The sequence below is a fragment of the Pseudodesulfovibrio profundus genome (genome assembly GCF_900217235.1).
GTDB lineage: Bacteria > Desulfobacterota > Desulfovibrionia > Desulfovibrionales > Desulfovibrionaceae > Pseudodesulfovibrio > Pseudodesulfovibrio profundus.
The window spans coordinates 2504121-2561386 of record NZ_LT907975.1 but is presented as its reverse complement, the minus strand read 5'-3'; the positions used below and the strand labels follow the sequence as shown (position 1 = coordinate 2561386).

Genomic DNA, 57266 nt, shown 5'->3' with positions numbered 1-57266 from the left:
CAAGGCGCACGTGCACAACGCCATCTCCAAGCCGGCTCCTCTCATCTTCTTTGACTACCCGGACATCATAGAAAAGCTTCCTCTGCGGCGCACGCCTCGCTCACAATGCAGCATTGACGGCACCATTCACACCACGGAAGAAGAGATTGAATGCATGGTTGTCAATGTCAGTGAAACCGGGTGCAGAGTGTCAGCGCGAGTCGACACACGGGGCGTATTGCGCAATACCAAAGTTGACGACGCCCTGATCGCGACAATGAATCTCGGCAGCCTGGGCGAATTGAAGGTGGCCGTGGCGGTAAAGAATATTCAACAGGAAAAAGGCATCATATCCCTCGGCTGCATGTTTCTGGACATTACCGACAAGGAAACGAACGCCATTCAGAAGTATTTAGACAAGCTGTCCCGACACACAAACTAACATCTGCTGCCCATGATCAAGAAAGTTACCATAGACCAGCTCAAGCCAGGCATGACAATTGTCAAGATGGCGAGCGACTTATGGGAACACCTGCCGGGGCTGTATACCAAGCCCGGCCTCATTCGATCAAAGGAGCAGGTCGAACGTATTCGAGAAGCTGGTTATGAGCAGGCATTCATCGAAGTGAAAATTCCTGGCGAAGAGCCTCTGGAAAAGCGCCTCGACACCATGCTCAAGCGGTCCACGGTTGATCCGAAGCAAAAAAAGCGGGTCCCATTCGAGTCTGCCATCGAAGAAGCCCAGAAAGCCTATGACAAGGCCATGACCCACGCCCACCGCATCATTCACGATGCCAAGCTCGGACGGAAAGTGGACTACGAATCATCAGTGGAGACAGTCGATCAGATCGTCGACTCCGCAATTCAAAATCCAGATACCCTGCTATGCCTCTCCAAGCTGTCGCACTTTGATGAGTACACCTACACGCACTCCATCAATGTGTCTGCCATCGCTGTTGTATTCGGTGAATATCTGGGGCTGGGACGGAACGAACTGCTTGATCTCGGAATGGCCGGAATGTTCCACGACCTCGGCAAGACCGTGGTGTCTGAGCGGATCATCAACAAACGGGGCCGATTGAGTCACGCCGAATTCGAGGAGATAAAACGGCACCCGGGATATGGATACGAAATACTCCACAAACAGGGTGACATCCCGATTCCCATCATGGAAGCCGTGCACGATCACCATGAAAAATTCAATGGCAGTGGCTACCCGGGACACCTGACACGCAACAACACATCCGCCCTGGCGCGAATCATCAGCCTGGCCGACGTGTATGACGCCCTGACAAGTGACAGATCGTACAAAGACGCCATGTTGCCCAACAAGGCACTTGCCATAATGTACGGAATGCGCGATCAAGATTTCGACACAGTCGAAGTGCAAAGCTTTATCAAATGCCTGGGTATTTTCCCCTCGGGCAGTCTGGTCAAGCTCAACTCCGGTTACTACGCCATTGTTTATGAGGCCAACCCGGCCCAACCGCTTCAGCCGAAGGTCAAGATCATCCTTGATCCGGACATGCATCCGATCCCATCGAAGCTGGTTGATCTTGCTGTCCGTCACAGCGACAGTACGAATCGTCTTGAAATTGTGGAATGCGCCGATCCGGCAGTCTATCGGATCAACCTTAAACCATACCTGACACGCAAGAGATAACGTTCATGTCCGACGTATTAGACTTTGAAATATGGGCCGGCATCCTCACCCTGACCGCCATCCTCTATCTGATCAAGTATCTTCAGTCCCGCAAAAAGCAGGTCGTTTATCGCATCAGTCCCGACTCGCTGGACCGCTCCAAAAAAGTCATTCTTGCGGTCCTGCCGCTGGTGGAAGACGAAGACAACACATCCTTGCTGGATGAACGGCGGCTTCCCTACTCCAAGGAACACGTCAAAAACGCCGCAAAGATTCTAGCGTATTACTACTGGAAAAAGCACAAACCTGCGGAACTCGCCAGAATCAAGAACGTCTTCATTTCCCTGTGTCGGTTTCAGAACACGGACCTGGATATGGAGGCGCAGGCACGGGTCATGTCCAAAGAACAAACACGGCTGACGCGGGAATTCGAGCACTATATGACGCACTCCCCGTTGAAGACCGGGAACAGCCCGAGCTGATCCTACCCGTCGCTTCCCTCACGAATGGCATCAAAACGCTTCCTGAGTTTCTTCAGGATGTGATCATACCCTTTCGGGTGATGTGGAAGAAGGCAATTGGTGCAATCCTTGACCCCGGATTCGAGCACCGTAAAACGCCCTCCGCAATCATCAAAAAAGTACAGCGGACAAAAGCAGAACAGGCAGTTGAACTCATCAGGCTTTTCCGTCTTGTGACAGGGAAAGTACTGGCAATCCTGATTACAAAAAAATCGATAGCTACTTTGCATCTTACTTGAACAGGACCTGTTTTTCGGGCGGCTCGCACTCACTCTCTTCCGGGAACCGGTTGAACGGGAACGGACGCTTGTTTTCATTGAGCGTGTTGTAACGCATCAAACGGTAGCCGAACTGCGCCAGTGTATTGGAAAACTGACGTAACGGTTCACTCCGTTTCTTGGCGATCAGCAGATAGCCGTATTGAAAGATCACGGTCAACTGCACCAAAAGGGCCGTCACCTCAAAAAATATCATGCAGACCAAGGTGATCAACAGGCGCTTGAGGATGGCTCCGCGATCAGCTGTGGTAGGTCGACTGGCACTCATGAACGAACTCCTTTTTCTGTATGGTTGAGGGACAACCATAGCGCGAAACCGGTCTTTGTTGAACCGGTTTCGACTACATCCCTCGGAAGGATTGGAAAAACGACCTAAAACCCTTCTTCAAGGGGAGGCCAGACCAGGGCGTGAACCGGCGGATCGATCGCTGCCATGGGCTGGTTCGCTGCCGGACGACCGGAAACAGCCAACTCCACGTGACGGCCCACGATCTTCAGACGCCGCTCGGCAAACCACTGAATGGCCTGCGGGAAAATTCTGTGTTCCATCTTGAGGATACGAGGTTCGAGAGCGTCGCCATCCTCACCGGCCTGACATGGCACGGCGGCCTGGATGATAACAGGACCGTGGTCCATCTGCTCATCGACAAAATGGACGGTGCATCCGGCGATCTTGACGCCGTAGTCCGCTGCGTCGGCCTGCCCGTTCACGCCGGGAAAACTCGGCAGCAACGCGGGGTGGATGTTGATGACTCGCCCCTCGAATGGCGACAGGAATGTCGTGGTGACGATGCGCATGAAACCGGCCATGACGACCAACCCGTCCTCACCGATACCGGCCGCGTGGATAGCATCCACCATGGCCTGGTCAAAATCTTCACGAGAGCGAAAATCATTGTGAAGCAACACCTTGTAAGGCAGTCCGTACTTCTTTGCCCGCTGAATGCCGTAGGCATTGGCCTTATTGGAGATGACAAGCTTGATTTCAGCATCAAGCGCTCCCACCTCGATGCGGTCGATGATGGATTGCAGGTTGGACCCGCTGCCGGAAACGAGAACGGCGATAGGCAAAGACATGTACACTCCTTGAACCCTGTTTCAAACCAGACAGTGATTGGACATCGATGGAACGCAACAATACGTCGCTCCGGTGGTAGTTGTCGTAAACCGGTATTTTTTTCAAGGAGAGAATACGGATTCCATTCAAATTATTACTCCTACCACCCCGCACTTGCACTTCCCTGAAAATGTGATAGGAAATTGAATGGTGAAAAATCTATTTAAAACCACTATGTATATAAATAAACACTGCTTACTACTACTGTTCATATTCCTCTTTGGGTGGGCTTCACCTGTGCAGGCACAGACACTCCTGGCCATGGCAGAAGAAAATCCCCCATACTGCTACACAAGTAAGGGACGCCCCATGGGAGTGGCTGTCGAGCTGTTTGAAAAGATGACGCAACAGGCGCAGATAGACTGCCCGGTTGAAAGTATTCGCTTTTGGCCCTGGGCCAGGGGATATGAAGAAGTCCAGGTCAATCGAAACGCCATATTGTTTCCCATGGCACGAACAGTGGAGCGCGAAGCGCTGGTCCAATGGATTGGCCCCATTCAGACGTTGAAGGCCAGCTTCATCGCAAGGAAAGCATCAAAGATAACTTTCCAAAGTATTGATCAAGTGACCGAAAAATATATTGTTGGAACCATCCGGGACAGTGCCGCAGAACAAATGCTTGTTTCCATGGGCGTTGCACAAAACAAGATCCACAGTGTCCACTCCATCGATCTGAATATCAGAAAACTCCTGAAGGGACGTATTGACCTGCTCCTTGTCAATGAGGCCGCATTCTTTCACAGCCTGGAAAGCATGGGGCATAACGCGGATGAATATGAAGTGGTCCACCCCTTTCTCGACACCACACTCTATTTTGCTGCAAACAAAGATATGGACAGGGATGTCGTAAGACGCCTCCAGAAGGCACTGGATTCGATCAAAAACAGCGGCCAGCAAACCACCATTCTTTCCAAGTACAGTATGTAGCTAGGACTTAAGCCAGACAATCGCCAGGGTCGGTCGTTCAAACGCCTTGATGCGTGCCCCATGGCTGACGCCGATGGTTTCATACACACGCGCATACTCCATTCTTTCAGGCCGGACCAGCAGAGCCACCCTGAGAGGACGTTCCCTGTTCATGCGCTTGATGCATTGCACCGCAAGATCATATGTCCCGCCATATTCTCGGCCGTAGAACAATTCCCGCAAATCAAACATCATCATTTGGGCATCGTTAAGCCGACACTCTTCCATGGCAGCATCAATGAAATGCAACATTTCACTTGCTTCTTCGGAAGTTCCTGACGCAGTCACCAGGACATACCCATCAACGATTGTACAATTATACTCAATAGACACGGCTACTACCTGTATTACCTTTCCTCAACTCTGGATCAACGGACAATGGCTATAAAAAATATACACGTTTTATCGCACAAATCCAGTAATATATAGAAAAAGGCCACCCTGATAAACAGGATGGCCTTTCAATGTAATAGCAAGATGTTTCGACTAGTCGGCGTCGCTCAAGAGCACATCAACAAGGCCGGGAATGGTATAATCTTCCGGCTCAAGGTTGGGCGTAAATCCGAAGCGTTCAACCGTCTTGGTGGTGATGGGACCGATGGATGCGATCTTCACGTCCGGGTACTGCTTGAAGACTTCCGGCTTCACCAGCTCAAAGAAGTTCTCGACCGTAGAGGAAGAGGTGAACGTCACATACTGGATGTCGCCGTTATCAAGGGCAGCCACAATGTCGTCGCCGGAGCTTTCGGCCAGTTTGGTCTCGTACACGGGAAGAACCGTGACATTGCAACCGGCTTTTTTCAGCTCTTCGGGCAACACTTCACGTGCAACCTTTGCGCGGGGGATGAGAACATCCTGTCCCTGAATGCCCAGCTTCAACAAGCCTTCGACAACGTGTTCGGCAACGTACTTCTCGGGTACGAAATCCGGGTTGATCCCCCTGTCCTTCAAAGCATCCGCAGTGGCGGGGCCGATGGCGGCAACTTGAATGCCACCCAGGATACGGGAATCCAGACCGATGGCATTCAGCTGTTCCCAGAAGAATTTCACACCGTTGACCGAGGTGAAAACGACCCACTGGTAACGAGCCAGTTGCAGAATGGCGGTTTCCACTTCGTTGTAGTCATCGAGGTGTTCCACGGAAATGGTGGGAAACTCATGTACGCAGGCGCCGTGACCGCTCAGGATATTGACCAGCCCGCTGGCCTGTTCCCGGGCGCGGGTTACAACAACGCCCTGGCCGAGCATGGGCTTCTTCTCGAACCATGCCAGCTTGTCGTGCAGGGAGCAGACACCGCCAACGATGATGATGGACGGAGCCTTCCACTTACGCTCTTCGGCTTCGCGGGCCACGTTCTCCAGTGTGGAGACAAACGAGGTCTGGTTGCAGCGCGTACCCCAGCGGACCAGTGCCACCGGCGTATCAGCCGCACGGCCATTTTTCATGAGGTTCTCGGCGATCATCGGAAGATTGCCGACACCCATGTAGAAAACGAGGGTGGAGGTGGACTTGCCGTATACTTCCCAGTTGTGACCGGATTCACCCTTGGTCGGGTCTTCGTGTCCGGTGATGAAGCAGACGGAGGTGGTGTGGTCGCGGTGGGTGACCGGAATACCGGCATAGGCAGGCGCTGCCACACCGGCGGTGATGCCCGGCACCACTTCAAAATCGATACCGGCTTCCACCAGCTCTTCGCCTTCTTCGCCGCCACGCCCGAAGACGTACGGGTCGCCACCTTTGAGTCGGCAGACAACCTTGCCCGAGCGGGATTTCTCGACGATCAGGTCATTGATCTTGTCCTGGGGCAGGGTGTGATCGCCACCTTTCTTGCCGACATACAGGATTTCACACTCCGGCTTGCACCATTTCAGGAATTCGGCGTTGGCCAGATAGTCGTAAATCATGATGTCACAGGTCTCGATGATCTCCTTCGCACGAAGGGTCAACATGCCCGGATCGCCCGGTCCAGCTCCAACTAAGAATACGTTTGCCATAAGAATTGCCTCCGGCGGCCCTTCGGGGACCGGAGAACCTTTTGAAAAAAGTTCTCCGGACTCTCCAAAACTTTTTGTTGCGGCGCTTGGTGGTCATACGGTCTTAACAGGACCGGGTGCGCCGATATTATAGTCACCATATGGATGCACGTTTTTGCCGTGCACAGTCGCCGCCTTTGATGCGTCTATTCTTCCCTTTCGTAACCGGCGGCGCGCCGAAGCGTTTTGAAAGAGCATCCGAGGAAATCACGAATGCGTGATTTCCCCAGGTTGTTTCAATTAGCCCATGACCGACTCAAGGCGTTCCTTGAGCTGGGTCAGTTTATTCTTTTCTTCTTCCATTTCAGCGAGCTTGCCCTTTTCCTTTTCGACAACGGCCTCGGGCGCATTGTTGACGAAGCCGGGGTTGGACAGCTTACCTGAAACACCTTTCATGGTCTTTTCAAGCTTTTTCAGATTTTTGTCCAGACGGGCCAGTTCGGACTCGAAGTCCACAACGCCTTCCAGCGGAACCGCCAGCTCATGCCCCTGAATAACTGCGGCACCAGAGGCCTTGGGAGCCTCGACATCGGCACCGATGGTTACATTGTCGACACGTGCCAGAGACTGAATCAGGTTGACGTTCGCCTCAAGCACTGCCTTGTCTTCATCATTGACGGTCTTGATAAGCAGGTCGAGCTTCTTGGCGGGTTCGATGAGCAGCTCGGTTCGGATGTTACGAGTGCCGGAAACAACGCCCATGAAGAGCTCCATTTCCTTGACCACATCCTTGTTCAGGCACTGCTCGCGCATTTCCGGGAACAGCAGGGTGGCGATATCGTCGCTGCGATCATCACCGGCAGGTCGGGGCAGTGACGTCCAGATTTCCTGCGTGATGAACGGAGTGACCGGGTGCAGCATGATCATGGTTTCGGAGAGCACGGTCCACAGCACCTTCTGGGTGGCTGCTTTCTGTGCTTCGTCCTCGCCGTAAAGGGCGGGCTTGACCATTTCCAGATACCAGTCACAGAACTCGGACCAGATGAACTTGTAGAGTGTCTGGGCGATCTCGTTGAACTTGTACTCGCCAGTGGCCTCGGCAATGGTCTTCTTGACCTCTTCGAGCCGGTGGAGAATCCACTTGTTGGCCAACCCTTCGGCCTCGGTGACGTCCACTGCGGGAATCTCGTCCGGCAGGTTCATCATGGCGAAACGGGTGGCGTTCCAGATTTTATTCATGAAGTGCTTGTAGCCTTCGATGCGCTGCTCGGAGAGCTTGATGTCGCGGCCCATGGCAGCGAAGCTCGTCAGGGTGAAACGCAGGGCGTCGGCACCGTATTTCTGAATCATGTCCAGCGGATCAATGACGTTACCGGTGGACTTGGACATCTTCTTGCCCATTTCGTCGCGAACCAGTGCGTGGATGTACACGTGGTTGAACGGCACCTGCTCCTTGAACTGCAGGCCCATCATCATCATGCGGGCGACCCAGAAGAACAGGATGTCGAAGCCGGTGACGAGACAGGAAGTCGGATAGTACTTTTCCAGCTCCTTGGTATCATCGGGCCAGCCAAGGGTGGAGAACGGCCACAGAGCGGACGAGAACCACGTGTCGAGCACGTCTTCGTCGCGAATTAGCTTGGCGGAGCCGCACTTGGTGCACTGGGTGGGATCATCCATGGCAACGATCAGCTCGCCGCAATCCTCACAGGTCCAGGCCGGGATGCGATGCCCCCACCAGATCTGTCGGGAGATACACCAGTCGCGAATCTCATCCAGCCAGTTGTAGTAGGTCTTGGTCCAGTGCTCGGGATAAATCTGGGTTTCGGACGGAACAGCGGCACGTGCCTTTTCGGCCAGCGGCTTCATGGAGACGAACCACTGAGTGGAAACGTGCGGCTCGATGGTGGATTTGCAACGATAGCAGACGCCCACGGAGTGATCGTGGTCGGCGATTTCGAGCATCCGGCCCTCGGCCTCCAGATCGGCAATAACAGCCTTGCGGGCTTCCTTGACGGTCAGGCCCTGGTACTTTTCCGGTGCGTTCTCATTGACGATACCGGCTTCATCCAGAATGGAAATGACTTCGAGGTCATGCTTGCGACCCAGCTCCCAGTCGTTCATATCGTGAGCCGGGGTCACCTTGAGGCAACCGGTTCCGAACTCGATATCAACGTAGGTGTCACCGATGATCGGCAGTTCCTTACCCACCAGCGGCAGGATGGCGGTCTTGCCAATGAGGTGGTTGAAACGATCGTCCTCGGGATTCACGGCAATGGCGGTATCGGCCAGCATGGTCTCGGGCCGGGTGGTGGCAACAATGAGATCGCCGGAACCATCGGACAGGGAATATTTGATGTGATGCAGAGCACCGGGCTTGGCTTCGTGTTCGACCTCATCATCGGCCAGTGCAGTGTGACAACGGTTGCACCAGTTGATGATGTAGTCGCCCTTGTAGATCAGCCCCTGCTCGAACAGCTCGACAAAGACCTTGCGAACAGCCTTGGCGCGCTGGTCGTCAAAGGTGAAGCATTCACGAGTCCAGTCAACGGAAGCACCCATGCGGCGGATCTGGCTGAGGATGTGGTCGCCCTTTTCCTTTTTCCAGTCCCACACACGTTCGATAAATTTTTCGCGACCGAGATCGTCACGGGTCAGCCCTTCTTCCTTGAGCTGGCGCTCCACCACGTTCTGGGTGGCGATGCCTGCGTGGTCGGTGCCGGGGACCCACAGGACGTTCTTGCCCTGCTGGCGGTTGAATCGGCACAGGATATCCTGCAGCGTCAGGTTCAAGGCGTGGCCCATGTGCAGCACGCCGGTGACGTTGGGCGGCGGGATGACGATGGAATAGGCGTCGCCCTCGTCCTCCGGATCAGGGGTGAACGTCTTGTTTTCTTCCCAGTGGGTTTCCCACTTTTCCTCGACATCCCAAGGTTCGTATGCCTTGGCGAGTTCTTTACGAGCCATATTGTTCCTTCCTTTATCACGGCAAAAAATCGCCAGTACGGTCGCACCGACGGCCTGAAATATCGTATGGTTGCGCTTGCCACTGCGCGCATGCCTTGTTAGCGTGCGGACTACCCTTGTCGAGGGGGCCACATATGTCAAGCATACATATATATTGGGACGAGTCGCATTTCTGGGGATTGCTGATGACACGCGCATTGTCTGCGTGGGGCATCCCCTTTCGTCTCGTGCGCGGTCAGGAAATAGCTGATGGCGTGCTTTCTGGCAAGTCGGGAGTCCCTCCAAAGCTGCTAATCGTCCCCGGAGGACGGGCCAAAGGCAAGGCAGACCGTCTTGGCGTCACCGGCATGGACAAAATTTGCGAATTTATCCACGGCGGTGGCCAGTATCTCGGCTTCTGCGGCGGTACCGGACTCGCCCTGACCGGCCCCTACGGGCTGGGTTTGTCTCCCTGGACCCGTGATGGATACAAAAATCGCCTGCACCATTTTCTTTCCGGCCATGTGGAAACCTCGATCAACACCGATCATCCACTTGTTCCCGACTCCATCGGCCCCACGGCCCAGCTCCCCGTATGGTGGCCCGGCCGGTTTGCCCCCAAGGACAACAACGTCACCGTACTTGCGCGGTACAACACGCCCGGCCCAGACTTCTGGGTGGCCGACATCCACCTCGCGACCCTGCCCAAGGGCACCATGACCGACTGGGAGAACCTGTACGGCATCCATCTTCGTCCCGATTTCATCGAAGGGCTCCCATGCATAACCACCAACCGGTTCGGAGCAGGCCGAGTGACGTTGAGCTATACCCACCTCGAAACACCCGGCTCCACACAGGCCAACCAGTGGCTTGCGCACATCATCGCCAATGCGACCGGCGAAACACCCACCAATGCGCTGCCCCCGGCATGGGATGTCTCGGCACGGCCCATTGTCTGGGACGATCCCATTCTGCTCGAAGCCAAGGCAAGCATGGAAAAGATCATCGATACCGGGGTCAGCCACTTCCTGCTCTTCTGGCGCAATCCCTGGCTGCTGGGCTGGCGACGTGGCATCCCGGGTGCAGGGATCAACGCCATGTACTCCCTGATCTGCGAATCCGTGGCGAGCACACCCAACGATGAAGCCAGGAAATACTGGAAATCCAAACGGGACCAGTTCTCGGTGCTGATGAATCTGCTGTCCAACGGTCTCACCGGCTACCTGCTGGCCGAACGACTCTCCATGACCGTCTTCCATTCCGACCCGGACGCTGTTTCCAAGGAAGGACTCAAGGAACAACGCCGGGCGCTATTCGGCATTCCTCCCGAACCCGGCGGATTATTTGCTGACTTGGCTGCCATCCTCGAAGAATTATACTGGCGCCTGAACACCACAAGCGATAAATAGTAATCAGAATCGAAACTATAACGCGTTTGCAATAAAACGCTCGTCTGTGGTATTTTACCGAATTGACTACATTGAAAAAATGGGAAGAAAGGTGGCATTCCGACCTTTTTACTTGAGATTTCCCATTGTGCACAATGAGTAAACGGCAGTTCAACTCGGCACCAAAGAGGGACGATGGGCAACGACAAAAAACAAAAGCAATGCCCGGATGCACAATTCCGGTTTGCCATGTCCGAAGACGGCATGAAACTGGGAGTAAGTCGGTACTTTCCCCCCAACGGCGGCGAAGAACCGTCTGTGGAGCTCCTGCGACGTCAGGTCGCCGAAGCCGGAGTTTCTCTGCCTATTGATGAAGATGCCGCCCATCAGATCATCGAAGCGGTCAAGAGCAAAGGGGAGATCAAACGCATCGTCCTCGTTCGCGGGATTCCGGCCCAGGAACCGCAGGATGCCAGCCTGGTAGCCCTTGGCAATTTGGACTACCCCGTTTTCCCCGGTGATCGATTTGCCCGAAAACACGAGGCGAAACCGGCCCAGGCCGGACAAACCATCGACGGTAAGCCTCTCGAACCCAAAAAAGATTTCACACCCAAAGATATCGCCATCACCATGGGCGACAATGTGGAGTTCGACCCGCTGACGGAAACCTATGTTTCCCAAGCCTGGGGCATGGCCATCTTTCAGGAAGGCGTCCTGTCCGTGGAGCCTATCCCCCATATTTCCGAAGATGCCATTCAGGTGTCCGGCACCCTGCACCACCAGGATTTCAAAAAGCGACAGATCACTCCGGCACAGGTCGAAAAGGAACTGCGCGACATGGGTGTGGTCATCGATATCGACACGGATCTGCTGGACAATCTTCTTGAAGAAGCACGCTCGACCGAGACCCCGCTCTATGACCAGACATTGGTTGAAGGCAAACATCCGGTTCCCGGGCATGACGGCTGGTTTGAATTTCTCGTTTCGTCCCGCGAGGAGACCGGCACTGAAGACGAATCCGGCAGGCTGGATTTTCGTGACCGGGGTTCCTACCCCATGGTCAACCCCCAGCAGATAATAGGGCGCCTGCACGGCCCCACTCCCGGCGAAGGCGGCATCGATATCTACGGCAAGACCATCCCGGCCCACGCAGGTCGTCCGCTGAAGATTCACTTGGGCGAAAATGTCATGGCCCATGAGGACAAGATCACCTTTGCTTCCAAGGCAAAAGGCGTAGTCTCCATGGAACGCGGCACCCTTTCCGTAACCGACTGCCTTCTCATTTCCGGCGACGTGGACCTCGGCACCGGCAACGTCAAGCTGGAACACGGCTCGGTCAAGATACTCGGCTCCATCCAGGCGGGTGCAGTCGTTTCCGCCCCCAAGCACATCATTGTCGGCGGCTCAGTGGAATCGGCAACGGTGTATGCGGGCGGCAATATAGAAATCGCCGGTGGCGTGCTCATGCCCGAAGGGGGAACCATCAAGGCGGAAGGCGACATTTCCGTTGGTCACACGGCCAATGCCCGCCTTATCGCAGGTGGCGACGTACACATCACCAATGACATCACCAATACCATCATCGAAGCCGAAGGCACCCTTTTTGCCACCAAGGGCAAAGGACATATCCAGGGCGGTCGCATCATGACCGGCAAGGGGATGCTCGTGAATGAAGTGGGTTCCGAACTGGGCGTGGCAACGACCATCATGATCAATATCCAGCTGGAAGGCGACGAAGAGTTGCGTCAGGAGCGGGCCAAGCTGAAACAGTCCATAGCCCGGGTGGACGATGCCCTGGGCACCGATCCGCCGGAAGCCATTCTTGCCAGAACTCCCAAGGAAAAGCGCCCGGCTGTCGTTGAGGTCCTCAAGCACCGCATCACATTGATCAAGCGCCGCAAGCAGGTCAGCGAGCAGATCAATCAGATCAACCTGCGCCGACAGGAAAAGCTGGCCGGAACCAAGATCAAGGTTCGTCGGGTGGTCCACCCCGGTGTCACCATAAAATTCGGCAGCACCAGCATGGCGGTGAAGCAGCGCCTTGAGGCACCCACCATCTATTGGAGCGAGAACAAGCGCGAAATCGCGATCGGGTAAAGACGCCTTTGAGCAGTCTCGGGCTACAGGTATTCCCCGCAAGCCGCGCCCGAAGAAAAGGCCCACTGCAGGTTGTATCCGCCCAGATGACCGGTTACATCAAGGGTTTCCCCGATGATGTGCAGTCCCGCGACATCATTCACTTCAAATGTCTTTGACGATACCGCATGGGTATCCACGCCGCCCACGGTGACTTCGGCCTTGCCGTATCCTCCGGTGGAAACAGGCGTCACCCGGAAACGGTGTATCCTGTTCCCTGCCGCGTCCGTGTGTTTGCGGGAAAGTTGGCTCACGGATGTATCTGCGACCTCATCGGAAACCAGGAACGGTATCAATCGCTTGGGCAAGTGTGAACCGAGCAGGGTCTTGAGCCGCCTGTTGGACTGGCGATTCTCTTCTATCAATTCCGCCACATCCTGACCGGGAAGGAAATCGATCAGAACAGGCTGCCCCTTTTCCCAGTAGGAAGAAATCTGCAGAACGGCAGGACCGGAGATACCCTTGTGGGTGAACAGCAGCGGATCGGTGAACGACTGATCCCCAAAGGTGATGGTGGCGGGCAAAGCGTTTCCGGCCAGATTTTCACACATGGCACGCAGTCCCTTGGGAAACACGAGCGGCACCAGTCCCGGTCTGGGGGCAACAAGCGGTAGACCGAACTGTTTTGCCAGACGGAAGCCAAGATCGGTGGCCCCCACCTGCGGCCAGGAAGGACCGCCAAGGGCGATGACCAGCTTGTCGGCCTCATATATTTCCGATTCAGTGCGAACAACAAACGGCCCGGGACCTGAAACCGACTCGATGGTCTGATTCATCAGGATGTCTACACCGCTTTTCTTGCACTGATCCACCAGAATACCCGCCAGCTTGCCAGCCCCTTCACGGGTGAAGAGTTGGCCGTGCTCGCGCTCATCATAGGTGATGCCCTGGTCTGCGAAAAAGGAGATCACATCCCATTGGGAATGACGCGCAAGGGCAGACTTCACAAAATGCGGATTGGCGCAGAGATAGTGCTCTGCCTCGACCTCAAGGTTGGTGAAGTTGCATTTGCCTCCACCTGCCACCCGCACCTTCCGGCCCGGTTTGCCGCCGTGATCGAGGACAGCCACAGACACGCCGCGGCGGGCGGCATGCATCGCACAATACAGACCGGAAGCTCCGGCACCGAGAATCAGAACGTCGTATGTTGCCATGGCCCGGTCTTACGGGAGAGCCGCTCCAAGGGCAAGGAGCTTTGTGACGCTACAGGGAAAATATCGAGAGAGTGTTGACAAATTCCCGCACTGAGAACACATTGTGAGATCAACCCTGTAAATGCCAATGGAGGAATCAATGGCTGCCAAAAAAATACTGATGCTGGTTGGTGATTTCGTTGAAGACTACGAGGCCATGGTGCCGTTTCAGATGCTGCTGATGGTCGGACACGACGTCCACACGGTCTGCCCCGGCAAGAAAGCCGGTGAAACCGTTGCCACCGCAGTTCATGATTTCGAAGGACATCAGACCTATACGGAAAAACCGGGCCACAACTTCACGGTCACCACGACCTTTGAAGAGATCAAGGCCGAAGACTACGACGGGCTGGTCATTCCCGGCGGACGTTCTCCGGAATATCTGCGCCTGAACCCTGAGGTCATCGCCTGCGTGCAGCACTTTGCCAAGGCCAACAAGCCCATTGCCGCTGTCTGCCACGGCCAGCAGTTGCTGACCGCTGCGGATGTGGTCAAAGGCAAGACCTGCACCGCTTACCCGGCCGTAAAACCCGAAGTCGAAGCCGCTGGCGGCACATGGTGCGAAGTCAATGAAACCGCGTCCAACGCCTGCGTTGACGGCAACATCGTGACCGGCCCTGCATGGCCCGCACACCCTGAGTGGATGCGCGAGTTCCTCAAGGTCCTCGGCTCTACCATCGAACCCTAACCTGCATTATGATTTCAGCGGGCGGCACCACGACGGTGCCGCCCGTCCTGCCTGTTTTCCTTGATATATGGCCGCAAACCGCCTTCCATTCTGCAAAAGTTTCTGCTATGAGCGGTAGACCAATCGTGACTACAAGTGGAGGATGCAAGTATGATGGGTTATTTCTGGTTTTTCCTGGGCTTGGCAATGACCATCGCCGGTTTGGTGATGATCAAGGTCAGCTCCCCTAACGAGGACTAGTCGTATTTTGATCGGTGCATGTGGCGCCGAACACATTTCAAGACCGGATGCGGCACGTGCCGTACGCCGGTCTTGGCTGTTTGACACCTGGACACTCGATACCACCTGCCGCCAGATATTCCCATCGAATGACCTGGCGCTCACTTTCGGTCAGGAGCACTTAATATGATCATATATTCCTGGAACGTAAACGGCTACCGGGCCGTACTGAAGAAAGACTTTCGCGACTGGCTCGACTCGTGCGGTGGCGATGTGGTCATGCTGCAGGAGACCAAGGCGCACCCGGACCAGATAGATGACGACAATCGACAGCCCGATTCCTTTTCCAATGCCTACTGGAACTGGTCCAAGAAGAAAAAAGGCTATTCCGGTGTGGCCTGCTTCACTAATCCCGAACCGCTGGAAGTGAACATCGGTCTGCCCGACCCCGCCTATCAGGACGAAGGCCGCGTGCTGCACCTCGAATACCCCGACTTCCACCTCTTCAATATTTATTTCCCCAACGGACAGATGTCGGACGAACGCCTGGAGTTCAAGCTCGGCTTCTACGACTGCTTTCTGGAACACGCCGAGGAACTGCGCAAGACCAAGCCCATCGTCGTGGGCGGCGATTTCAATACGGCCCACAAGGAAATCGACCTCAAGAACCCCAAGTCCAATGCGGATCGTTCCGGGTTCCTGCCCATTGAGCGGGAGTGGCTCGACAAGTTCATCGACCATGGCTACGTGGACACCTTCCGCATGTTCGAGGATGGCCCGCACCACTATTCATGGTGGTCGTACCGCTTCAACGCCCGCAAGAACAACGCGGGGTGGCGTATCGACTACTTTTTCGTATCCGAAGAACTCAAGGACAAGGTTGTCAGGGCATGGATCGAGCCGGAGGTCATGGGGTCGGACCACTGCCCCATCGGAGTGGAGATCGACGTTTAGCCGCAACAAGTCCGTTGCAACAGGTCATGTTAGCTCATCGCCCCGAAGCCATACGGTTTCGGGGCGTTTTCATTACAGAGGGATCGCCTGCAACACCCACAGGCTGACCATGCCACAGGCAATGGTCGCCAGCATGTTCCGGGTTTTCCATGCCACGCCAACGGCAATGATAGCGGCAACCACCCGTTCCCAATTGTCAAAGACCGTCACCCCGTCCCCACTCAGTAAAACCGAAGGAACAACCAGCGCCGGAAGTACTGACGCGGGGATGAATCGCAGCATGCGCAGAAACGGCTCGGGCAACGTGATCTTATCGATAATCAGGATAAAGGAGTAGCGGATCAAAAACGTGCCGAGACCGATGCCAAGGACCACGGGCCAATATTGCACCATATCAACCATTGCTCTTTCTCCCTTCGGCCACATAGCCGACAACAATGCCGCAGACCGCAGCCGTTATCAGTCCAAGATTGTACGGCAGGGGATCGGCAAAATAGGCGACCACACCCGAGACCACGGCAGCGAGCAGCGCGGGGCGATCCTTGACCGCAGGAATGACCAGCGCCGTGAATGTCAGCGGCACGGCAAAATCGAGATTCCACTCGGGAGGGATTATCGCCCCCAGATAGGCGCCAAGGACTGTGGTCGCATTGAAGGCCACCCACATGATGCAGGCGTTACCCATGTAGTAGGCGACCTTGAGCCGCTGGCTGTACTCGGCCACGGCAAAACGATTCATGGAAATGGCATACGACTGATCCGTGAGAAAATAGGACAGGATGCACTTTCTACCTGCGCCGATGCCATTGAAATGGGAGGCAATGGATACCGAATACATCAGGAACCGGGCGTTGATAATGAGTCCGGTAAGAATGACCACCGGCAACGAAGCGTTTTCGGTCATCAACTGGATGGCTGCCAGTTGGGATGCACCGGCAAAGATGATGACCGACATTCCGGCCGCCGACCACTCGGGCATGCCGACCCCGGAGCAGACCGCGCCGCAGATCACGCCGAAGGGGAGCACCCCCAGAAGCATCGGGCTGACCTCGCGCATACCGAGAATAAAAGCTGATCGAGTCGTATCCATACGTTTCTCCTTTTCAGGTCAAGGAGCTACTTTGACACAATTTTACGGTCAATGTATTAATTGTCACCATGACAATATGGCTCCCCGAACTGTCCGGCTTGTCCGGTCCCCGCTACAAAGCGATTGCTGATGCCCTCGAAGCCGATATCAAGTCAGGCAAACTTCCCCCCGGCACGAAACTGCCCACCCATCGAGAACTGGCCGACCAACTGGATGTCACCGTGGGGACAATAACCCGCGGGTACGCCGAAGCCGCCCGACGCGGTTTGCTTCGCGGCGAAACCGGTCGCGGGACCTTTGTCGGTCCGGCAGCAGACAAGCGGCTCCTGTGCCATCAGGAGAACATCAGCCCCAGCCTGGTAAACATGCGGGTTTCCCTGCCATTCGAGCACCTTGCGCCCGACATCGGCGCCACACTTCAGGCTATCGGAAGCGATCTGTCTGCACAGACACTGCTGGAGTATTTCCCGTCAGAGGGGCGGCTTGTGGACAGAGAGGCGGGCGTTGAATGGCTACGCCGATACAATCTGGAGTCCTGCGCCGATGACGTTGCGCTGACCGTCGGCGGGCAGAACGCCTTGGCCGTGGTGCTCAGTGCCATTTTCCGCCCCGGTGACGCCTTGGCTGTGGAGGGGATCACCTACCCCTTGATCAAGGCGCTCGCAAACCGCTTCAACATCCACCTGCTGCCGGTAAAACAGGATGAGTTCGGCATGATACCGGACTCACTGGATGAAGTGTGCCGGAACAACACGGTACGCGGCGTCTACCTCATGCCGACCTATCAAAATCCGACCACAGCCCGTCTGCCAGAGTACCGTCGTCACGAAATAGTCAACATTGCCCGCCGATACGATCTCTCCATTCTTGAAGACGATGCCTACGCATTACCAGCAGGCGATCTGGGCACTCCGCTTGCTACATTGGCACCGGAACGAACATTTTTTGTGGCTTCTCTTTCGAAATCGCTGGCCGGGGGGCTTCGGGTAGCATACCTTCATTTCCCAAACCGTTTTGCCAATGTGATCAAAAGTGCCATTGCCGATCTGGTCTGGATGACTCCGCCCCTGACCGCGGAAATAGCCAGACGTTGGATTATGGACGGCACGGCAGACCGCACGCTCGCCATCAAACGAAAGGCGGCATCAGAATGTGCGGAAATGGCGCGAACTCTACTTGCAGGACTGGACGTAACCATGCCAAAAAGCGGGTATTACGCTTGGCTCAAGCTGCCGGAGCCATGGACGGCCCGCGATTTTGCGCGGGAGGCACGCAAACACGACGTTCTCGTCAACACCGACGATGTGTTCGTGGTCGGGCGCCAACCGCTGCCCCATGCCATTCGTCTCGGTTTGAGCGGGGCGACAACCATGGATAATCTGGAACGCGGACTGCGGACTGTTCGCACGATCCTGACCCCGCGTTAGAAGAACTACAAGGATACGATGATGCAACGTTTTTTGATGGCCGTCATTGCTGTGGGCTGCATCGCTCTCGGATACATTCTCTGGGTCGCATTCACGGCCACGCCCGATGCGCCGTTCGTTCTGGAAGGAACCTACAACGTTCAGCGATGGGTCGGAGACAAGACGGATTCGACACCCGATATCACCGGAACCGTCCAGATATCGCCACGAGGCCCGGGATGGTCGCTTTCAGGGATCATCGACGGCAAGGAAATCCAAGGAACCGGCATGTATGCCGACTGGGAAGACGCCATCAACTTCAGCATCAGTAACGAAGATAAAACAAGCTTCACGGCGGTGGATCTGAAATACGCCGGAGACACCCTGACAGGGGTATGGCAACGCCACCATATTGAACTCAATACCGACCTGGAACAGCCTCTGCCCGAAGACGTCGGAACAGAGATTTGGATAAAGCAGGAGTAATCAGATGAAAACCAAGGAAGCCTACCGCTGTGCAGAATGCGGCGCGCAATCGCCCCGCTGGCAGGGCCAATGCACCGCGTGCAAGCAGTGGAATACACTGGAACCGGTCACCGTGACCAAAAAGGCATCGACTCCGGTGGGTGCTGCTGCCTCACAGGACAAACCGCGCCCTCTGGAAGAACTTGCCACCGAAGAACTCCACGCCCGCACCTCCGGCATCCCCTCATTGGATGAGCTGCTTGGCTCCGGACTTGTGCCGGGTGCCGCCATCCTGCTGGGCGGCGAACCGGGCATCGGCAAATCCACGCTCCTGCTCCAACTGGCCGGCAGTCAGGCCAAACTCGGACACACCGGTGTCTATCTTTCCGGCGAGGAATCCCTGCCGCAACTCAAAGGTCGCGCGGAACGACTTGAACTGCTTGGACCCGGGCTGCTCGCCATCTCCACCAACAAGGTGGAAGACGCCCTTGCCATTCTTGATGGCCCCAATCCGCCGGAACTGCTGATCGTTGACTCGGTCCAGACCCTGGCTTCCCCTCTGGCCGAAGGCATTCCCGGCTCCATCAGCCAGGTTCGCGCTGTTTCCGCCGAACTGGTGGAAAAGACCAAAAAGACCGGCACCACCCTGATTCTGGTCGGCCACGTAACCAAGGACGGCCAGATCGCCGGTCCCAAGTTGCTGGAACACATGGTGGATACCGTGCTTTACCTTGAGGGCGACCGTAAGCATTTTTCCCGCATCCTGCGCGTACTCAAGAACCGCTTTGGCCCCAGTGACGAACTCGTGGTCTTCACCATGAAGGAGAAAGGACTGGAGGTGGTCGAAGACCCGGCAACCTTCTTCCTCGGCTCGCGGGACCCGTCCCTTTCAGGAACCGCCATGGCCATGGCCGTGGACGGACAGCGCCCCTTTGCCGTTGAAGTACAGGCCCTGGTTTCCAAGTCGTTTCTCTCCATCCCGCGCCGTACGGCTCTGGGATTCGACACCAATCGACTCAATCTGCTGCTGGCCGTGTTGGAAAAGCGGTTGCGCCTGAACCTGAGCGGTCACGATATTTACGCCAAGATCACCGGCGGCCTTGCCACCAAGGACCCGGGGCTCGATCTAGCTGTCATCGCCGCAATCCTTTCGTCCTTTTATGATCAGCCGCTGCCGGAATCCTCGGTATACTGGGGTGAAATCGACCTCAACGGACAGGTCCGCCCCGTCGCCGCCCATGACGTCCGCCTCAAGCAAGCCAAACGGCTGGGACACAATCCGGTATGTCATTCGGGAACCAGCCCCACACTGGCTGACCTGCAACGTGTTTTGTTCGGTAAAAGTCAGTAGTCACAGGCTTCCGTGATACGCTTTCCTTTTTTCGGAAAAATGCTATCATTATGAGTGATGCGCTCCCGATATGCTTGAATAAGCATGACGCAAAAAGAAAAACGATCCCCCGAACGGATGGAGGACAACATGGCTGATATGCTTGATTGGACAAGTGCTGACAGTGAGAAACTGGACATCGCGACCTATGAGAAACGGGCCGAGGAAATGGCCGGACGACTCCGCGAGGAGACCTCTGCCGGACGCCTCCCGTTCCTGACGATGCCCTACATGGCCAAGCTCAAACAGGAGCTTGCCGATCTGAAGGAACGCTTCAAGGGATTTGACCACATGCTCCTGCTGGGCATCGGTGGTTCCGCCCTTGGTGCCCGGGCATTGCAGAAGGCGTTCTTCCCCCAGCAGGACCAGCCCGATCACACCTGCCCCTGTCTCTGGATCGCCGACAACGTCGATGCCTACGCCCTCGAAGCGTATCTGGCGAAACTCGATCCGACCAAGACCATCGTCGTCACGGTCTCCAAATCCGGCGGCACCATTGAAACCGTTGGACAATATTTCATCCTCAAGGAATGGGCGCAAAAGCACCTGGGCGATGCATGGACCAAACACATGCTACTCGTTACCGACGAGGAAAAGGGATTCCTGCGCGGCGAAGCGAACAAGCACGGTATTCACGCATTACCCGTGCCGGACCACCTTGGCGGCCGCTATTCCGTACTTTCCGCCGTGGGTCTTATCCCCGCTGCATTCATGGGCATCGATATCGACGCGCTGGTTGAAGGCGCGCGTGAGATCGTCGGCCCCCTGACCGAAGACAACCTTTCCGGCAAAGTACTCGAACAGCACAGTGCATTCCAGTTGGCTGCCTGGGCCGCTGCTCTGCAGGATAAGGGATTTGATGAAATGATATTTTTTGCCTATATCCCCCTGTGGGCCAGTTTCGGTGACTGGTTCGCCCAGCTCTGGGCCGAGTCTTTGGGGAAAGAAGGCAAAGGCAGCCAGCCGATCCCGGCTATCGGTGTGACGGACCAGCACTCCGTGAACCAGATGTTCATGGACGGCATCCGCAACAAGGCGTGCCTCTTCCTGACATGCCCCAATCTCCCGGCTGGACCCCGGTTCCCGGCAGACCTGCCCGATCAGTTCGATTATGTCCGCAACAAGGACTTCGGCGAACTGATTCAGGCGGAAGCGCTCGGAACCCGCATGGCGCTCTCCCAGAACGGTGTACCGTTAGTGGAAATGCGCATGGGCGAAGACGGACCGAAACAGGCAGGAAAGTTGATCGCGCTTCTTGGCACGGCCACGATCCTGACCGGTTGGCTCATGGGCATCAACCCCCTGGATCAGCCCGCCGTCGAACTTGGCAAACGGCTTGCCAAGGCCCGCATGAACGCGGACGGTCTGGAAGAGGAAAAAGCGGACCTCAACAACTTCCTCACAGCTGACAGGGATATACGGGAGTTCTAACCCATTGGCACATCTCAGCGAGAGCGGCAGCAGGCCCCTCCAATTCGTCAAGGTCATTTCCTGGAGCTTGTTCGTCATCATCCTTGGCTTCAGCCTGCTGCTGTCGTTGTTCATTTCCAAGTATGCGGAACAGACGCTCTTGGAAAAACAGGAGGAGTTCGGTCTGCTGCTGGCGGAAAACGTCAGTCATCAGGTCTTTACCCGTTTCGTTATGCCCGTAGCCATGCAATACGGCGCCATCAGCCTGCGACAGAAAAAACAAGCCCGGATGCTCGATGAAGTTGTCCGTTCCACGGTTCACAGTTTTCACGTCACTTCACTGAGGATATACGACTCCAAAGGGCTGATCACCTACTCCCTTGACCCCGAGGAGATCGGCACGCAGGGTAATGCCCTCTACAAGGTCACCCGAACATGGGAGACTGCGGCCTTCTCTTCGGAGATTCTTGCCAAGGTTTCCAAGGTCGTGTCACTGTTCCGCTTCAACCTGAAGCCCGGCAGCCTCATGCTCCGTGCCTACTATCCGCTACGGGCCGAACGCAGCCTGACCGATATTTCCGAAAACCCGATCATGGGTATCCTCGAATTCGAGCAGGACATTACCGAAGATTTCATGGCCATGCTCAACTTCGAGCGGCTCGTCATCACCTTTTCCCTGGTAACGTCGATTGTTCTCTTTTTCCTGGTCATGGCAGTACTCCACCGCGCTGAACGATTGAGCAACAAACAGCTCAAGGAAAAGGAACAGCTCATTTTCGAACTGCAACAACAGGAAAAACTGGCGGGCATGGGCCGCATGGTTTCGGGCGTGGCCCACGAAATACGCAACCCCCTCGGCATCATCTGTTCCAGCTCCGAGTTGATTCTCAAAAGAGCCAGAAAGGAAGAAAGCCCGCACACCCGGATTATCGAAGCGCTGCACGAGGAAGCCAAGCGCCTCTCTCGCACAGTTGCCGAGTTCCTTGATTACGCCCGACCCAAAAAGCCCATGATGAGTCCGCTGGATGTGGGCAAACTACTGGATCAGGTGGCGGTTTTCATGGAACCCGAGTGCGAAAAGCGCAACGTGAGCATTGACCGGCAGTACTCTGAGGACATGTCGGCCCAAGGCGACAAGGACCTCCTCTACCGGGCGTTTTACAACCTTGTCGCCAATGGTATTCAGGCCATGGAAGGACAGGAGGAAGGACACATCTTCATCAATGCCGCACGCGAGGAAGGCCGTCTGCATGTCACCATACATGATACCGGCCCCGGCTTTTCCGAAGAGTGCATCGATCAGGTGCGTGATCCATTCTTCACCACCAAGGATTCCGGCACCGGACTGGGGCTGGCCCTTGTTTCGACCATTTTCGAATCCCATGGAGTTGAAATGCACCTGTCCAATGCCGAAGACGGCGGCGCCAGGGTAGACATCATCTTTCCGGAGCAGTAAGACAACATTATGTCCAAATGGATACAAGCCAAACATCCTGAATTTGTCCGGGATCTCTTCAAGTTCTTTTGCCAGAGCTGTGAGATTCTGGAAGCGCAATTCCTGTCGTTCGACGAGGATGGCACTGTCTCGTTCGAGATACTCATGGATATCGTGGGCAACGAGATGGACAAGGGACTGCTTTGGCGCATGAAAGACACGGCTCACCATGTGTTCCGGAACGATCCCCATTCCCAATTGGGTGGAAAATTTCTCGACTGGGCCATTGGTTACATCTTCCATGAGGCGATCAAGCTCAAGGAAGACGCCTACCAGAAACAGAACTACGCCCCTCTGTTCCACAAGCTCAACGAAGAGGAACTGGAAGAAAAGGAACGCGAGATCACGGAGCAGCTCTTTCTTGTCATTTCCCAGACCGAAGAATCCATGCGCCGCGAGATCGACCGTATTCGATTCATCATGGCCAAGTGCAGGCAATTGCTGCCGAATTATCTGCGCCGCTACCATGAGAACGACCTGCTTGCCCGGTACATATACTCCAAGAATGACGTTGTCCGAAGCGTCTTCCGGGAAGAGTACGACTCGCTGATTTCCTGCCTGTACGAGGATGAGCCCGAGAACATGTACATTCTTGCCAGCCGGTCATTTCGATCGGGTGGTTGGCTGGAGGAAGCAGGAAAGGCGTTGGAGCACGCCTCCCAAATGCGTCCAGACAACAAAATGGTGTTGCAAGAAAAGAAGATTATTGATAATTGGATGAAACGAATAAGTAATTGACCTGGCTGCAAACGGGTTTAATAAGACTGATTAGAAATTTGAGGAGGCCTTTAATGAAGAAGCTGATTTTACTCGCAATCGCCATGTGCCTTGTGTTCGCCTGGGGTTGTTCCAAAAAAGTGCAGACCGAACCCGAAGTGGTAGTGGTCGAGGAAAAGGAAGTGATCGTTGAAAAGGAAGTTACCGCTCCCGTCACCGATCCCATGGATGTTTACAAGGCTGAGTACGACGCTCTGCCCGTGACCCACACCGTCACCAAGGGTGAATGCCTGTGGTGGATCTCCGAGTACAAGCACGTGTACAACGATCCTTTCATGTGGCCCCTGATCTACAAAGCCAACCGTGACCAGATCAAGAACCCTGATCTGATCTACCCCGGCCAGCAGTTTGACGTGCCCCGCTACGGCTTCGACCTGGAAGAGGTCAAGGCTGCCCGCAAGGATGCCGGTGCACCGTGGAAGGCTCTGGAGCCGGGTGAAGACGCCATGCTGCCCGCAGAAATGCGTGCTGCTCTTGGCTACAGCTTCTAAGCTCGCCTCGCAGACAACAAAAAAGCGCCCGTCTGGAATCCGGACGGGCGCTTTTTTATGGGCAATGGAACGTCATCCCACTTGTCGTATTCACAAAGTCCCCGGCTCAACGATAAAGCCTGCTTTCCACTTCCTTCCCCGTATCCTGCCACCTCTTTGCTTTTCCTGCTGCTTCATGCATGATGCAGACATGGGACACCCCTCCAGTACAGAGCATTCAACCATACAGGCACTTCCGTTCTTCGGGGGTGTGGAGATGCTGCGCGCCCGGTATGTGACCCAACGCTTTTCCCGCCATTTCCATGAAGGGTATGCGGTTGGATACATCGAACAGGGGGCCATGCGCTTTCGGTACATGGGGGAATCAATGGTCGCGTCCAAGGGGCAGATCAATCTGGTCATCCCCGGCGAATCCCACGACGGGCACACGGCTGAGGAGAACGGCTGGACGTACCGTATGTTCTACCTGCCGCCCGAGGCTATCCTTGAGGCGGCCAGGGCAGTCAGCCCGAAAGCATCACTCCCCCATTTTCGGATGGGCGTGATCGAGGACCGGCAACTCGCCGACTGCATCTGCCAGACCCACACCCTGCTCGAACAAGACAACATCGCTTCCATCGAAAAGGAAACACGCCTTCTGTGGCTCCTGGCCCACTGGATATCCCGACACGCTGACCAGCGACCGCATTGGCACAATCCCGGCAATGAACACAAAGCAGTCAATCGAGCGCGGGATTTCATACAGTCCGAATATGGTCACGACACATCACTCACGGAGCTGGCCCAGCAGGTCGGCTTATCCCCCTTCCATCTGGTGCGGGTATTTCAAAAACAGATGGGAGTGACTCCGCACGACTACCTGACGCAGGTCCGTGCCGAGAGAGTCAGGGAACGACTCATGGGCAAGGATCGACTGGCCGACATCGCGGCTGATTGCGGATTCTCCGATCAGGCACACATGAGCCGATCGTTCAAGCGCCACACCGGCGTCACTCCGGGACGATACCGCAAGATTCTTCAAAACTCCTGACTCCGCTTGAGGCATGGTTGCGCCATGCCTACTTCACTTCTCCCATCCATCTATCTGGTGCTGGCCATGATCATCGTGGGCAGCTCGGTTGTCGCCGGAAAGGTCATGACGGTCGAACTGCCGGTTTTCCTCGCATCGCTCATGCGTTTTGCCATTGCCCTTATACTGCTGCTTCCCATTCTCTTCATCAAGGAAGGCGGTTTTCCTCGCCTCTCCCGACGATCATGGGGTATTCTCGCGGGCCAATCCCTTTGCGGCTCGTTTCTTTTCACTGTCTTCCTTTTATATGGACTGAAATACACCAGCTCTGCCGACGCCGGTATCATCACAGCCACTACCCCGGCCTGCATGGGGCTACTGGCATTGCTCATCCTGCGAGACCGCCCATCCTTCAAAAGCGGGGCTGGCATTCTTTATTCCGTGGCAGGAGTGATGGTCATCAACACCATCCAGACAGATGCCATACAGTCGTCCCTTGGCAGCCTCACCGGGAACCTTCTGGTGCTGGCCGCCGTCTTTTTCGAGGCACTCTTTCTTCTCATTCCAAAATCCATACGCGAACCGCTCTCACCACTGGCAACCTCCACGATCATCTCCCTGTTCGGCATGCTGTGGTTTCTGCCCATGGGAATCTGGGAGTTATGGCACATCGATCTCGCAACCATATCCATTATAGGATGGATGACCGTGGCCTACTACGGAGCGATCGTGACCGTACTGGCATACCTTTTCTGGTTTGCCGGCATACGTCAGGTCGCGGCTTCACGAGCCGGTGTATTCACGGCTGTGATGCCGGTGTCGGCTGTCCTGCTCTCCGCACTGGTACTCGATTCGCCCATCAGTTGGCAGCAATGGCTTGGATGTTCACTTGTGCTGGCAGGGATCGTATGTACCACCACTCCTTCCAGCAACAGGAAGCTCGCTCATATCGATAACATCGGGCAGCCAGAGCAGTAGTAGAGAAATCACATGCGACGCGGCAATGCATTAAAACCATTACCGCCTGCGCTCTCACTGAAGTCCATTCGGCCTTTTACCTGCAAAACCGGACATTTTTTCACCCCAAATGCCGACAAACCATTGACGTATGGCAGCTTTTGCCTGCGGTACAGGGGGGCAAAAATGACCACTCTAGACTTTATTTAGAACATCAACACATCAATTTTATTGAAAAATATTATTGTGGCACACATGATGCTTAAGAACCCGCAAATGGATTTGAAGATCGAACAAGGAGGGTTCTGATGTCTTTAGTTATTAACCACAACCTCATGGCGATGAATGCCCAGAGAAACCTGTCGGACCACTATGGCCGACTCGGCGTTTCCACCAGGCGTTTGTCTTCCGGTCTGCGTGTCGGCACGGCTGCCGATGACGCCGCCGGTCTGGCGATTCGCGAGCTCATGCGCTCGGAAATCAGCTCCCTGCATCAGGGTATCCGAAACGCATCGGACGCGATTTCGCTTATCCAGACTGCGGACGGCGCGTTGCAGGTTATCGATGAAAAGCTCATTCGCATGAAGGAACTTGCGATGCAGGCTTCCACCGGTACCTACAACTCCGACCAACGTCTGATCATTGACTCGGAGTACCAGGCGATGTCTTCGGAAATTAACCGAATCGCAGCCGCCACGGACTTCAACGGAATTTATCTCCTGAACGGCAACCTCTCGGGCGACCCGGCCAACGGTGACCACAACGGCCGCGGCATCACGTCCACCGGACCGCTGAAGATTCACTTCGGTACCGGTAACGACTGCTCCGAAGATTACTACTACGTTGCCATTCAGGGATCGTCCTCATCCGCATTCGGTCTCGGGCATCTGGCTGGTCTCAAGGGCTCCAGCTCCGATTCCTGGGAAACCAGAAACGCGGGCAAGGCGATCTCCACCCAGGCGCTGGCACAGGCCGCAATGGAGGCCATCAACGAGGCCATCATTTCCAAGGATAAGATTCGTGCGAATCTCGGTGCCATGCAGAACCGGCTGGAAAACACCATCACCAACCTGGAAATCCAGGCCGAGAACCTGCAAGCAGCTGAATCCCGCATTTCTGATGTCGACGTAGCACAGGAAATGACGGAATTCGTCCGCAACCAGATTCTCACCCAGGGCGCTGTCGCCATGCTGGCACAGGCCAACTCTCTGCCGCGTATGGCAATGCAGCTCATCGGCGGCTAGTCGTAGCGCCCACACGTCTACGGCAGAAGACGATCGGAATCCTGCCCGGCGGCTCAGGCCGTCGGGTTTGATTCCGGTCGTTTCCGATACACCTTGATAGGGAACACCACCATCCGACACTGGAATGGTAGGATCAGCTATTGATCGTTGAGGAATTCCAGCGCTTTATGAGCAGCATCCTGCTCCGCACGCTTGACACTGGTTCCGCGTCCGCGAAACACTTCGCCTGATGGCAGCGTTGCGTCCACATCAAAGAGCTTCTCATGCTCCGGTCCCGTGGTTCCGGCTAGCACGTAGTTAGGTCGTCCTTTGAACTGCTCCTGCGACACTTCCTGCAGGCGACTCTTGAAGTCCTTGTTCTCGGGGACTACCGCCCGTTTCGGCCATTTGTCCTCGAAAATGCCCAGCGTCACTTTTTTGGCCACCTCGAATCCCGCATCCAGAAAAACTGCCCCCAGCAACGCTTCAAAGGCGTCAGCCAGCAATGCGTCGCGTTCGCGGCCGCCCTGTTGTTCTTCGCCCTTGCCCAACAGCAAATAATGGTGCAGTTTCAACTCTCTTGCCAGGGCGGCAAGACTCTGTTCCTTCACCAGCTGAGAACGTATGCGGGTCAGGTGTCCCTCGGGCGCATCGGGGTATCGTTTATACCCTTCTTCTGATATGCACAGCTCCAGTACGGCATCGCCCAGGAACTCAAGACGCTCATTGTCGTCGCTGCCCTCCTGTTCGTTGGCGTAGGAACTATGTGTCAGTGCGGTGGCGAGGAGCTTGACTTGCCCAAACCTATGGTGGATACACTCTTGAAGGTTACCCGTATCCATTCAACCTCCGGTACTCTATGCAATCAAACACGAATTTTCACTCCCTGCTCTGTCCCGACTCCATCGCCGTTGTCGGCGCATCGAGAAAACCGGGAAAACTAGGACACCTTATCGTGTCCAATCTGATTCGCGCAGGGTACAAGGGGAAATTGTTTCCCGTCAATCCCGCAGGGGGCGAAATCCTCGATCTGCCTGTCATTTCTGCAATCAAGGATTTGCCGACGCCGCCGGATATGGCCATCATAGCACTCCCGCGGGACAAGGTCATCGGCGCCATGAAGGAACTGGCCAAGGCCGATGTTTCCGCCATCTGCGTCATCACTGCCGGATTCCGTGAAACCGGCCGCGACGGTTTCGAGCTGGAAATGGCCATGGCCGATCTCGCCCGTCGCAAGAACATCACCCTGCTCGGCCCCAACTCGCTGGGCCTGATCAACACCCATTGCAATCTCAATGCGACCATTGCCCAGTCGATCCCGCAAAAGGGGGCCATCGCATTTTTCTCGCAATCCGGCGCTTTGTGCTCGGCCATTCTCGACTGGGCCGACGGCGAACACATCGGATTCTCCAAATTTCTGAGCCTTGGCAACAAAGCCGGTCTTTCCGAGGCCGATGTCCTCGAAGCCCTCGGGGATGACCCGGAAACCAAGGTCATCATCGGCTACCTCGAATCCGTGGACGACGGCGAAAAATTCCTGCGGAAGGCACGCATGGTTACCGAAAAGAAACCGGTGATCATGATCAAGGCGGGCACGACCCAGTCCGGTGCACGGGCCACATCGAGCCACACCGGCTCCATGGCCGGATCAGTAGTGGCCTCCTCTGCCGCCCTGCGTCAGGCCGGAATCATTCAGGTACACGATCTTGAAGCGCTCTTTGATCTGGCAAGGTCATTTGCCGAGCAGCCGCTTCCCCAGGGACCGAATCTCACCGTTGTCACCAACTCGGGCGGACCGGGCATCCTTGCTGCCGACGCCTGCGAAGATGCCGGACTGCATCTGGCCCGTCCCTCCCAGAAGACACTGGAAAAACTCACGGAAGCGCTGCCTCCCTTTGCGGCCATATACAACCCCATCGACATCATTGGCGATGCCAAGGCAGATCGGTATCGGGCCACCCTCGAAGCCGTTGCCGTCGACGAATTTACCAACGCAATACTGGCCCTGCTCACACCCACGGCATCCGCAGAAATCGAAGCCACGGCTCAGGCGATCATCGACGTGGCCGAACACTGTGAAAAGCCCATCTTTGCCTGCTTCATGGGTGGCGAACGGATCGGTCCCGGTCGGGACATGCTCATCGCCGCAGGTATCCCCTGCTATGCGTACCCCGAACCCGCGGTCCGCGCCATTGAGGCCATGTACGCCCACTACCAGTGGCTCAACCGCCCGTATCCGGTAGAAGTCTGCTTCCGCCGCGACAAGGGCAAGGGGAAACAGGTCATCCGGAAGGCGCGCAAGGTCGGCCTCAAGGAACTGCCATTCTCCGATGCTATGGATATGGCCCTTGCCTACGAGTTACCCATCCCGGAAACGCGGTTGGTCCGAACCAGTGATCAGGCGGTACGAGCCGCCAAAAAACTGGGCTATCCCGTAGCGCTCAAGATCGTTTCTCCGCATATCGCCAACCGGGGCGACGTTGACGGTATCGCTTTGGACCTCCATACGCCGCGTGAAGTGCGCGACGCCTGGCTCGACATAACCACCCGCACCCAGCGCAAACGCCCGGATGCCTATCTCGCCGGTTGCCTGGTGCAGACCATGGGACCAATCAAGGCGCGTGAGGTGATCGTCCGATTCACACAGGACCCGCAGTTTGGGCCACTCATTTCCTTCTCGCTGGTCGGACCATCGGCCGAAGTGCTGGGAGATATCGCCTACCGGCTCGCTCCACTGACACTGCAGGACGCCCAGGACATCGTTCGGGAGATCAAATCGTTCCCGCTCCTGCGTGGGGCACGAGGCGAAGACCCGGTTTCTCTGGCGGCAATTGAAGATATTTTGTTGTCCATGTCGCAGATGGCGACGGACTTCCCGGAAATCCAGGAAGCGGAGTTGAATCCGATTCTGGTGGACACCGAAGGAGCGATGGTCACCGACCTTCGCTTGACCATCGGCTAATTTTTTCGCAATGTGACACAGATGGACAATACGCAGAAAAGTCCATCGCTTCATACTCAGGAGGACATCGGCATGGCAGGACTCTACATAGGATCGACTACCGGATATTCAGGCAAAAACATGATCGTCATGGGTCTTGGTCTTCGCTTGCAGAAGGAAGGCTTCAATGTCGGCTACATGAAACCGGTCGGTGCCATGCCCATGGAGATTGACGGCAAACTCGGAGATGAGGACGCCGCCTTTGTTCAGGATGTGCTCGGTCTTGAGGAAGACCCCGAACAGGTCACCCCGGTGGTTGTCACCCAGGACTTCAAGGTCAAGGCCTTCACCGGCAAGGTGGATGGCCTGCTGGACAAAATCGTTGACGGCTACAAGGCCATCTCCGAATCCAAGGATGTGACCTTGATCGCTGGTTCCGGCTCCATGTACTCCGGTAAGTACTGTGACACCGACGCTGTTTCGGTCATCAAGAAGCTGGGTGTGAAGACAGTCATCATCGACCGGTTCCAGAAAGAACTGAAGTACGATTACCTGATGATGATGAAAGAACATCTCGGCGACCTGCTGGCCGGTGTCATTCTCAATGACGTGCCGCCCCATTTCATGGACGAGGTCAAGCAACTGCTCGGCCCGGCTCTGGAATCCAAAGGCGTCAAGATTCTCGGCGTCATCCCCCACGATCCGCTCATGGGCGCCATCAAGGTAGGCGATCTGGCCGATCGTCTTGGCGGCAAGATCATTTCCGCTCACAACAAGTCCGAGCGCGTGGTCGAGTCGTTCCTGATCGGTACCATGCAGGTCGAGAACTTCATGACCCATTTCCGCAAGAAAAAGAATTCCGCCATCATCGTCGGCGGCGACCGCTCCGACGTCCAGTTGGTGGCCCTTGAAGGGGACTGCCCGTGCCTCGTGCTGACCGGCAATCTCTACCCCAACGATATTATCCTGACCCGCTCCGAGGTCCTTGAGACCCCAATCATCATGGTTCGCGAAGATACCTTTACCGTGGCAAAGAAGATGGACGACATCCTCTCCCGCCACAAGCTGCGTGATGCCATCAAGATCAAACAGGGTGCCGAACTGGTGGCCGATAACATCGACTTCCAGCACCTCAAGAAAGAGCTGGGCATCAAGTAACGCGACGCACTCACCATCGCCACGGGGTCATCACGACTCCGTGGCTTTTTTTTGCCTCAACCACACAGAGCACCCATGACCCATCTCCCGTTCTCCTGCCGCAGTCTTCTGTTTGCCGGGATTTGCCTCTGCCTCCTCCTGTCCGGATTCACAAACGACGCTTATGCCATGTCCGCAAAGACCACACGAAGCACCACGCTCGCCGGGGGTAGCGAAGAGTCGCCCTTTGCCGTGCGCCTCAACGCAGGCGTCCTGAACGGGAAAAGCCGCGAGTTGGTGTATGATGAAACCAATGGGGCGAAAGTCAGTGAACTGATCTGGACCATTGAGGATGTGCCGATCATCGGTCTTTCCGGCCGTGTCACCCTGCCCTACGACATGACGCTTTCCGTGGGCGGTTGGACCCAGGTTTCGACTCCCGGCGCGTCCATGGAGGACTATGACTGGGATTCTTCGATCCATCCTACGGACTGGGCCTATTTTTCCTATTCCCCGACCACGCTGGAACGCGGAGAAATGCTCGACGCCAACCTCGCCGTCCCACTATTCGGTATGGAGAATCTCAACCTGTCCGGCCTTATAGGTTTTCGGATGGACCACTGGAAATGGACGGATTTCGGCGGCTACTACATTTACTCTTCCAACCCGGGTTTCCGTGACCGGACCGGCACCTTTGCCGATGAAACCGGCATTATTTATGAGCAGTGGCTCTACGCCCCATATCTCGGGCTGCAATTTGAATATAATCTCGATCAGGTCACGTTCAGCGGGCGCGTGGCCGGTTCGCGCTGGGGCTGGGCCAAAGACAAGGATCAACATGAAGATCGTGGAATGGTCTTCCGGGACTACTTTTACAACATCACCTATCTCACCTATGGCGGGGAAGTGACCGTCCATCTGGACGATGCGTGGTCCCTGTCCATGAATGTGGACGCGCAACAGTATTATCGCACCAAAGGGGACACGAATATCGAAGGCACCCTCAATGTCAACCGCATCGACAATGGCGCGGGCATTGAGCATACCTCGTGGATGACCGGCCTCTCCCTCGAATACCGCTTCTAGTTTCGACCGCCGACGATCACGCCCACACCCACCAGCGCGCAGGCCGCAAGCTGCATGGGTGTCATGGCTTCTCCAAGAAACAGCCAGCCGGAAACCAGCGCAACGGGTGAAACCATATTGATGGCCACGGCAGCCCGTCCCGCAGGCATGAAGGTCATGGCCATGTTATACAATCCAAATGCGCCAAGGGTGACAAACAGGCCCAAATACAACACGGCGAGCCATGCCTCCACCGGGATATCGGCAACAGCAGGCAGCGGTTGCAAGAACATTCCGGGTAAAAAGAATATGGCACCGGCCACACACTGCATACCCGTAAGCCACCATGTGGAATAGCGCGTAGACAATCGCTTCATGACCACCATATAAACGGCAGCGGCTACCATGGCTCCCACTTCCAGCAGGTTGCCAAGTACCGGATTCGGCGCTGATTCATCGGGAGCACCGGACAGGGAAAGCCAGATCACACCGGCAATGGAGAGCGCAAGTCCCACTCCGTTTCGTACCGACAGCCGTTCCTTGAGGATGGCCCACGCTCCCACGATGACCAGCAGCGGCACGATGGAAGAAATCATCCCAGCCTGAGCCGAAGTGGTCAGGCTGATGGCGTATCCTTCCAGCAGAAAGTACAGGCAAGGCTGCATCAAACAGAGCAGCAACAGGATTTTCCAATCCCCTTTGCGATAGGCAGGACGCGGGATTTTCCTCATAAGGACAAACACCATCAGCGACGCCAACCCCATGCGCAGCCAGATCACCGCCATGGGTGCAAAGGCTGCCATGGCCGTCTTGGTCGCCATGAATGACGTTCCCCACAACAAAACCGCCCCGGCAAGGCAGCAATAAGCCACGACCTTATTTCCCAGCCGGGAAGCAATCCCCCTGACAGCGACAGTTGCCTCAGCACGCACAACGCACCCCCGCACCACAAAACAGCGCCCGTTGCCGGACGATATGAATATTCCGCATTACTTCTCCTGTGTTGAGGACTGGTTCTACCGATCGCTCATCGGAAAGTATGGTATGAAATTGCTGAATGGATCATTTTTCGATGCAATGATCCGACTGGTACTGTCTGGGTGTGGCCCCGGTGAATTGCTTGAAAACACGAGTGAAATGGCTCTGGTCGGTAAAACCGGAATCCAGCGCCGCCTGAATGATGGTGGCCCCTTCGGTCAGGAGCCGTTTACCCAGCTCCACCCGGACCTGATTGTGATAGGCATGGGGCGGCAGGCCGACCTCCTCCCGAAAGACACGCAACAAGTGGTATCGGCTCAGGTGAGCCACTTCCGAAAGAGTATCCAGGTTGACCTTTTGCTCAGGTCGCTGACAGAGATATTCTTTGACCCGAGCCACGGCTTCCTTTCCGGGAGCCGAGTCCGAAGCCGTACCCAGACTGGCATGGCGCAGCAACAAATCCCCAACCGCCTGAACAAGCAGCGTTTCCTTGTGCAGCCGTCCGGCCCCTTCAACGATAGACTGGTGTAAATCCTGCCAGCTTTGCAGCAAGGGAAAGTCGTCCACCACCGGCGATTCAAACACCGGACGACCGACTTCGCGACCAAACACCTCGCGCCCGACATTTTCCAGCCACACGCCATCCACATAGAACATGTGGTAGGCCATGCCGGAATCAAGGTCCGGGTTACAGGCATGGACAACATTCGGCCCGATCAGCACCATCTGTCCGGCGGTGGCTGTATGCGGTTTTCCTTCCAGCTCGAAAGACGTCATCCCACTCTCCAAGTAGCCGATGGAGTAGGTCGAATGCACATGCATGCGAAACGCCTCCTCACAATAGCGGGAGTATCTGACCTCCACGCCCGGAAGGTCCGGGTCGCGCCAGAACTGCACGGTGTTACCTGTTGTCTTGTTCGCCATAGGAAGAAGCTATCCTCGCCAGCACACTTTCGTCAACGCGTCTTCCCCGGTACTTGCCCACCACTCCCCGCTGTACTGCGAACCGGACATGTGCCATACTTGGCGCCTGAAAAAACCATTACAAAACAGGTGACTGCCATGAAACCTCGACTCATAGTACACGGCGGAGCATGGGATATTCCCGACAAGTTCGTCGACGATCACGTAAACGGCGTGCATACGGCCATCAGCGAAATTTATCCGAAGATGGAAGCCGGACTTTCGGCCCTGGACGCTGTGGAGCAGGCAGTCAACATCCTTGAGCTCGACCCGACATTCGATGCCGGGAGAGGGGCGTTTCTCAATGCCAGGGGTGATATTGAGCTGGATGCCCTGATCATGGATGGCGCGGCCCTTGATTTCGGCGCGGTCTGCGCCGTGCCGGATCTGATGCATCCGGTTACCCTTGCCCGTCACGTCATGGGGGCCAAGGATTTTCGGATTCTCGCCGGTCAGGGCGCCCTTGAGTACGCCCGGCAGTGCGGCATGGAAACCGTGGACCCGCGGGAACTGCTCACGGAGCGTGAGTTGGCTTTCTACGAAAAGATCAAGAACGACGAGTCCTTCACGCCCATCAATGCGTTCAGCGGTCCGACGCCCAGTGATACGGTCGGCGCGGTGGCTCTGGACATGAATGGCGACCTCGCCTGCGCCACTTCCACGGGCGGCACGCCTCGCAAGCATCCCGGTCGTATCGGCGACTCCCCTGTCATCGGCTCCGGCGGATATGCCGACAATGAGTTGGGTGCCGCCTCTTCAACCGGCTATGGGGAATCACTCCTTCGGGTCATGCTGTGCAAGACCGCCTGCGATTTTCTGCCCCATCACTCCGCCATGGAATCGGCTGCTCGGTCCATGGACGTTCTTCTCAAGCGAGGAAAGGGGTACGGCGGCGTGATCATGCTCTCTCCGCAGGGCGAATACGGGTTCGCCCACAACACGCCGCGCATGGCCTTTGCCTATGCCGACGACGATGGGCAGGTTCAAAGTCGAATCCACAGTCGTTAGATCACGATGGTCTATAGAGAATGATGAAAAAGGGTCGGTTTGGCGATCCTTTTCTGATATGCTCCACCCATGAGCACTGTTCCCGACACCACCGATCTGACGCGTCGCCCCATCCCCGAAGTGATTAAACAGGTCGCCGTACCTGCATCCATCGGCTTCTTTTTCCATACCATGTTCAACGTGGTGGACACCATGTGGGCTGGCCGCATTGATACCGAAGCCGTAGCCGCGCTTTCCCTGTCACTTCCCGTTTATTTCATCATCACGTCGCTTTCCAGCGGCATCGGGACCGGTGCCACGGCGCTCATGGGCGCGGCCCTCGGCGCCAAGCGGAAAAACGAGGCCGCACTGGTGGCCGTTCAGATGCTTGGCTTCGGTGTGATCGTATCCGCTTTTCTTGCATGGTTCGGTCTCACCTTCTCACCGGCCATCTTCAGTTGGCTGGGGGCCGAAGGCGAGTATCTCGCCACCTGTCTCGCGTACATGAATCCCATTTTCGCCTGTAACATCGTGACCGTCTTTCTCTATCTCTTCAACGCCATCCTGCAGGCCCAGGGCGATACAAAGAGCTTCCGCAACGTCCTCATATTCACGGCGCTGCTCAATGTCGTGCTCGATCCATGGTTCATATACGGCGGCTTCGGTCTCCCTGCCATGGGGCTTGCCGGTGTAGCCTGGGCAACAGTCATCCTTCAGGGACTCGGAGCCTGCTATCTGCTTTTCAAGGCTCGCAAAACCGGTCTGCTGGTGACCGACAAGGGAGGTAACTTCATCCCCCGCCCAAAGATTTACGGCGAAATAGCGCATCAGGGATTCCCTGCATCGCTCAACTACATGACTATCGCCCTGGGATTTTTCGTCATATTCCGATTCGTCTCAAAGTTCGGCCCGGAAGCCTCTGCCGCATACGGAGTCGCCACACGTATCGACCAGATTGTGTTACTGCCCACCATTGGTCTCAACGTCGCGTCGCTGACCATCACCGCTCAGAACTACGGTGCCGAAAAAATCGCACGTATCAGGGAGAATGTTCGCAAGTGTCTCATTTACGGAGCCACCATTCTAATCCCCCTTTCCATCCCCCTCTTCCTTTTTGCCGAGCCACTCATGGCGCTGTTTACCGACGATCCCGCCGTCATCGCCATCGGTGCCGAGTATCTGCGCATCGATGCCTTCACTTTGTACGGCTATGTGGTCATCTTCGTGTCCACTTCCGCCCTGCAAGGGATGAAGCGCCCGATGTTTGCCATCTGGATCGGCTTGTTGCGGCAGGTCATAGCGCCCTGGATTTTATTCACGCTGTTCATCAAGGTAATGGGGTACGGGACGATTTCACTTTGGCTCAGCATTGCCGCCATCGTCTGGACCTCCGCTATCATCGCCTTTTTCTTTGCAAGGCGGACGCTCCACAAGGTGCAATGGGAATTGGAGAACGAAGGCGAATTGTCAAAGCCCGCCTCCGATGAGGCAGCGCCATTGGGAGCCGATATTCGAAAGTAGAGTCGGCGGCGAGTTGCCTCGGCCGTAAGAATAGGGAGAGGAAGCCGCCTTCGGCGGATTGGTCGGGTGATTTCGTCTCCGGCGGGCAAGGACTACCGCCCTTGCATCCCCAGTCTGGCTCCTTACGGAGCCAAGTATTATATACCTAGATTCTATTTTGTCCCCTTAGAACTACCCTCGCCGAAGGCGCAATGGGATTCCAAAGGGGATCGCCCTTTGGCCACCGGAGGCGAAGTCTTGCGACATATCGCCGCAAAGCGGCATTCCTATCCTGCCTTTCACTCTTCACACCACTCCATTAACTGCCCACAAAAAAAGGACCGCCCACTTGGACGGTCCTTGTTCATTCAATCAGACGATGATGCTAAATTACATCCCACGTCGCACCTTGCGGGGTATCCTTCACGATGACCTGCATGGCGGCCAACTCGTCACGAATGGAATCGGATTTTTCAAAATCCTTATCCTTGCGAGCGGCCTGACGGGCTTCGATCAACGCTTCCACCTTGGCCGGATCAATATCGGCACGGGCAGCACGATTGTCGCGAAGCTCGGTCAAGAACTCGGCTGGGTCACGCTCGAAGATACCGAGCACGTTGCCCCACTGCTTCATGTCCTCCTTGATGCGGGTGAAAAGATCACGACCGCCTTCGGATCTGCGCAGATTCTTGTCCTCGGCAATACGACCGGCCAGACGGATGGCGGAGAAAACATGACCGAGCGCACCGGCTGTGTTCATGTCATCTTCCATGGCCTCGGTGAAATGCTGCTCAATGGCATCCAGTTCAGCGACAAGCTCTTCGGGGAACGGCGACTTCTTCCACTTGGACTTGGACAACTCAACGTCGATCTGAGCCAAGGCGGAGTAGACACGCTTGATGCCTTTCTCGGCTTCTTCCAGGGCTTCGAAGGAGAAGTCCAGGGGGGAGCGATAGTGCATGGTCAGCAGAAAATACCGCAGGGTTTCAGGCAGAAACTTGGCGAGGATATCGCGAATGGTGAAGAAGTTGCCCAGCGATTTGGACATCTTCTCGGAGTTGATCTGCACGAACCCGTTGTGAACCCAGTAGTTGGCGAACGGCTTGCCGGTGGCCGCTTCGGACTGGGCAATCTCGTTCTCGTGATGGGGGAAGGAAAGATCCTGCCCACCACCGTGGATATCGAGAGGGAGAGGAGCATACTTTTCGCTCATTGCGGAGCATTCCAGATGCCAGCCAGGACGGCCCTGTCCCCAAGGGGATTCCCAGGACGGCTCACCCGGCTTGGCGCCTTTCCACAGGGCGAAATCGAGCGGATCCTGCTTTTCCTCGCCCGGCTTGATGCGAGCCCCGGACTCCAATTCATCGATATTGCGCCCGGAAAGTTTGCCGTAGTTCTCGAAGGAGCGGACCTTGAAATAGACATCGCCGGAGGAGGTGGCATAGGCATGTCCCTTCTCGATGAGATGCTCGGTCAATGCGATCATCTCTGGGATATGTTCGGTGCACTTGGGTTCAACGTCAGCGCGCTTCACAGCGAGCTTGTCCATATCGACATAGAACTCGCCGATGAACTTCTCGGCAATGGCACCGGCTTCCTCGCCCACTTCGTTGGCGCGCTTGATGATCTTGTCATCGATGTCGGTGAAGTTGCGGATGAAAGTGACGTCGTATCCCTTGTGCTTGAGATACCGATACAACACGTCGAAGACCACGCTGGAGCGAGCGTGGCCGATGTGACACAGGTCGTAAGCGGTAATACCGCACACATACATGTTGACCTTGTTGTCATTGATCGGGACGAACTCTTCCTTCTGCCTCTTGAGAGTGTTGTAGAGTCTCATTACTATGCTCCGTTGATAATTATTTGATTTACTTAATTATTGATTCTTTTCGACGATTCTTGACTCGACAGAGAGATTCAGCAAATGCAGGTTCTCATACAAGTCCCTGCCCATGAAGAAATACAAATACGGCACAGGCTCCTGCGGGGCTGCCCTGACAATCAGCATTTCGGGCTGCTCCACAAATCGCTTCAACTCAAGGAATGCCTTTTCCGGGATCGGCTTGTTTGCCTTTCCGGCCTGCTCGGCCAGCATGTCCAGCTCGGCAATCAACTGCTGCTGGGCAACTTCGGGGGTGGCCCCGAGAGCGGCTGCCCCATTTTCAAACAGGGTATCCATAAGTTGCCGGTTCCGCAGTCGGAACTCTGCATCCTTGATGCGCAGTCCGACGAGATTTTCCACACGAAACTGGTCAAGGTCAAGCTGTGTCATTGTTCCGGACACTTCAACTTTGCCCAATCTGGCTTCATCAAAAGCCAAAGTGGCAAGATTCAAGGACTTGGTAGCCGAATCATACCGATAATCCAGGGTCAGATCACCGATCAGTTCTTTCATTTCAGGAGTCGCGGGCAAACCCAACACCGATGGAGTGACAGTCAGCCCGTTGGCCTGTGCTCGAATGAAATGGGGGATGGAATGCCGCTCGTCAAAAGCGTACACGATGACTTCATCTGCGGTATATTGCTTGCCGCTCGCCAGCGTGGCCTTGACGTCGGTCAGTGTGACGGTGCGATCAAACAGATCAAACCACAGGTCGGCATAGGTTACATCCAACCCTTCGGTGGAATCAACGGCCGCATTGAACCCTTTTTCCACCTCATGATTCGCAAACCAAACCAGCCCGCCGTAGCAGACGATGATGAAGAGCACGAATGAAAAAACGAATTTGCCGAGGCGTCCCATTGTCTACAGCTCCCTCAATGCGGTCACGGTTGCCACGGCCTTGATGCCTTTCTTGGCACCGGTAAAACCGAGCTTCTCTTCCGTGGTCGCCTTGAAGTTGACCTGATGCGACTGAAGGCCAAGCAATCGGCACAGATTCTTGGCAATCTGCTTGGCATGAGGGGCGAGGCGCGGCACCTGAGTGATGACCGTCAGGTCGGCGTGGACAATACGCGCTCCGGCCTTTTGGGCCATGAGCAAGGTTTCCTTGAGCAGGACAGAGCTGTCTGCACCGGCAAAAGCCGGATCATTGTCAGGAAAATGCGTACCAATGTCGCCACCGCCAAATGTACCGAGCACAGCATCGGCAAGGGCGTGCAGCAGGACATCGCCGTCCGAATGGGCCACGATGGTCAACGGTCCCGCTATAGGGACTCCGCCGAGAACCAGGGGACGATCCCCTTCGCCGCCGAATTTGTGCACATCGTATCCCCATCCCACGCATGGGACGGTGACCTTGGCCTCTTCCAGCCGTTGCAGGTCTTCGGGATTGGTAATTTTGACGTTGGCCTGTTCACCGGGAACAACGGTGACCGAAGCGATACGCTCGACCATGGAGGCATCGTCGGTGACTTCCCACCCTTCGGCAGTGGCACGCTCGTGGGCTTCCATGAGCAGCGGCACTTCAAAAGCCTGAGGGGTCTGCACTCCGCGCAGTTGTGAACGATCAGGGGTTTCGACGACGACATCGCCTTCCACGCGCTTGATGGTGTCGGTCACGGCAACAGCCGGGATGACACCGCGAGCACCGTCATTCAGTGCATCCAGCAGCGAGGTGATCAGGGTTGCCGAAACAAAAGGACGGGCAGAATCATGGACAAGCACCGCCTGGCAATCACGCGGCAGTTCCTTGAGGCCACAGTGAACGGAATCCTGACGGCGAGCACCACCGGCACAGATTTTCCAGCGAACCCCAAGCTCTTCACCCTTGAAAAAGAGGCGAAGACGCTTTTCCATCTGCTTGACGTCTTCTTCGGGGAAGACAAAGACCAACCCTTTGACGCCGGCCACACGGGAAAACGTGCGGGCCGAATGCCAAAACAACGGCGCGCCCTTGTATTCGAGATATTGTTTGCGGACGCCCCCCGACGCATCGGTCAGGCGAGAGCCGGACCCGGCGGCGAGGATGACACCCCAAGTATTGTTCAACGGTCGATCCATGTACGCTCCACGGCTTTGAAACACTGGTCGCCGGGGAAGTCTGGCTTCCCCGGCGGTATGGCAAGTTCGGAGTCGGCCGATAAGCCGGGTCCTGTTCCCCTTGCGGGGCGATTGTCATTCATCTCGGACGGCTGTTACCAGACGCCTCAAGCAACCTACCCGGCAGCACGATCGGGCCGATCTTGGCGCTGCCCTATTTGGTCTTGCTCCGGACGGAGTTCACCTGGCCTGCCGCGTCACCACGACAGCCGGTGGGCTCTTACCCCACCGTTTCACCCTTACCGCCGAGCCGAAGCCCGGAGGCGGTATACTTTCTGTTGCACTTGACGGAGATCGCTCCCCCTGGGAGTTACCCAGCGTCCTGCCCTGCGGAGCCCGGACTTTCCTCTACACGTAGCGACAATCTGGCCAACTCCGAACTTGAAAAACGGCTTTGCAACAACGCATACGTACAAGCCTCCCTTGTCAAATGGGCTTGTGCATATCTCTCCGATAAAACGGAGAGTAAATCATCCCGAAAGGAATCCGATCGCCACCTGCCCCGGCACGTGGCGCCGTGCATCCTTCCAGCGACACGAAACGTTGTCGCAAAGAACCGAACTATGCGTCCGATTCGTCCTGACGCTGCCAGTGAATCAAGCGCTGGCAGTTGGGACAGCTGAGAATCTGCTGACCTTTCTGGAGGTCGTTGTAAATCTGAGGCGGAATCATGATGTGACAACCGTGGCAGACGCCCTGCGTTACAGGCACGATAACCGGATTCTGCATCCGCTCACGAATGAACTCATAACGACCAAGAATCGGCGGCGGAACGACCTTGCACGCTTTCTTGCGCTTGCGGCCAAGAGATTCGAGCTTTTTGTTGGCCTGAGCCAGACGTTCATCGAGCGTGGTCTTCAGGGCATCGTACTGCTCCTGTACGCCGGACATCTCTTCATTGAGAGCTTCAATGGCAGCATTCTGGCGGTCAAATTCTTCCTTGACCGTGATTTTTTCTTCTTCACGATTGCGGTTGAGCTTTTCCAGGGAATCCATTTCACGCATCATGGCGTGATATTCCTTGGTGTTGCTAGCCAGCATCAGCTTGTTTTTGGACTTCTTGATCTTGCCCGCATCTTCTTCAATCTCAATGCCCAGCTTTTTCTTCTGGTCCTTGAGAATGTCGAGACGCTCATCGATCTGAACGCGACGCTCCTTGAACTCATTCATCTGCGCTTCAAGGTCGGCCAACTCCAGCGGTGCCTTTTCGACTTCATCCTTGAGAATAAGGATTTCGTCATCAACCTGCTGCAGGATAATCAGCTGCTCAATCTGTTTTTCGTACATGCTTTACCTCGCTATCTATTTGAAACACCTTCGGGTGATTTCTTTCTTATCCGACCACATGCAGTCGGAATGGATCCTCGCCCTCAAAAAAGCGGACAGTCACGCCGTCCAGGGCGTCTTCCAATTCAGCGGCAAATCGCCGCATCATCTCCTCTTCCAGAGAAAAATGGCCCACATCCGCGACACAAATGGGGGTATCCACCGCCGGATGATACTTCATATCTCCGGTAATAAACACATCGGCACCGGCTCGGGCTGCGGTTTCGATAAGTGACGAACCGGAGCCGCCGCAATAGGCGATCCGTCGCACCGTATCGGGCTGCGGTCCTGAAGCGGCAAACGCATCGCGCTTGACCAGTCCGGCAAGCCGATCGGCAAAGTCATTCCATGTCATGGATTCCGGCAGGTCGCCCACTTCACCGAAGCCGACCTCTCGACGAGGGGCGGTAAGCGGACGAATATAAAACAGGGGCTTTTTGCCAAGAGAAAATTCAATTCCACCGGCTATATCTGGCCATGCGGCCTCATCACAGACGATGCGGACCTCTCCGGTGCGGGACTGGGCAACCGAATGAATGCCGTCATTGTTGGCCCAAATGTCGGCTGTTTCCCGCTCAATGGGTTTTTCCGTGTAAAAGGAAACCTCCATGGGCGCCACGCTGCGCTCGACTTCCAGCAGGCGGGAATTCTGCAGTCCAAGTTCGCTCCCCAGCCAGAATGCCGGGCCACCGGGACGCGTATCCAGCGAGGTGTGCGCGGCATACAGCCAGGCTCCCCGAGTCATCAACTGACGCACAATGCCTGTGAAGCGATCGTTACGCCCCAAGGGGCGCGGCTTCATGTACAGCGGATGGTGGGTGAGCACCACATCGGCACCCCACTCCAGGCACTGCTCAAGCATGGCCGGCGTCGGCTCAAGGCACACGGCAACACGGTCTGTCTCATCAACGGCACCGGCAACCTGCACGCCACAATTGTCCCATGAAGACTGATTCTCCTCAGGGACCAAATCGCCAAAAATCGATAAAATATCCTTAATTTTCATACACTTACACCACTTTACCAGAAAGAGAATGCTCCCGTAGGGTTTCCCCCTCGGGAGCATTAAATTCCTCATCTATATCCCAGCCATCGGCCTTCGCGGGATACTTCAGGATATATGCGTTGAACACGGTTCCTGTATCGTATGAAATCAATCATTCCTCCCGCTTTCGGGGGGATGGTGGGCCAGCCAGGATTCGAACCTGGGACCGACCGGTTATGAGCCGGTGGCTCTGCCAACTGAGCTACTGGCCCGTTGTGTACGAGCGGGAAACAATATCCCTTTATTTATAGTGGTGTCAAGAGGGAGCTATGCTTTAGATGGCACCCTCTACTCCATAACATAACCCACTGTAAGTACGACCGTTATTTTTCACAGGGAATGGCAACTTCTTCCACTTCCATTTCCGTACGAACAGCCTCTATGAAGCGTTGCATCTCACGCCGTTGATGGGGACTGTATCGGAGCTGGAGTATTCCCTTGAACTTATTGGTGACAGTAAAGATGCCCAGATTGTCGTACCCTTCCAGCAAAAAGCGGAAAAGCGCGATACGGGATGGCTCTATACGAATATACATTCGCTCTGACCGTTCCGGGGCCGGAGGGCAGATGCGTTTGCGCGGACGTCTTCTTGAGGTGGATTTCCTGCTGCTCATCACACGACACTACCTCTCCCCCGGCCAATACGCAATGCCCAACAGCTGTTTGCGTTTTCCTTGTTTTGGGCTATGATAAAGCTGACGCTCGAATTCTATCGCACTGGTTCAGGCTGGCATGCGAAGCTATATAAAAGGAGATTCAAATGGTTTACATCGCACAGGATTCCCTGGCGGACTTATTCTTCACATTCACTTGGGAAAGCTCCCACGCGACGCATATCGAAAACTACATGGCAGTCGATGTCAGCTATACGAGAGACATATTACCACTGGGTATCAAAAGCCGTACCCGAGGGCTTGGCGAAGGCGACTCCGTTGCCATGAAAATGGATTCATCCGAAGTTCCGCCTTTCAAGCCGGGCAAGGTGCTGGACATGCCCATTGCCCGCTTTCAGGCTCCCCTCATCAATGGTCGGTATATCAAGCCGCGAATCGGACGCTTTTACCCAAAGCATTTTATCGAATCCGTTCCCGGCACCCGTCCGGACTCGGACACACCCTTTCGTGTGGTCGACTGGGATCGAAGCGGCTTCAAGGCAGACCTGAATCATCCCATGGCCGGACGGGAGGTCACCGTCAAAGCTGCCATCACGAAAATCAAAAAGCACCACGGCGCCGCAGGCAAGCTCAAGCGCTGGCCCGACTCCATCCTGAAAGGCCCCGGCATGCAGGCCCGTTTGCCGGAAACACCCACGGATTTTCTTGGTGCCGAACCCTTCAAGCGTGACGACGAGTCAAGTGATGCCAACTTTTACTCCAAGCCACGCATGGTCCACCACATGGACTCGCGCGCACGACAGAACATCCAGCACGCCTACGCCAACGTACTGGCCGGGGGGATGGATATCCTTGATCTCATGGCCGGACACGAATCACATCTGCCCGAGGGGATAGAGCCCAAATCCGTGACAGGGCTTGGCATGAACAAGAAAGAACTGGAAGCCAACACGTCCCTGACCGATCACCTGATTCATGACCTCAACGAACAGCCGGAAATGCCCTTTGAGAGCAACTCGTTTGATGCGGTTATCTGTACGGCCAGTGTGGAGTACCTGATCAAGCCCCACGCCGTTTTTGAAGAAGTTGCGCGCATACTGCGTCCCGGAGGCGTTTTTGCCGTGGCCTTTTCCAACCGCTGGTTCCCGTCCAAGGTTATCCGCGTCTGGACAGAGCTGCATGAGTTTGAGCGTATGGGGCTGGTCAGCCAGTACATGATTCGTTCAGAACAGTTCGAGGCCATCACCACGTTATCCGAACGCGGCTGGGAGCGCCCGAAGGACAGCGACGATCGCTACGCCGAGGAGCTTCCCGAGAGCGATCCGGTGTATGCCGTATGGTCCAGAAAGAAGCGCGACTAGGCGAGATCGGCTTTTGACAACACGGCAATGAGCCGCTTGAGCATATCCTGATCGTGCGCACTACGCCGACTCTTTATGCGCGTCAGAGCTTCAAAGGGCGTCATTTTTTTGCGTCCCGGTCCGCCCCGGATATAGTTGTCGTATTCATTGCATAAAATCAGCGCACGAGCATAGGCAGGCAACAGGCTTTCGGTCATCCCGCCCGGATAGCCTGTGCCATCCATCTGTTCATGATGAAAAAGGATGCATTGCAGTGTTTCCTGGGGCAACGGCATGCCCGAGCAGACGCCCACACCCAAAGCTGGATGCGAACGGATGAGATCAATTTCGGTCTGGCTCAAGGTTCCCTCGCGGCGCCAGAACAGCTCTTCCGGCAGTTCCAGCTTGCCGATATCATGCAGCATCGCGCCAATACCAACCGACACCAGCAGATCGGAGTCATCCTCGATAAACGTCATGAGCACACTCACGGTGAGGACCATGACATTGATGCCGTGCTCAAACTGCTCGTTGCTCTCGGCAATGAAACGGGACAACTCCTTGAGCGCATCGTCTCGGGCCAAAAATTTCAGTGAGTTATTGATCAGCTTGCGAATGCGCGTAAAGCGTTCCTTATCAAGGGATTGTGGGAGATTACGATCATATGCCGCTTTGGCCAGCGACACCGTGGCATCGTTCCAGGCCCGGGCACGATCCCGAACGGGTATGGAGCTGTCGTCGAGTATATTCAGCAGGTTTTCATGCAAATACTCTGTGTAAAAGGGATAGTCTTCGGATTTTACGTAAAGATGATCAACGTCGAGTTCGGCCAGGCGGTCTTTGTGCTCCTCGGTAAAGAGCTGGCCTTTTTCTGCGTACAGGACAAAGGATTCGCCCTGCCTCAGATACAGGGAAAACCCACCGACCCGGGAAGGGATGACCATATATGGCGAGACACGAAACAACCCTGTTTTCCTGTTGTTTGAGCCTCCCCCGCTCTTCTCGGCGGGAACCGAATTACCCATGCTACTTCCCCTTGGTTGATCCCACTGCGTGGTACTGCCGGCAATCGGCGGTACATCCTTTCATTCACGGCTTTTACAAACGCTCTGCCGCCAGATGCCTTTGAACAATGCTATGTCAGCGCGACTCAATCCAGCAGGCACTGCTGCGCAAGGTAAATACGGTTGTTGTGATCCAGACTCTCGTTTTTCAGATACTCACGAGTCAGCTCGAAATCGATCTCCTCGGTATCCACAAACGCCATGACCACATCGAACTCGACCTCCTCCAGTGTGCGAATGGCATCAATAACCTCATCCACATCCGACATGCCATCAAGGTCGACCGTATCAAGAAATTTGATCACCCTCTGCACAGGGACGACCTTCTCCTTCGGAATAGGCATGGTCAGGCGATGATCCGGCAGCGCCTCCTGAATTTCTGTCAAAATGCGATAATGCAGCAATTCGTCCTCTTTTATGCCACAGACACAGGACACAAACTGCTCATTATTCTTGAATTTTTCTTCCAGCCCGGCATAAAAATCATACGCCTTCTGTTCCACTTCCATGGCCAGATCTATCAACTGGCCCAACGTACAGGAATTACCGCTCATCATACCGCCTTAACAAATGCAATGGAAACGAATGGAAAACAATCACCCGCACTTACAGCGCAGGGTCTCCATCAATTCCTCCCCGATCATTTTCTCGAATGTCTCATTACAGCACTGCCCTGAAGGATTTCTGGCCGCACAGGCGCAGACAGGCTCCCCATCAAGATAATGTGCATAGATTTCTTCCGGGGTGCGCATCCCCTTTCTGCTCACGCAGTAACGCACCATGTCTCGGGTGATTTCATTGCAGTAACAAGCATAGACGGGATCGGCTCCGTCCTTGGTCCAGATGGGCGTTTCCGTCTGTGCTGTCGTGAAATGATGCGAGCCATCCTGCGCGTACCAGGACACCTCGCAATCGGCAGAAAGGCACAACCCGTAAATGCCTTCGGCATCCCCTCGAAATTCCTCGTTCAAATGATATCACACCGTCCCGGCTTTCACGCGCATCCCCTTTGCGCCGCAGGACGGGCAAGGGACATCAACATGCGAAGGAGGACCTCCACAGCCGCACGTGTCGCTTTTGGTGTTCATGGGCAAATCCATCATCGGTTTGGTCATGGCAACTCCGATACACTCTCTTTTTCGTTTACTGAGGCTGTATATAAACAACCATCTGTCATGAATACACAATACGGTCATGGCCCCGGTTGTCAATATTATAACGGATTGGAAAGAGATTATCACTTCCACCTTGAACGGCAACTTTTCAGCATATCCTGCTTGCCTTCGATTCAGGAATGGTTACTCTCCGGTGATGACCAAATCCACAAATAATCATGTCATACATATCGAAGGTGCACGCCACCACAACCTGAAAGATCTGACCCTGGACATCCCCCGCGACCAACTGGTCGTCGTGTGCGGCCCTTCCGGCTCGGGCAAGTCCACGCTGGCATTCGACATCGTCTATGCCGAAGGTCAAAGGCGATATGTAGAGTCCCTTTCCGCCTATGCCCGCCAGTTCCTGCCCCAGATGGACAAGCCGGACGTGGACAAGGTGGAAGGGCTTTCCCCGGCCATTTCCCTTGAGCAGCAGACCGCCACACGCAACCCCCGCTCCACTGTGGGTACCGTAACCGAGGTCTATGACTTTTTGCGTGTGTTTTTCGCGAGATTGGGCAAATTCTATTGCCCCGAATGCGGCAAGCCCATCGAGGCGCAGACCACGGACGCCATTGTCGAGACCATTCTCGCCAAGGATCCGGGCACAAAATTCATGATCCTCGCTCCGCTGGTGGAACATCAGAAGGGGACCCACAAGGACCTGTTCGCCAAACTCCGCAAGGAAGGGTTCGTCCGTGTCCGCATCGGCGGCACCATGTATACCCTTGATGACACTCCCGAGCTGGAGAAGAACAAGAAGCACACCATCGAACTGGTGGTGGACCGCCTCGTGATCAAGGACGGCATCAAGAAACGGCTGGCCGACTCGGTGGAATTGGCACTTGAACTGGGCGAGGAACGGATGATCGTCAGCGTGGTCGGCGGGGAGAATCCCGGCGACACGTTCATGTCCACCCTGTCCACCTGCCCGTCATGCAAGATTTCCATGCCGCGCCTCACCCCGCAGCTTTTCTCCTTCAACTCGCCGCAGGGCGCATGCCAGACATGTAACGGCATCGGCTCCGTAGAATATTTCGAGCCGGACCTCATTTCGCCCAACAAGGGACTGTCCCTCAATGACGGAGGCGTCATCCCATGGAAATCCGCCTATCGTCAGGAGCAATTCGCCCCCCAGCTCAAAAAACTGGGTAAGGAATACGGATTCACGTTGGATACGCCACTCGGAGAGTACTCCGAGAAGGCGTGGAATGCCCTGTTCCACGGGTGTTCCAAGACGCACTGGCAAGGCATTGTGCCCATTCTCGAATACGGACAGCAGCAGTCCGGCGTCTGGGATCACTGGACCGCACGGTTCCAGCAGTCCCGACCGTGTCCGTCGTGCCACGGCGCTCGACTGCGCCCCGAAGCGCTGGCCGTTCGCGTGGCCGACAAGAACATGTTCGAGTTTGTATCCATGTCTATCCAGCGAGCCTTGGACTGGCTCAACGATCTGGAGTTCACCGGCCAGGAGACCCTTATTTCCGAACCGCTGCTCAAGGAGCTGACACACAAGCTTGGCTTCATGGTCAACGTCGGCCTGGAATATCTTTCCCTTGGCCGCAATATGGGCACGCTGTCCGGCGGTGAATCGCAGCGTATCCGTCTGGCATCCCAGCTTGGTTCAGGATTGGTGGGTGTCACCTATGTTCTGGACGAGCCGTCCATCGGGCTGCACCCACGGGACAACGAACGCCTCATCAACACCCTGCGCTCGCTGCAATCCCGCGGCAACACCGTGCTGGTTGTCGAGCACGACGAGCCGACCATTCTTGAAGCGGATCACGTTATCGAGATCGGCCCCAGCTCGGGTTGGCTCGGCGGCGAAATCGTGTTTCAGGGACCGGTCAAGAAGCTGTTGAAGTCCGACACGTTGACCGGCAAATATCTGCGCGGCGACATGTTCATCGCGCCCCCGGAGACCCGGCGCAAGGCCACGGATCACATCACCTTGCGCAAGGTTGAGACCAACAACCTCAAGGACCTTGATGTCGATATACCCCTCGGTTTGATGACCTGCGTCACCGGTGTATCGGGATCAGGAAAATCATCCCTGGTCATGGACTCGCTGTACAAGCACATGCAGCTGTACAACGGCAACAAAGCCAACAATCCCGGTAAAATCGGCGGTATCGACGGGCTGGATAAGGTCGAAAAGGTCATCTCCATCGACCAGACCCCCATCGGCAGAACACCCCGCTCGAACCCGGCCACTTACACCAAGATTTTTGATGAAATCCGTAAAATCTTTTCCGGTTCCAAGGAAGCGCGAACCCGCGGTTACCAGCCGGGACGTTTCTCATTCAACGTCAAGGGCGGACGGTGCGAAGCCTGTAAGGGCGACGGTCAGATTCGGGTGGAGATGCACTTCCTGCCGGACGTTTACGTCACCTGTGAGACTTGCAAGGGCAAGCGGTACAACGCCCAGACCCTTGAGGTGGAATACAAGGGCAAGAACATTGCCGATGTCCTCGACATGACAGTCCGACAGGCGCGGGAATTCTTCGCCAACCACCCGCCGCTCATGCGCAAGCTCGATGTTCTGGCGCAGGTCGGCCTGGAGTACATCCAGCTTGGACAGCCCGCCACCACCCTCTCGGGCGGTGAAGCGCAGCGCATCAAGATATCCCGCGAACTCGGCAAGCGGAACCTACCCGGAGCATTGTACATTCTGGACGAACCGACCACAGGGCTGCACATGCATGAGGTCGGCAAACTGATCCGTGTGCTCCACGCACTGGTGGAAAAGGGAGCCACGGTCATCGTCATTGAACATAATACCGACGTCATCAATGCCTCGGATCATGTCATCGACCTTGGTCCCGGTGGTGGTGAACACGGAGGGCGCATTGTTGCCTCCGGTACACCGGAAGAAATCATAGCCAATCCAGACTCGGCGACCGGCCAGTTCCTGAAATAGTCATGCAACACGAGCAGCAGGGAATGAGAAATCATATCTTGCTGCTCGTGATTCTTTTCAACAGTGCAGCCTCCACCCCACTGCCTTTCTTTGTTTTTCCCCCTCTTTTTTTAGTAGAGTAGAGCGGCCATTATTGATATCCACTATCTCGCCTATCAGTTTCTACAATACTGTATTTTTCATTTTACAAAAACGCCTCACATTGCATAATATGTGATTAAAGATTAGTTACTATTACTAAGGTTGTTGCCTATGCATTTGTCTTTCCTGCCTGTACTGAGCATACTGTGTATCCTTGCCTTTTCTCCCTCCGCCGCAGCTCAAACAAGTGTTTTACGTGTTCCAATATCATCCTATCCACCATGGATAATCACTGAACCCGGCAGTGATGTCACTGGCATTGATATAGACCTGCTCAAATCCCTGTGCAAACGAATGAACCTCAAACTGGAGTTGGTTTCTGTACCGTTTACCCGAGGCTTGCTGATGCTTGAACAGGGCGAACTTGACGCAGGCACCACATTGCAGCGCTCTGCCGACAGGGAGCTGTTTCTCCACTTTGTGGAGCCGCACTACCACCGCGGCAGTGACAAGGCTTTCTATCTCCTGAAACGAAGTCCTATTAGTATTCAACGGTATGAAGATCTTAACGGCCTGCGTATCGGCTACATTACCGGAACCAAGTACTTCGCCCGTTTTGACAACGATCAGCACCTGAACAAAATACCGGCCCACAATCTGCATCAACTTCACAAAATGCTTGCGCAGGGTCGTATTGATACGTTTATCCACGCTACATCCGTGGCGGATTGTGAGCTTCAGAAGTACGGTTGCGCCAAACATGTTCGCCATGCTCAGTACCGCTTCACCGAAGGGTCAGGCGCGCATCTGGCCATATCAAGAGGATCGCCACTCATCAAACGTGCTGAGGAATTCAGCCGACACATCAAGGCCATGGTCGACAGTGGTGAGATTGACGAAATCATGTCGTCCTACAATTGCCAGTACAGGCATGCGGGTTACGTCACCATTCCATAATCTCCAGGTCGACCTTTCACCCCCCCAATCTGTCCATTCACCTATTCCATCTTGCGAATAGCGTCTGCCCAATGCTAATTATTGCGTACGCCTGCAAAAATTCGAGGAGCGCAGATGCTGTTAGGAATAGATGTCGGCGGCACCCACACCGATGCGGTAGCCGTCACGATGAAAAACGGGGGAGAAGTGGCTGCATGGTGCAAAGTCCCCACGCGCCATGACGATCTGCTTTGGTCGGTGACCGAAGCGCTCAAAAACATATTAGGTCAGGTCGACAAAGAGGGGATCACCCAACTCAACCTTTCCACGACACTGTCCACCAATGCCATTGTTCAGGGAAAAACCGAGGATGTGGGTGTCATAGTTTCATCCGGTCCCGGCATTGATCCGCACAACTTCATGCCGTGCAAGGACTATCATGTCATCGACGGGTCCATTGACCATCGAGGCAACGAAGTCCGGGCCATGCCCACTCGCCAGTTGGAAAAGGCCATCGACTCCTGCAAGCAGAACGGGATCAGGGTTTATGCCTGCGTTGGCAAATTTTCCACACGCAACCCCCGCCATGAAAACGCCATTCGCACGGCCGCCTGCCGCAGCAAGGATGACACAGGGTGCGACATGGCCGATTTCGTTACGCTGGGTCACCAACTGGGAGGCGCGCTCAACTTCCCTCGCCGTGTCGCCACCGCCTATTTCAACTGTGCGGTCTGGCGCCTCTACAACGACTTCGCCACAGCAGTGGAGCAGGCACTGGAAGAACTCGGACTCGGCCATATCACCCTGAATATCCTCAAGGCCGACGGCGGCACCATGCCCATGCCCCGGTCACGCACAATGCCCGTCCAATCCATCTTTTCCGGCCCGGCCGCTTCGGTCATGGGCATCATCGGACTGACCGACATCTTTCACGATTCCGTGATTCTCGATATCGGCGGAACCACTACCGACATTGCGATATTTGCCGATGGCGCGCCACTCATCGAGCGCGAAGGCATCACCATCGGTTCCCACCCGACCCTTGTCACCGCCCTCAAGGTGCACTCCATCGGCATTGGCGGGGCTTCCGCCATATCCGTTGTGGGTGACGAAGTACGTGTCGGACCCAATCGCCTTGGTCCTTCGGTCTGTCTTGGCGGCGAGCGGATCACCCTGACCGATGCGCTCAACTACAAGGGCTCATGCAAGGTTGGCGATGTGGAAAAATCCCGACTCGCCGTGGATGAGTACGCCGCAGCCCATTCCCTGACCGGCGAACGGTTGGCCGAAGAAGCCGTGGATTACGCGTCTCTGGCCATTTACGACGCAACCCGCGAGCTACTGGAGAAAATCAATTCCAAGCCGGTGTATACCATCCACGAGCTGGTGGAGGGTAAACGGGTTGTCCCCAAAAAGGTCTACCTGATGGGCGGCCCGGCCAAGGCGTTGAAAAAGGATGTGTTCAAGCGGTTTCAGCTTTCCACGGAAGTGCCGAAGAACTACGGTGTTGCCAATGCCGTTGGCGCGGCCCTGACCCGTCCTACCTGGGAACTGGAGTTATTTGCCGACACCCAGCGTCACACCATGTTCATCCCCTCGCTTTCCTATCGCGAAAATATCCACTCCAGCTACAATCTGGATGACGCCCGCAAGGATGCGGTGAACCAGTTGGTCATGCAGCTCGATTCAATGGGAGTATTTCTTCAGCCCGAAGATGCCCAGATTACCCACGCCTCCAGTTTCAACATGGTCGAAGGCATGAGTCAGGTCGGCAAGAACATCCGCGTGAAATGCCAGGTACGCCCCGGCGTCGTCACTACACTGGGAGACAGATAAGCCATGCTCAAAGCCAAGAACAAACTCGGTATCATTTTCTTCCCGGCATTCGACTGGGCTATCTCCCCCACCCATCCCGAGCGCCAGGAGCGCCTGCTGTACACGCAGGATCAACTGCGCGAGGAAGGGCTGTTCGACATCGAAGGGATAGGCGAATACAAGCCGGACGTCGCGTCCATCGAGGATGTGGAACGTGTGCATTTCTGCTTCCCGGACGTCAACGGTGTGACCACGCGCTCCCACCGCATTTCAGCCGGTGGAGCCATCAAGGCCGCCGATCTTGTCATGACCGGCGAGCGAGACTGCGCCTTCGCCATGGTTCGCCCGCCCGGACACCACGCCATGAAGGTCGTTCACGGCTCACGGGGATTCTGCAACATCAACATCGAAGCGGTGATGATCGAGCACATTCGTGAAAAATACGGCCATCGCAAAATCGCCATTGTCGATACCGACTGCCATCACGGGGACGGCACGCAGGATGTCTACTGGCATGACCCGGACACCCTGTTCATCTCCATGCATCAGGATGGTCGCACACTCTATCCCGGCTCAGGCTTTCCGCAAGAGCTGGGCGGTCCCAACGCGATGGGCAAAAATATCAATATCCCTCTGCCGCCCAACACATCGGACGAAGGATTCATGATGGTCATGGAGCAGGTGGTCAAACCGATCCTCGATGATTTCCAGCCCGATCTGATTATCAACTCCGCGGGACAGGACAACCACTTCACCGATCCGATCACGGACATGAACTTCTCAGCCAAGGGGTACGCGGCTCTCAACGAAATGCTCAAGCCGGATATCGCCGTTCTTGAGGGTGGCTATTCCATTCAGGGAGCATTGCCATACATCAATCTCGGTATCTGCCTGGCCATGGCGGGTGTGGATTACTCCAACATCCGCGAACCGAACTACAACCCGGAGCAGATTCGACAGGACAGCCGGACCACGGAATACATAGCGGAGCTGTGCCGCCAGTTGCCCCGACTCTATTTTGAGCCACCAGCGTTCAACGCCAAAGGGGATTCCCGTCAGGGCGTCATTTCCGGCGACATGTTCATCCGCCACAAACAGATTTACTACGACACCGACGGCATCAACGAGGTGCAACAGGAGTCGCTGACCTTGTGTGATCAGTGCCGTGGATTGTACAAAGTGGAGACCCGCGCCGATTCCGGTCCCATGTGCCTCGGAGTAGAGATTCCCATCGATGCGTGCCCGGATTGCCGGACACGCGGGTATGAACTGGTGGAAGACGGATTGGTCAAGGGGACCTATCGCTACGTGCAGCTCATCAACAGGCTGGACAAGGATTATGTCCGCTACGGGTTTTGAAAAGGGAAGTACAGGCGACAGCGCCCTTGATCTCGATGCCGATTAGCGGCTTCCCTGCCCGTGACTCGGACAGGGAAAATCGAGCAGTGAGCCGAGGGATCAGCTCTCGGCGTCTTCGAATTTGGCGGCAATGACTGCGGCGTCAGCTTCTTCTGCCTTCAATTCAAGACTTTTTGAACTTCCGTGGCAGCTCCACCCTTCCGGTCCATAGGAAACATATCCGGCAGAAAGTGCCCGAGTGTAGGGCATCTGCTCACGCATTTCGGCATGGTCGATGCGATTGGGAAAGATGATAGGAATGGCTGCGCCGGAAAAGTCTTCAAACATGATGTATTTCATTGCTGCCTCCTGGCTGCGTTGCTGTCGTTTTATCAGGGTACGATACGGTGATATAGGCTGTAGATCAACCGTTGCCTGATCAAGCGGGACACTGTACATAACCTCCCAATGAGCAACTACAAAAAAATCGGCGTCTGGCAGACAGCATTTCTCGGGGACACCGTTCTGACCCTACCGCTGCTAAAAGCACTGAAAGATCAGTATCCTGATGCAGAGATTCACTTCTTTGTCAGGGCCGGTGTCGAATCGGTTTTCGAGGGCCAGCCCGAAATCACCCAGGTACACCCGTTTGCCAAGCGCGGTAAGGACAAGTCGCTGCTCGCAGCCTACCGGCTGGGAAAATCCATTGGACAACAAGGATTCGACCTCTGGATTTCCACACACACCTCCCTGCGCTCTGCCATTGTGGCACAGGCTACAGGCATCCAGCGCCGTATCGGGTATGACGCACCGTGGTATAATCGAGTGGCGTACACCGAGACTGTCCCCCGCCGGTTCGACGAACTGGAGGAGATCGAACGCATCCTCCAACTGCTGCGACCCCTTGGTTTTGAAGGGCCAAGCCCCAAGGCGGAACTTGTGCTCCATGAATCTGCCCGAATCGATGCTGACCGTTTCTGGGCAATCCACATCAAAGACCAGCCGGTTTTGGGTATGCATCCCGGTTCTACCTGGCCCACCAAATGTTGGCCTGTAGAATACTTCAGCTCCATCATCGACAAGGCGACTGAGGCCGGTGTCAAAGTTGTCCTCTTCGCCGGACCGGACGAAAAAGAAGTTGCGGAACAGGTTAAAAAGGGCGCAGAACATGGCCCGGATATACTCGATCTGTCCGGCAAACTCTCTCTCCCCCAACTGGCCGCCTATCTCGGGAAACTCGACGCCTACCTCACAAACGACTCCGGCCCCATGCATCTGGCATGGACCCAGGACGTTCCACTGGTTGCCCTCTTCGGCCCGACAGTCAAGGAACTCGGATTTTTCCCCAGAGGAAAGAACGCGACAGTAGCAGAGACACCACTGGATTGTCGTCCCTGCGGGCTCCACGGTCCCCGCACCTGCCCCAAAGGACACCACAATTGCATGCGAGAATTGACTCCTGAAATAGTTTGGAACGAATTGCGTAAGAAACTGAACGTTTAGGAAACTTTGCCCAAAAAAATATTTCGTGTACCATAACCGCAAACCTGCAAACCGGTTTCGGAGGTACTATGCTTTGGGTTCACCCTTTTCTACAGATTTGCGCTACAATCATTGGATTGTATGCAGGCTACCACGGTGTAAAACGCCTGCTGTCACAACACGCTGGTCTCAAAATCCCCTTCAACTGGAAGCAACACGTCACCATTGGTCGAATCGCAATAGGACTCTGGATGCTCGGCATGGCAGGCGGACTGACCGTTGCCCGTTTGAAATGGGAAGTCAACTTTGTCACAGGCGCACACTACAAAATCGCTTTCACCATGCTGCCGCTCATGATCTTCGGGGCTGTATCCGGCTATTACATGGATAAGAACAAGGCAAAACGTACCTTGCTTCCTCTTGCCCATGGTGTCTGCAACCTGCTGCTTGTCGGATTGGCATTGTATCAGATTCGGACAGGGTGGCAGGTCATCAAGGATTTCATTTTGTAGAACCTTGCCTTTCACTGTTCACCGGAGTATTTGATTCCCTCTGCGAGAGGAAAAATGACTGACTCCGAATTCGATATATTTGACGGTGCTCCTGCGCTCGAACCGCTGAACGAGGAAAACGAACCCTGCGTTGGTTGCGGTTGGTGCTGTCTGCGTGACCCATGCTCCGAATCCCACAGGCGGTATGGATACACCAAGCGTTGTCCTGTGCTGGAATGGGACAAAGAGAACAATCGATATATCTGTCGACTGATGTTGGACCCCGAATACGGTGAGGAAGTACGCCGATCCCAGCATGAAGGCCAGGGGTGTTATGCACCGCTCAACCGTTGGCGCGAAGACGTTCGATCGCGCGACGAAGAGTAA

At 55.5% G+C, this 57266-nt stretch carries 55 protein-coding genes, 1 tRNA gene and 1 other RNA gene (1 of these 57 only partly in view); 31 read left to right on the top strand and 26 right to left on the bottom strand.

Features of this window, described 5'->3' with window-relative positions:
• The 3 genes in view from DPRO_RS12040 to DPRO_RS12030 are tightly spaced (at most 12 nt apart) and all read left to right on the top strand, a layout consistent with a single transcriptional unit that may run on beyond the window.
• Positions 1 to 421, top strand: partial view of a flagellar brake protein gene (locus DPRO_RS12040; RefSeq protein WP_097012263.1) — the 3' portion only. It extends 278 nt beyond the left edge of the window; only the last 421 of its 699 coding nucleotides appear in the window; its start codon lies beyond the left edge, outside the window; it ends in the stop codon at positions 419 to 421.
• 12 nt (positions 422 to 433) lie between these two features.
• Positions 434 to 1642, top strand: a complete 1209-nt coding sequence (locus tag DPRO_RS12035) for an HD-GYP domain-containing protein (RefSeq protein WP_097012262.1) — start codon at positions 434 to 436, stop codon at positions 1640 to 1642.
• Positions 1643 to 1647: 5 nt separating this feature from the next.
• Positions 1648 to 2103 carry a hypothetical protein gene (locus tag DPRO_RS12030; protein WP_097012261.1) on the top strand — a complete coding sequence of 152 codons (456 nt, stop codon included), beginning with the start codon at positions 1648 to 1650 and terminating at the stop codon, positions 2101 to 2103.
• A gap of 2 nt (positions 2104 to 2105) precedes the next feature.
• Here the strand turns inward: DPRO_RS12030 and DPRO_RS12025 are convergent, their stop codons facing one another.
• From DPRO_RS12025 to purN, 3 genes are all read right to left on the bottom strand, one after another.
• Positions 2106 to 2372 carry a cysteine-rich small domain-containing protein gene (locus DPRO_RS12025; protein WP_097012260.1) on the bottom strand — a complete coding sequence of 89 codons (267 nt, stop codon included), beginning with the start codon at positions 2370 to 2372 and terminating at the stop codon, positions 2106 to 2108.
• A gap of 1 nt (position 2373) precedes the next feature.
• Positions 2374 to 2688: a DUF4389 domain-containing protein gene (locus DPRO_RS12020; protein ID WP_097012259.1), complete on the bottom strand. Its 315-nt coding sequence runs from the start codon at positions 2686 to 2688 to the stop codon at positions 2374 to 2376.
• Between the two features lie 104 nt (positions 2689 to 2792).
• Positions 2793 to 3497, bottom strand: a complete 705-nt coding sequence (purN, locus tag DPRO_RS12015) for a phosphoribosylglycinamide formyltransferase (protein WP_097012258.1) — start codon at positions 3495 to 3497, stop codon at positions 2793 to 2795.
• Between the two features lie 277 nt (positions 3498 to 3774).
• Here purN and DPRO_RS12010 point away from each other — a divergent pair, with 277 nt between their 5' ends.
• Positions 3775 to 4464 (top strand): substrate-binding periplasmic protein, encoded by a 690-nt coding sequence (locus tag DPRO_RS12010; RefSeq protein ID WP_162291179.1) that lies wholly within the window; start codon positions 3775 to 3777, stop codon positions 4462 to 4464.
• Here DPRO_RS12010 and DPRO_RS12005 read toward each other — a convergent pair whose 3' ends face one another.
• The 3 genes from DPRO_RS12005 to DPRO_RS11995 form a co-directional block, all read right to left on the bottom strand.
• Complete coding sequence (locus tag DPRO_RS12005) at positions 4465 to 4836, bottom strand: hypothetical protein (protein ID WP_157917463.1); 372 nt, start codon at positions 4834 to 4836, stop codon at positions 4465 to 4467.
• 153 nt (positions 4837 to 4989) lie between these two features.
• Positions 4990 to 6498 carry a uroporphyrinogen-III C-methyltransferase gene (gene cobA, locus DPRO_RS12000; protein WP_097012255.1) on the bottom strand — a complete coding sequence of 503 codons (1509 nt, stop codon included), beginning with the start codon at positions 6496 to 6498 and terminating at the stop codon, positions 4990 to 4992.
• Between the two features lie 279 nt (positions 6499 to 6777).
• A complete protein-coding gene (locus DPRO_RS11995) occupies positions 6778 to 9444 on the bottom strand; it encodes a valine--tRNA ligase (RefSeq protein WP_097012254.1) in 2667 nt (888 codons plus the stop codon).
• Between the two features lie 134 nt (positions 9445 to 9578).
• Between DPRO_RS11995 and DPRO_RS11990 the strand changes: the two genes are divergently transcribed.
• Both DPRO_RS11990 and DPRO_RS11985 read left to right on the top strand, forming a co-directional pair.
• On the top strand, positions 9579 to 10832 hold the full coding sequence (locus DPRO_RS11990) for a BPL-N domain-containing protein (RefSeq protein WP_097012253.1): 1254 nt from the start codon (positions 9579 to 9581) through the stop codon (positions 10830 to 10832).
• A gap of 174 nt (positions 10833 to 11006) precedes the next feature.
• The gene (locus tag DPRO_RS11985) at positions 11007 to 12908 is read left to right on the top strand and encodes a FapA family protein (RefSeq protein WP_097012252.1); all 1902 of its coding nucleotides are present in this window, start codon (positions 11007 to 11009) and stop codon (positions 12906 to 12908) included.
• A gap of 23 nt (positions 12909 to 12931) precedes the next feature.
• Here the strand turns inward: DPRO_RS11985 and DPRO_RS11980 are convergent, their stop codons facing one another.
• Positions 12932 to 14101: a BaiN/RdsA family NAD(P)/FAD-dependent oxidoreductase gene (locus tag DPRO_RS11980; RefSeq protein ID WP_097012251.1), complete on the bottom strand. Its 1170-nt coding sequence runs from the start codon at positions 14099 to 14101 to the stop codon at positions 12932 to 12934.
• 139 nt (positions 14102 to 14240) lie between these two features.
• Between DPRO_RS11980 and DPRO_RS11975 the strand changes: the two genes are divergently transcribed.
• Both DPRO_RS11975 and DPRO_RS11970 read left to right on the top strand, forming a co-directional pair.
• Positions 14241 to 14828: a DJ-1/PfpI family protein gene (locus tag DPRO_RS11975; protein WP_097012250.1), complete on the top strand. Its 588-nt coding sequence runs from the start codon at positions 14241 to 14243 to the stop codon at positions 14826 to 14828.
• 405 nt (positions 14829 to 15233) lie between these two features.
• Positions 15234 to 16001, top strand: a complete 768-nt coding sequence (locus DPRO_RS11970; RefSeq protein WP_097012249.1) for an exodeoxyribonuclease III — start codon at positions 15234 to 15236, stop codon at positions 15999 to 16001.
• A gap of 72 nt (positions 16002 to 16073) precedes the next feature.
• Here the strand turns inward: DPRO_RS11970 and DPRO_RS11965 are convergent, their stop codons facing one another.
• A complete protein-coding gene (locus DPRO_RS11965) occupies positions 16074 to 16403 on the bottom strand; it encodes an AzlD domain-containing protein (RefSeq protein WP_097012248.1) in 330 nt (109 codons plus the stop codon).
• Positions 16396 to 17091, bottom strand: a complete 696-nt coding sequence (locus tag DPRO_RS11960; RefSeq protein ID WP_097012247.1) for an AzlC family ABC transporter permease — start codon at positions 17089 to 17091, stop codon at positions 16396 to 16398. The genes DPRO_RS11965 and DPRO_RS11960 overlap by 8 nt, the downstream gene beginning before the upstream one ends.
• 68 nt (positions 17092 to 17159) lie before the next feature.
• Here DPRO_RS11960 and DPRO_RS11955 point away from each other — a divergent pair, with 68 nt between their 5' ends.
• From DPRO_RS11955 to DPRO_RS11910, 10 genes are all read left to right on the top strand, one after another.
• Entirely contained in the window at positions 17160 to 18518 is a 1359-nt protein-coding gene (locus DPRO_RS11955) for an aminotransferase-like domain-containing protein (protein ID WP_097012246.1), read from the top strand.
• 18 nt (positions 18519 to 18536) lie between these two features.
• Complete coding sequence (locus tag DPRO_RS11950; RefSeq protein WP_162291178.1) at positions 18537 to 18983, top strand: hypothetical protein; 447 nt, start codon at positions 18537 to 18539, stop codon at positions 18981 to 18983.
• Between the two features lie 4 nt (positions 18984 to 18987).
• Complete coding sequence (gene radA / locus DPRO_RS11945) at positions 18988 to 20313, top strand: DNA repair protein RadA (RefSeq protein ID WP_097012244.1); 1326 nt, start codon at positions 18988 to 18990, stop codon at positions 20311 to 20313.
• A gap of 129 nt (positions 20314 to 20442) precedes the next feature.
• The gene (locus tag DPRO_RS11940) at positions 20443 to 21783 is read left to right on the top strand and encodes a glucose-6-phosphate isomerase (RefSeq protein ID WP_097013737.1); all 1341 of its coding nucleotides are present in this window, start codon (positions 20443 to 20445) and stop codon (positions 21781 to 21783) included.
• A 4-nt stretch (positions 21784 to 21787) separates the two neighbouring features.
• Positions 21788 to 23218 (top strand): sensor histidine kinase, encoded by a 1431-nt coding sequence (locus DPRO_RS11935; RefSeq protein ID WP_097012243.1) that lies wholly within the window; start codon positions 21788 to 21790, stop codon positions 23216 to 23218.
• A 9-nt stretch (positions 23219 to 23227) separates the two neighbouring features.
• On the top strand, positions 23228 to 23995 hold the full coding sequence (locus DPRO_RS11930) for a hypothetical protein (protein ID WP_097012242.1): 768 nt from the start codon (positions 23228 to 23230) through the stop codon (positions 23993 to 23995).
• 53 nt (positions 23996 to 24048) lie between these two features.
• The gene (locus tag DPRO_RS11925) at positions 24049 to 24525 is read left to right on the top strand and encodes a LysM peptidoglycan-binding domain-containing protein (RefSeq protein ID WP_097012241.1); all 477 of its coding nucleotides are present in this window, start codon (positions 24049 to 24051) and stop codon (positions 24523 to 24525) included.
• Between the two features lie 175 nt (positions 24526 to 24700).
• A complete protein-coding gene (locus DPRO_RS11920) occupies positions 24701 to 25555 on the top strand; it encodes an AraC family transcriptional regulator (RefSeq protein ID WP_173806786.1) in 855 nt (284 codons plus the stop codon).
• Between the two features lie 24 nt (positions 25556 to 25579).
• On the top strand, positions 25580 to 26512 hold the full coding sequence (locus DPRO_RS11915; RefSeq protein ID WP_097012239.1) for a DMT family transporter: 933 nt from the start codon (positions 25580 to 25582) through the stop codon (positions 26510 to 26512).
• A gap of 287 nt (positions 26513 to 26799) precedes the next feature.
• Positions 26800 to 27735: a flagellin N-terminal helical domain-containing protein gene (locus tag DPRO_RS11910; RefSeq protein ID WP_097012238.1), complete on the top strand. Its 936-nt coding sequence runs from the start codon at positions 26800 to 26802 to the stop codon at positions 27733 to 27735.
• A 137-nt stretch (positions 27736 to 27872) separates the two neighbouring features.
• Here DPRO_RS11910 and rnc read toward each other — a convergent pair whose 3' ends face one another.
• The gene (gene rnc, locus DPRO_RS11905; RefSeq protein ID WP_097012237.1) at positions 27873 to 28556 is read right to left on the bottom strand and encodes a ribonuclease III; all 684 of its coding nucleotides are present in this window, start codon (positions 28554 to 28556) and stop codon (positions 27873 to 27875) included.
• A gap of 17 nt (positions 28557 to 28573) precedes the next feature.
• Here rnc and DPRO_RS11900 point away from each other — a divergent pair, with 17 nt between their 5' ends.
• From DPRO_RS11900 to DPRO_RS11890, 3 genes are all read left to right on the top strand, one after another.
• Entirely contained in the window at positions 28574 to 30676 is a 2103-nt protein-coding gene (locus DPRO_RS11900; RefSeq protein ID WP_097012236.1) for an acetate--CoA ligase family protein, read from the top strand.
• A 72-nt stretch (positions 30677 to 30748) separates the two neighbouring features.
• The gene (locus tag DPRO_RS11895; protein ID WP_097012235.1) at positions 30749 to 31813 is read left to right on the top strand and encodes a phosphotransacetylase family protein; all 1065 of its coding nucleotides are present in this window, start codon (positions 30749 to 30751) and stop codon (positions 31811 to 31813) included.
• A 168-nt stretch (positions 31814 to 31981) separates the two neighbouring features.
• A complete protein-coding gene (locus DPRO_RS11890) occupies positions 31982 to 32878 on the top strand; it encodes an omptin family outer membrane protease (protein WP_157917462.1) in 897 nt (298 codons plus the stop codon).
• On the opposite strand, the gene DPRO_RS11885 is transcribed toward DPRO_RS11890, so the two are convergent.
• Positions 32875 to 33789, bottom strand: coding sequence for a DMT family transporter (locus tag DPRO_RS11885; protein WP_157917461.1), 915 nt, complete (start codon positions 33787 to 33789; stop codon positions 32875 to 32877). The two genes, DPRO_RS11890 and DPRO_RS11885, sit on opposite strands and share 4 nt — an antisense overlap.
• 130 nt (positions 33790 to 33919) lie before the next feature.
• Complete coding sequence (locus tag DPRO_RS11880) at positions 33920 to 34759, bottom strand: AraC family transcriptional regulator (RefSeq protein WP_097012232.1); 840 nt, start codon at positions 34757 to 34759, stop codon at positions 33920 to 33922.
• Between the two features lie 138 nt (positions 34760 to 34897).
• On the opposite strand from DPRO_RS11880, the gene DPRO_RS11875 reads away from it, so the two are divergent.
• On the top strand, positions 34898 to 35806 hold the full coding sequence (locus DPRO_RS11875) for an isoaspartyl peptidase/L-asparaginase (RefSeq protein ID WP_097012231.1): 909 nt from the start codon (positions 34898 to 34900) through the stop codon (positions 35804 to 35806).
• A gap of 69 nt (positions 35807 to 35875) precedes the next feature.
• Positions 35876 to 37306, top strand: a complete 1431-nt coding sequence (locus DPRO_RS11870; protein WP_097012230.1) for an MATE family efflux transporter — start codon at positions 35876 to 35878, stop codon at positions 37304 to 37306.
• Between the two features lie 364 nt (positions 37307 to 37670).
• Here DPRO_RS11870 and cysS read toward each other — a convergent pair whose 3' ends face one another.
• The 9 genes from cysS to DPRO_RS11830 form a co-directional block, all read right to left on the bottom strand.
• On the bottom strand, positions 37671 to 39128 hold the full coding sequence (gene cysS / locus DPRO_RS11865) for a cysteine--tRNA ligase (protein WP_097012229.1): 1458 nt from the start codon (positions 39126 to 39128) through the stop codon (positions 37671 to 37673).
• Between the two features lie 36 nt (positions 39129 to 39164).
• A complete protein-coding gene (locus DPRO_RS11860) occupies positions 39165 to 40031 on the bottom strand; it encodes a hypothetical protein (RefSeq protein WP_097012228.1) in 867 nt (288 codons plus the stop codon).
• 3 nt (positions 40032 to 40034) lie between these two features.
• Positions 40035 to 41231 (bottom strand): 2-C-methyl-D-erythritol 4-phosphate cytidylyltransferase, encoded by a 1197-nt coding sequence (gene ispD, locus DPRO_RS11855; RefSeq protein ID WP_097012227.1) that lies wholly within the window; start codon positions 41229 to 41231, stop codon positions 40035 to 40037.
• A gap of 64 nt (positions 41232 to 41295) precedes the next feature.
• An RNA gene (rnpB, locus tag DPRO_RS11850) (RNase P RNA component class A) lies at positions 41296 to 41647 on the bottom strand.
• A 184-nt stretch (positions 41648 to 41831) separates the two neighbouring features.
• Entirely contained in the window at positions 41832 to 42557 is a 726-nt protein-coding gene (locus DPRO_RS11845; protein ID WP_097012226.1) for a zinc ribbon domain-containing protein, read from the bottom strand.
• Positions 42558 to 42603: 46 nt separating this feature from the next.
• Complete coding sequence (locus tag DPRO_RS11840) at positions 42604 to 43602, bottom strand: Nif3-like dinuclear metal center hexameric protein (protein ID WP_097012225.1); 999 nt, start codon at positions 43600 to 43602, stop codon at positions 42604 to 42606.
• A gap of 4 nt (positions 43603 to 43606) precedes the next feature.
• Complete coding sequence (locus DPRO_RS20050; RefSeq protein ID WP_157917460.1) at positions 43607 to 43753, bottom strand: hypothetical protein; 147 nt, start codon at positions 43751 to 43753, stop codon at positions 43607 to 43609.
• 24 nt (positions 43754 to 43777) lie between these two features.
• Positions 43778 to 43853 (bottom strand) — tRNA-Ile (locus DPRO_RS11835).
• A 111-nt stretch (positions 43854 to 43964) separates the two neighbouring features.
• Positions 43965 to 44255: a DUF4911 domain-containing protein gene (locus DPRO_RS11830; protein ID WP_097012224.1), complete on the bottom strand. Its 291-nt coding sequence runs from the start codon at positions 44253 to 44255 to the stop codon at positions 43965 to 43967.
• Positions 44256 to 44401: 146 nt separating this feature from the next.
• On the opposite strand from DPRO_RS11830, the gene DPRO_RS11825 reads away from it, so the two are divergent.
• Complete coding sequence (locus DPRO_RS11825; RefSeq protein ID WP_097012223.1) at positions 44402 to 45616, top strand: class I SAM-dependent methyltransferase; 1215 nt, start codon at positions 44402 to 44404, stop codon at positions 45614 to 45616.
• On the opposite strand, the gene DPRO_RS11820 is transcribed toward DPRO_RS11825, so the two are convergent.
• The 4 genes from DPRO_RS11820 to DPRO_RS20045 form a co-directional block, all read right to left on the bottom strand.
• Entirely contained in the window at positions 45613 to 46620 is a 1008-nt protein-coding gene (locus DPRO_RS11820) for an HD-GYP domain-containing protein (protein WP_097012222.1), read from the bottom strand. The genes DPRO_RS11825 and DPRO_RS11820 overlap by 4 nt on opposite strands.
• Positions 46621 to 46745: 125 nt before the next feature.
• Positions 46746 to 47216 carry a ferritin family protein gene (locus tag DPRO_RS11815; RefSeq protein WP_162291177.1) on the bottom strand — a complete coding sequence of 157 codons (471 nt, stop codon included), beginning with the start codon at positions 47214 to 47216 and terminating at the stop codon, positions 46746 to 46748.
• A gap of 39 nt (positions 47217 to 47255) precedes the next feature.
• Positions 47256 to 47630, bottom strand: a complete 375-nt coding sequence (locus tag DPRO_RS11810; protein WP_097012220.1) for a bacterioferritin-associated ferredoxin — start codon at positions 47628 to 47630, stop codon at positions 47256 to 47258.
• Between the two features lie 6 nt (positions 47631 to 47636).
• Complete coding sequence (locus DPRO_RS20045) at positions 47637 to 47774, bottom strand: hypothetical protein (protein WP_157917459.1); 138 nt, start codon at positions 47772 to 47774, stop codon at positions 47637 to 47639.
• 196 nt (positions 47775 to 47970) lie between these two features.
• On the opposite strand from DPRO_RS20045, the gene uvrA reads away from it, so the two are divergent.
• From uvrA to DPRO_RS11790, 4 genes are all read left to right on the top strand, one after another.
• Positions 47971 to 50736 (top strand): excinuclease ABC subunit UvrA, encoded by a 2766-nt coding sequence (gene uvrA, locus DPRO_RS11805; protein WP_097013736.1) that lies wholly within the window; start codon positions 47971 to 47973, stop codon positions 50734 to 50736.
• Between the two features lie 252 nt (positions 50737 to 50988).
• Positions 50989 to 51774 carry a substrate-binding periplasmic protein gene (locus DPRO_RS11800; RefSeq protein ID WP_097012219.1) on the top strand — a complete coding sequence of 262 codons (786 nt, stop codon included), beginning with the start codon at positions 50989 to 50991 and terminating at the stop codon, positions 51772 to 51774.
• A 114-nt stretch (positions 51775 to 51888) separates the two neighbouring features.
• Positions 51889 to 53589 (top strand): hydantoinase/oxoprolinase family protein, encoded by a 1701-nt coding sequence (locus tag DPRO_RS11795; protein WP_097012218.1) that lies wholly within the window; start codon positions 51889 to 51891, stop codon positions 53587 to 53589.
• 3 nt (positions 53590 to 53592) lie between these two features.
• Complete coding sequence (locus tag DPRO_RS11790; RefSeq protein ID WP_097012217.1) at positions 53593 to 54927, top strand: histone deacetylase family protein; 1335 nt, start codon at positions 53593 to 53595, stop codon at positions 54925 to 54927.
• 99 nt (positions 54928 to 55026) lie between these two features.
• On the opposite strand, the gene DPRO_RS11785 is transcribed toward DPRO_RS11790, so the two are convergent.
• The gene (locus tag DPRO_RS11785; protein ID WP_097012216.1) at positions 55027 to 55266 is read right to left on the bottom strand and encodes a hypothetical protein; all 240 of its coding nucleotides are present in this window, start codon (positions 55264 to 55266) and stop codon (positions 55027 to 55029) included.
• A gap of 108 nt (positions 55267 to 55374) precedes the next feature.
• Here DPRO_RS11785 and waaF point away from each other — a divergent pair, with 108 nt between their 5' ends.
• From waaF to DPRO_RS11770, 3 genes are all read left to right on the top strand, one after another.
• Positions 55375 to 56409: a lipopolysaccharide heptosyltransferase II gene (gene waaF, locus DPRO_RS11780; protein WP_097012215.1), complete on the top strand. Its 1035-nt coding sequence runs from the start codon at positions 55375 to 55377 to the stop codon at positions 56407 to 56409.
• A 68-nt stretch (positions 56410 to 56477) separates the two neighbouring features.
• On the top strand, positions 56478 to 56900 hold the full coding sequence (locus tag DPRO_RS11775; RefSeq protein WP_097012214.1) for a DUF4079 family protein: 423 nt from the start codon (positions 56478 to 56480) through the stop codon (positions 56898 to 56900).
• A 54-nt stretch (positions 56901 to 56954) separates the two neighbouring features.
• Positions 56955 to 57266 carry a hypothetical protein gene (locus DPRO_RS11770; protein WP_322788572.1) on the top strand — a complete coding sequence of 104 codons (312 nt, stop codon included), beginning with the start codon at positions 56955 to 56957 and terminating at the stop codon, positions 57264 to 57266.

What these genes read in the sequence shown, in the direction of transcription:
- DPRO_RS11830 (WP_097012224.1), bottom strand. Translation starts at nt 44,255, where the DNA reads ATGAGCAGCAGGAAATCCACCTCAAGAAGACGTCCGCGCAAACGCATC.
- purN (WP_097012258.1), bottom strand. Translation starts at nt 3,497, where the DNA reads ATGTCTTTGCCTATCGCCGTTCTCGTTTCCGGCAGCGGGTCCAACCTG.
- DPRO_RS11860 (WP_097012228.1), bottom strand. Translation starts at nt 40,031, where the DNA reads ATGGGACGCCTCGGCAAATTCGTTTTTTCATTCGTGCTCTTCATCATC.
- DPRO_RS12030 (WP_097012261.1), top strand. Translation starts at nt 1,648, where the DNA reads ATGTCCGACGTATTAGACTTTGAAATATGGGCCGGCATCCTCACCCTG.
- DPRO_RS11840 (WP_097012225.1), bottom strand. Translation starts at nt 43,602, where the DNA reads ATGAAAATTAAGGATATTTTATCGATTTTTGGCGATTTGGTCCCTGAG.
- waaF (WP_097012215.1), top strand. Translation starts at nt 55,375, where the DNA reads ATGAGCAACTACAAAAAAATCGGCGTCTGGCAGACAGCATTTCTCGGG.
- DPRO_RS11770 (WP_322788572.1), top strand. Translation starts at nt 56,955, where the DNA reads ATGACTGACTCCGAATTCGATATATTTGACGGTGCTCCTGCGCTCGAA.
- rnc (WP_097012237.1), bottom strand. Translation starts at nt 28,556, where the DNA reads ATGGATACGGGTAACCTTCAAGAGTGTATCCACCATAGGTTTGGGCAA.
- DPRO_RS11925 (WP_097012241.1), top strand. Translation starts at nt 24,049, where the DNA reads ATGAAGAAGCTGATTTTACTCGCAATCGCCATGTGCCTTGTGTTCGCC.
- DPRO_RS11800 (WP_097012219.1), top strand. Translation starts at nt 50,989, where the DNA reads ATGCATTTGTCTTTCCTGCCTGTACTGAGCATACTGTGTATCCTTGCC.
- DPRO_RS11950 (WP_162291178.1), top strand. Translation starts at nt 18,537, where the DNA reads ATGATGCAACGTTTTTTGATGGCCGTCATTGCTGTGGGCTGCATCGCT.
- DPRO_RS11995 (WP_097012254.1), bottom strand. Translation starts at nt 9,444, where the DNA reads ATGGCTCGTAAAGAACTCGCCAAGGCATACGAACCTTGGGATGTCGAG.
- DPRO_RS11980 (WP_097012251.1), bottom strand. Translation starts at nt 14,101, where the DNA reads ATGGCAACATACGACGTTCTGATTCTCGGTGCCGGAGCTTCCGGTCTG.
- cysS (WP_097012229.1), bottom strand. Translation starts at nt 39,128, where the DNA reads ATGAGACTCTACAACACTCTCAAGAGGCAGAAGGAAGAGTTCGTCCCG.
- DPRO_RS11955 (WP_097012246.1), top strand. Translation starts at nt 17,160, where the DNA reads ATGACAATATGGCTCCCCGAACTGTCCGGCTTGTCCGGTCCCCGCTAC.
- DPRO_RS12035 (WP_097012262.1), top strand. Translation starts at nt 434, where the DNA reads ATGATCAAGAAAGTTACCATAGACCAGCTCAAGCCAGGCATGACAATT.
- cobA (WP_097012255.1), bottom strand. Translation starts at nt 6,498, where the DNA reads ATGGCAAACGTATTCTTAGTTGGAGCTGGACCGGGCGATCCGGGCATG.
- DPRO_RS11795 (WP_097012218.1), top strand. Translation starts at nt 51,889, where the DNA reads ATGCTGTTAGGAATAGATGTCGGCGGCACCCACACCGATGCGGTAGCC.
- DPRO_RS11915 (WP_097012239.1), top strand. Translation starts at nt 25,580, where the DNA reads ATGCCTACTTCACTTCTCCCATCCATCTATCTGGTGCTGGCCATGATC.
- DPRO_RS11820 (WP_097012222.1), bottom strand. Translation starts at nt 46,620, where the DNA reads ATGGGTAATTCGGTTCCCGCCGAGAAGAGCGGGGGAGGCTCAAACAAC.
- DPRO_RS11875 (WP_097012231.1), top strand. Translation starts at nt 34,898, where the DNA reads ATGAAACCTCGACTCATAGTACACGGCGGAGCATGGGATATTCCCGAC.
- DPRO_RS11890 (WP_157917462.1), top strand. Translation starts at nt 31,982, where the DNA reads ATGTCCGCAAAGACCACACGAAGCACCACGCTCGCCGGGGGTAGCGAA.
- ispD (WP_097012227.1), bottom strand. Translation starts at nt 41,231, where the DNA reads ATGGATCGACCGTTGAACAATACTTGGGGTGTCATCCTCGCCGCCGGG.
- DPRO_RS11900 (WP_097012236.1), top strand. Translation starts at nt 28,574, where the DNA reads ATGCAATCAAACACGAATTTTCACTCCCTGCTCTGTCCCGACTCCATC.
- DPRO_RS11990 (WP_097012253.1), top strand. Translation starts at nt 9,579, where the DNA reads ATGTCAAGCATACATATATATTGGGACGAGTCGCATTTCTGGGGATTG.
- DPRO_RS11975 (WP_097012250.1), top strand. Translation starts at nt 14,241, where the DNA reads ATGGCTGCCAAAAAAATACTGATGCTGGTTGGTGATTTCGTTGAAGAC.
- DPRO_RS11985 (WP_097012252.1), top strand. Translation starts at nt 11,007, where the DNA reads ATGGGCAACGACAAAAAACAAAAGCAATGCCCGGATGCACAATTCCGG.
- DPRO_RS11920 (WP_173806786.1), top strand. Translation starts at nt 24,701, where the DNA reads ATGCATGATGCAGACATGGGACACCCCTCCAGTACAGAGCATTCAACC.
- DPRO_RS11775 (WP_097012214.1), top strand. Translation starts at nt 56,478, where the DNA reads ATGCTTTGGGTTCACCCTTTTCTACAGATTTGCGCTACAATCATTGGA.
- DPRO_RS11845 (WP_097012226.1), bottom strand. Translation starts at nt 42,557, where the DNA reads ATGTACGAAAAACAGATTGAGCAGCTGATTATCCTGCAGCAGGTTGAT.
- DPRO_RS11785 (WP_097012216.1), bottom strand. Translation starts at nt 55,266, where the DNA reads ATGAAATACATCATGTTTGAAGACTTTTCCGGCGCAGCCATTCCTATC.
- DPRO_RS11970 (WP_097012249.1), top strand. Translation starts at nt 15,234, where the DNA reads ATGATCATATATTCCTGGAACGTAAACGGCTACCGGGCCGTACTGAAG.
- DPRO_RS11880 (WP_097012232.1), bottom strand. Translation starts at nt 34,759, where the DNA reads ATGGCGAACAAGACAACAGGTAACACCGTGCAGTTCTGGCGCGACCCG.
- DPRO_RS11870 (WP_097012230.1), top strand. Translation starts at nt 35,876, where the DNA reads ATGAGCACTGTTCCCGACACCACCGATCTGACGCGTCGCCCCATCCCC.
- DPRO_RS11910 (WP_097012238.1), top strand. Translation starts at nt 26,800, where the DNA reads ATGTCTTTAGTTATTAACCACAACCTCATGGCGATGAATGCCCAGAGA.
- uvrA (WP_097013736.1), top strand. Translation starts at nt 47,971, where the DNA reads ATGACCAAATCCACAAATAATCATGTCATACATATCGAAGGTGCACGC.
- DPRO_RS11825 (WP_097012223.1), top strand. Translation starts at nt 44,402, where the DNA reads ATGGTTTACATCGCACAGGATTCCCTGGCGGACTTATTCTTCACATTC.
- DPRO_RS20045 (WP_157917459.1), bottom strand. Translation starts at nt 47,774, where the DNA reads ATGACCAAACCGATGATGGATTTGCCCATGAACACCAAAAGCGACACG.
- DPRO_RS11895 (WP_097012235.1), top strand. Translation starts at nt 30,749, where the DNA reads ATGGCAGGACTCTACATAGGATCGACTACCGGATATTCAGGCAAAAAC.
- DPRO_RS11965 (WP_097012248.1), bottom strand. Translation starts at nt 16,403, where the DNA reads ATGGTTGATATGGTGCAATATTGGCCCGTGGTCCTTGGCATCGGTCTC.
- DPRO_RS12020 (WP_097012259.1), bottom strand. Translation starts at nt 2,688, where the DNA reads ATGAGTGCCAGTCGACCTACCACAGCTGATCGCGGAGCCATCCTCAAG.
- DPRO_RS11790 (WP_097012217.1), top strand. Translation starts at nt 53,593, where the DNA reads ATGCTCAAAGCCAAGAACAAACTCGGTATCATTTTCTTCCCGGCATTC.
- DPRO_RS11930 (WP_097012242.1), top strand. Translation starts at nt 23,228, where the DNA reads ATGTCCAAATGGATACAAGCCAAACATCCTGAATTTGTCCGGGATCTC.
- DPRO_RS11815 (WP_162291177.1), bottom strand. Translation starts at nt 47,216, where the DNA reads ATGATGAGCGGTAATTCCTGTACGTTGGGCCAGTTGATAGATCTGGCC.
- DPRO_RS11940 (WP_097013737.1), top strand. Translation starts at nt 20,443, where the DNA reads ATGGCTGATATGCTTGATTGGACAAGTGCTGACAGTGAGAAACTGGAC.
- DPRO_RS11960 (WP_097012247.1), bottom strand. Translation starts at nt 17,091, where the DNA reads ATGGATACGACTCGATCAGCTTTTATTCTCGGTATGCGCGAGGTCAGC.
- radA (WP_097012244.1), top strand. Translation starts at nt 18,988, where the DNA reads ATGAAAACCAAGGAAGCCTACCGCTGTGCAGAATGCGGCGCGCAATCG.
- DPRO_RS12025 (WP_097012260.1), bottom strand. Translation starts at nt 2,372, where the DNA reads ATGCAAAGTAGCTATCGATTTTTTTGTAATCAGGATTGCCAGTACTTT.